The organism is Streptomyces aidingensis, from assembly GCF_900112355.1.
Taxonomy (GTDB): Bacteria; Actinomycetota; Actinomycetes; order Streptomycetales; family Streptomycetaceae; genus Streptomyces; species Streptomyces aidingensis.
In genome coordinates, this window is the sequence record NZ_FOLM01000001.1 from 959,906 (window position 1) to 1,016,490 (window position 56,585).

Genomic DNA, 56,585 nt, shown 5'->3' on the forward strand with positions numbered 1-56,585 from the left:
GGGGCTGCCGCTGCGGGTCGGTCCCGCCGCCGTGCCCGGGCCGCCGGGGGGCGCCGCGGCGGCGGGGGTGCCGCTGGTGCTGACCGATGTGCCGCTGCCCGGCCGGGTGGACCGGGCGTCGGTGGGCTTTCTGGCCGAGCTGCTGGAGCGCGCCGAGGTGCGGCGTCTGTACTGCACCGCGCTGTCGCTCGCCTGGGTGGCGGCGGGCCGCGCCGACGCCGCCTGCAATCTGGGCATCCACCCGTGGGACACGGCCGCCGGGGCGGCGCTGGTGCGCGCCGCGGGCGGCCGGTGGACGCCGGTGGGCGGCGATCCGGCCGGGCCGCCGGAGCACGCCCCGGGCTTTGTGGCGGCCGGGCCGGGACCGGAGGCAAAGGCCCTCGGCGACTGGCTCACCGAACGCCTCACCGCCCTGGCCCGCCCGGGCTGACCGCGGGCACTGCCGGGGGTGCGAGAGGGGTCCGGGGCGGTTCGCACGCGCCCGGGGCGGCCACCGCGCCGCCGGGCCGGGTGCCCCGCCGGCTCAGGAGCGGTGGGCGGCGTAGGCGCGGCTGCGGGCGGGTGCCACCAGCACCGGGATGGGGGAGTGCAGCACCAGGGAGCGGCAGGTGCCGCCGAACATGTGGTGCGGCGGGCCGACGACGATCAGATCGGCGTTCTCCTGGCGGGCGAGCTCCAGCAGGGCGTCGGCCGGCCGCCCGGCGACCACCTCCACCACCGGGTCGAGCTCGTCCACCCCGCGCGCGTAGTCCAGCAGGGCCCGCTCGGTGCGGGCCAGATGCTTCCCGGGCTCGCCGTCGCCGCCCGCCGTGTCGAAGTCCACCACCTTGGTGAGGATCAGCCGGCCGGCGCGCGGGCCGAGCAGGTCCCGGACCGCCTCGGCGCTGTGGTGCGAGCCGCTGCCGCCGTCCACGCCGACGATCACGGTCAGGCCGCCGCGCGGACGGCCCCGGCGCGGCGCGGAGACCAGCCGCGCGGTGTCCTCGGCGCGTTCCAGCAGCACGGGGGCGGCCAGCGGGCCGAGCAGCACCCCCCACAGGAACCACAGCGGATGGTGGTAGCCCTGGCGCAGCATCAGGGCGGTGCCGGTGAGGCCGGACAGCACCCAGACGCCGACCAGGACCAGTGAGAGCTCCCAGCCGTTCATATGTCGATTCTGGGCCTGGTGGACGGGCCCCGCGAGTGCGGACGGTCCCCGGCGGGGGCCGCTCCGGTGCCGGGGACGGCCGGGGTCCGGCACCGGAGCGGCGGGATGGGGGGTGGCGGCCGGGGGGACGTGCCGCCGGGGCCGGTGGTGGCCCGGCCCCGGCGGGGGTGCCCCTCCGGCGCGGACGGTGGACGGGTGCGCCCGCGCCGGAGGGCGTCTGTGCGTTGCGGTGGCGGACCGGCCGGCGGAGGGGCGCCGCCGGCCGGCCGGTCACAGCGGGGCGGCGCCGGTGGCCGCCGGGACGGTCTCCACCGGGCAGGTCATCACCCGGTCGTGGCCCACGGTGCGCTCCGGCCCGGTGAGGGCCAGCGGCAGGGTGTGCCGGATGTCGCCGCTGGAGGCGCCGAGCCGCAGCTCCAGCACGCCGGGTTCGACGATCCGCTGCCCCGGCCGCAGGGTGTAGGCGGCCAGATCGGCGTGGAAGACGAACCGCACGGTGGCCGCCCGGCCCGCGGCCAGCGTCACCCGGGCGTAGCCGACCAGCCGGTTCACCGGGCGGACCACCCGGGCCAGCGGGTCGTGCAGATAGAGCTGCACCACCTCGGTGCCCTCCCGCTCGCCGGTGTTGCGGACCGTCACCGAGACCACGGTGGACGAGTCGGTCGGCACGGTGGCCTCCTCCAGGGAGGGGTCCTCCCAGGCGAAGGAGGTGTAGGACAGCCCGTGGCCGAACGGGTAGAGCGGGGTGGGGTCGAGCGAGGTGGCGCCGTTGGCCTGGCCCAGCGGCGGCGCCAGATAGGTCCAGGGCTGTCCGCCGGGGTGGCGCGGCACGCTGACCGGCAGCCGCCCGGAGGGGTTGACCCGGCCGGAGAGCACCCCGGCCACGGCCGAGCCGCCCTCCTCGCCGGGGAAGAAGCCCTGTACCACGGCGGCCAGCCGGCCGGCCCAGCGGCCCAGCGCGTAGGGGCGGCCGGAGAGCAGCACCAGCACCACCGGGACACCGGTCTCCACCAGCCGGTCCAGGTACGCGGCCTGCCCGTCGGGCAGCTCCAGGTCGCGGGCGTCGCAGCCCTCGCCCGAGGTGCCGCGGCCGAACAGGCCGGAGTGGTCGCCGAGCACCGCGACCCACACATCCGGGCGTCCGGCGCCGTCCGCCCCGTCCGGGCCCTCCGGCAGATGCGTCACGGTGGCCCCGGGCAGCTCGGGGCGGAGCGCCTCCAGCACGGTGGGGATGGACAGCCCGATCTCGGTGTCCGGGTGGTCCAGCAGCACATGGCGGGGGAAGGTGTAGCAGCCCAGCATGGCCGCCGGGTCGTCGGCCAGCGGGCCGGTGACCGCGACCTTGGCGTCGGGGGCGAGCGGCAGCACCCGGCCCTCGTTGGCCAGCAGCACCACGGACTCCTCGGCCAGGGTGCGGGCCACGGCGCGCAGCTCCGGCGGGTCCAGATCGATGGTGACCGGCCCGGAGCCGTTCCCGGTGGCGCCGTCGCCGGCGGCGGCCAGCGCGGGCGGCTCGGGCGACCAGTGCTCGTCCAGCAGGCCGAGCTGGATCTTCTGGACCAGCACCCGCTTGACCGCGCGGTCGATCAGCTCCTCGGAGATCTCGCCGGAGCGGACGGCCTTCAGCAGCGGCTCGCCGTAGCAGCGCACCGCGGGCAGTTCGACGTCCACGCCGGCCGCCAGGGCGAGCGCGGCGGCGGCGCCGGGGGAGTCGGCGACCTTGTGGTTGAGCTCCAGGAAGGAGATGCCGAAGTAGTCGGCGACCACCACGCCGGCAAAGCCCCAGGTGTCCCGCAGCAGCTCGGTGAGCAGCCAGGGGTCGGCCGCCGCCGCCATCCCGTCGTTGTCGTTGTAGGCGTGCATCACGGAGCGGGCGCCGCCGTCCCGGAGCGCCATCTCGAAGGGCGGCAGCATGACGTCGGCCTGCTCGCGCGGGCCCATGGAGACCGGGGCGTGGTTGCGCGCGGCCTGGGAGGCGGAGTAGCCGACGAAGTGCTTGAGGGTGGCGACCACCCCGGCGGACTCCAGGCCGCGGACATAGGCGGTGCCGATGGTGGCGACCAGATACGGGTCCTCGGCGATGGCCTCCTCGGTGCGGCCCCAGCGGGGGTCGCGGATCACATCCAGCACCGGGGCCAGGCCCTGGTGCACGCCGACCGAGCGCAGCGAGGCGCCGATCAGGGTGGCGGCCCGCTCCAGCAGGGCGGGGTCGAAGGAGGCGCCCCAGGCGAGCGGGGTGGGGAGAATCGCGGCCTGCCAGGCATTGAAGCCGGTCAGGCACTCCTCGTGCACCTGGGCCGGAATGCCGAAACGGTTCGCCCCGGCGATGTGCCGCTGGAGCCGGGCCAGCACCCGGGCCGCCTCCACCGGGTCCACCGGCTTGGTGCCGAACGGCCGGGTCAGTTGCCCGGGGCCATGGGCAGGCAGCACCGCCTCACCGGCCGGGGTGGCAACCTTGACCTCCTCGCCGCTGTCCACGGTGAGCGAAGGCGGCGCCGTGAACTCGTGCTGGAGCGGTGCCACGTCCTCGCCGCCCTCGTCCGAGCCGGGCCAGATGGCGGAGAGCTGGGCCGCCTTCTCCTCCAGAGTCATCCGGGACAGCAGCTCGGCCGCGCGGGTATCGGCGGGAAGGGCGGCGTCCTGCCACGGCTGAGGCATAGTGCTCCTCTGTCTTCCGGAAAGTTTCCGAAAACTATCGGCTTTGCGGGTGCACGCTAGAAGCGTGAGCCAGTCCTGTCAACGGTGCCCGCCCCGAAAGCCCACGAAAACCGCCCCGCTCAGCAGCCGGACTTTCCGGGCAGAACCGGGCCAAGCGACCCTTCCGCTCCCGGCCCTCGCACGGTCGGGCCAGGTCGGGAGCGGTGCGCCCGGCCGCACCGGGTCGGCCGGAACAGCAGCGGTCGGTGCCGCGGTCCGCGGGCGGGTCCGGTTCAGCCCTCGCCGGGTGCCGCGGTGCTGGAGCGCACCACCAGCTCGGTGGCCAGCTCCACCCGCGGCGAGTCCACATCCTCCCCCCGGGCCAGCCGCAGCACCGTACGGGCGGCCAGCTTGCCCATCTCGGCCAGCGGCTGCCGCACCGTGGTCAGCGGCGGCGAGGACCACTTCACCTCGGGCAGATCGTCGAAGCCGACCACGCTGACGTCCTGCGGCACCCGCAGCCCGCGCCGGCGCAGCGCCTCGATGGCGCCCAGCGCCATCTGATCGCTGGAGGCGAACACCGCGGTCGGCGGCTCGGGCAGCTCCATCAGGGTATTGCATCCGGTGAAACCCGACCGGTGGTAGAAGTCGCCCTGCGCGACCAGCCGGTCGTCGCCGGTCACCCCGGCCGCCTCCAGCGCCGCCCGGTAGCCGTCCAGCCGGGCCCGGCTGCACAGCAGCCGCGGCGGTCCGGCGATGAAGCCGATCCGGCGGTGCCCCTGGTGCAGCAGATGCTCGGTCGCGGCCAGCCCGCCGGCCCAGTTGGTGGCCCCTATGGTGGGCGCGTCCAGGGTGGTGGAGCCGGCCGGATCGACCACCACGATGGGCACGCCCAGCCGGTGCAGCTCCTTGTGCAGCACCGGCTCCAGCGCCGAGGTGACCAGGATCACCCCGTCCGAGGCGCGGGCCCGCAGATTGTTCAGCCACTGCCGGGCCGGACCGGAGCGGTCGTGGATGGCCGAGACCACGGTGCCCACCGCGGAGGCATGGGTGACCTCCTCCACGCCCCGGATGATCTCCACCGCCCAGGGGCTGTCGATGTCGTTGAAGACCAGGTCCACCAGGGCGGCCCGGTCGCCGGGCGCGGCCCGGCGCCGGTAGCCGTAGCGCTGGAGCAGCTCCTCGACCCGGGCCCGGGTCTCCGGGGCCACGTCCGCGCGGCCGTTGACCACCCGGGAGACCGTGGGCACGGACACCCCGGCCTCCCGGGCGATGGCCGTGATGGTGACCTTGCGAGCGCCTGGCATGGTCGCCCTCCTTGGGCTGGTGTCCTGACGGGGCCGGAGTGCCGGTGGGTGCCGGCCGCGCGGCGGCCCCAGGGGTTCGGCGGCAGGCGGCGGAACGGCTGCGCGGGCCCGTTGGACCTGCGCCGACGCCGCCCCGGGCGGGGCGCCGACGGTGTTCCCCGGAGCCATCATGCACGGGATGAGCCGAGACGGAAATCTTTCGGTGATGTTCCGGAAGTCTTGACGCTGCTGCCCGGGCCGCCTAGAAATGGCGCGTCATTCGGACATGTGGACATGTCAAGAAAGGGACTTCTTGATGTCTTTCCTGAGGCGCAGAGCCGCCGTCGGGGTCGCGGCCGGGGCCCTGCTGGCCGGTGTCGCGGTCTTCGGCAGCACCCTCACCACTGCTCAGGCGGCCGGCAGCACGCTGCGCGAAGCAGCCGCCGACCAGGGCCGGTTCGCCGGGGTGGCGGTCAACGACAGCATGCTGAGCAACTCCCAGTACGCCAATCTGGTGGCGCAGGAGTTCAGCAGCGTCACCGCCGAGAACGTGATGAAGTGGGAGAGTATCCAGCCGTCCCAGGGTCAGTTCAACTGGGCCGGCGGTGACCGGCTGGTGAACTTCGCGCAGCAGAACAACCAGAAGGTCTACGGCCACACCCTGGTCTGGCACAGCCAGATGCCGGACTGGCTGGAGAACGGCAACTTCAGCGCCGCCCAGCTGCGGCAGATCACCAATGACCACATCTCGCAGGTGGTCGGCCGCTACGCCGGTGACATCGAGCGCTGGGACGTGGTCAACGAGGCGTTCAACGAGGACGGCACCCGCCGCCAGAGCAAGTGGCAGCAGACCATCGGCGACGGCTACATCGCCGAGGCCTTCCAGGCCGCTCATGCCGCCGACCCGAGTGCCAAGCTGTTCATCAACGACTACAACATCGAGGGCATCAACGCCAAGAGCGACGGCCTGTACAACCTGGTGCAGGGCCTGCTCCAGCAGGGCGTGCCGATCCACGGCGTGGGCTTCCAGACCCATCTGATCCTCGGCCAGGTGCCGGGCAGCTTCCAGCAGAACCTCCAGCGGTTCGCCGACCTGGGCCTGGAGGTGGTGATCACCGAGGTGGACATCCGGATGCAGATGCCGTCCGACTCCGCCAAGCTCCAGCAGCAGGCCAGTGACTACGAGGCCGTCACCGAGGCCTGCCTGGCGGTCAGCGCCTGCTCCGGCATCACCGTCTGGGGCCTGCGGGACGGCGACTCCTGGGTGCCGGACGTCTTCGACGGCTACGGCGCCCCGCTGCTGTTCGACGACAACTACCAGAAGAAGCCGGCCTACGACTCCATGCTGGCCGCCCTCGGCGGCTCCGCCACCACCGGCGGGACCACCACGAACGGCGGGACCACCACCAACGGCGGCACCACCACCAACGGCGGGACCACCGGCGGCAGCCAGGGCTGCTCGGCGACGGTCACCCAGATCGGCCAGTGGAACGGCGGTGCCCAGTACGAGATCCGGGTGACGGCCGGCAGCTCGTCGATCAGCGGCTGGCAGGTCAGCTTCCAGCTCCGCTCCGGCGAGACCGTCACCAACGGCTGGGACGCCGTGTACTCCGGCGCCGGCTCCATCACCGCCGCCAACGCCGCCTACAACGGCAATGTGGCCGCCGGACAGACCGTCACGGCCGGCTTCCTGACCGGAGTCGGCGGCGCCTACTCGGTCTCCGGGGTGAGCTGCTCCGCGTAACCCGCGGCAGCGCCCTCCCGCAGCTCCACCGCCTGCCCGGTGCGCCCCGCGCGCACCGGGCAGGCGCGTCTCCGGCCCCGGGCGGCGGACGGAAAATTTTCGGGAATGTTCCGGAAGTCTTGACGCTGCCGCCCGGGACGCTTAGAAAAAGGCGCGTCAGCCTGCGGGGGCATGACAAGAAAGGGGCACTTGATGTCCTTCCTGAGGCGCAGAGCCGCCGTCGGGGTCGCGGCCGGAGCCCTGCTGGCCGGTGTCGCGGTCTTCGGCAGCACCCTCACCACTGCTCAGGCGGCCGGCAGCACGCTGCGCGAAGCAGCCGCCGACGAGGGCGGCCGGTTCTACGGCGTGGCGGTCAACGACAGCATGCTCAGCAACTCCCAGTACGCCAATCTGGTGGCGCAGGAGTTCAGCAGCGTCACCGCCGAGAACGTGATGAAGTGGGAGACCATCCAGCCGTCCCAGGGCCAGTTCAACTGGTCCGGCGGCGACCGGCTGGTGAACTTCGCACAGCAGAACAACCAGAAGGTCTACGGCCACACCCTGGTCTGGCACAGCCAGATGCCGGGCTGGCTGGAGAACGGCAACTTCAGCGCGGCCCAGCTCCGCCAGATCACCAACAACCACATCTCCCAGGTGGTCGGCCGCTACGCGGGCGACATCGAGCGCTGGGACGTGGTCAACGAGGCGTTCAACGAGGACGGCACCCGCCGCCAGAACAAGTGGCAGCAGACCATCGGCGACGGCTACATCGCCGAGGCGTTCCGCGCCGCGAACGCCGCCGACCCGAGTGCCAAGCTGTTCATCAACGACTACAACGTCGAGGGCATCAACTCCAAGAGCACCGGCATGTACAACCTGGTCCGGTCGCTGCTGGACCAGGGCGTGCCGATCCACGGCGTGGGCCTGCAGACGCACCTGATCCTCGGCCAGGTGCCCAGCTCCCTCCAGCAGAACATCCAGCGCTTCGCCGACCTGGGCCTGGAGGTCGTGCTCACCGAGATCGACATCCGGATGCAGATGCCGTCCGACTCCTCCAAGCTCCAGCAGCAGGCCAACGACTTCCGTGCGGTCACCCAGGCGTGCCTGGCGGTCAGCCGCTGCACCGGCATGACCGTCTGGGGCCTGCGGGACGGCGACTCCTGGGTGCCGGACGTCTTCCAGGGCTACGGCGCCCCGCTGCTGTTCACCGACAGCTACCAGAAGAAGCCGGCGTATGACGCGGTGCTGTCGGCGCTCGGCGGCGGCGCCACCACCGGCGGGACCACCACCAACGGCGGGACGACCACCAACGGCGGGACGACCACGAACGGTGGCACCACCACGAACGGTGGCACCACCACCAACGGCGGGACCACCACCAACGGTGGCACCACCGGCGGGAACCAGGGCTGCACGGCAACGGTCAGCCAGGTCAACCAGTGGCCCGGCGGCGCGCAGTACGAGATCCGGGTGACGGCCGGCAGCTCGTCCATCTCCGGCTGGTCGGTCAGCTTCCAGCTCCGCTCCGGCGAGACCGTCACCCAGAGCTGGAACGCACAGCTCTCCGGCTCCGGCACCATCACCGCGACCAACGTCTCCTACAACGGCAATGTGGGCGCCGGACAGACCACCACGGCCGGGTTCCTCACCAACCAGGGAGGCTCCCACTCGGTCTCCGGGGTGAGCTGCTCGGCCTGACGGCCGCGTGACCGGGTGACCGCGTGACTGCGTGATTGCGTGACCGCGTGAGCATGGCCACCCGCCCGGTGCGCTCCGCGTCAGGGCAGAACAGGTCGGGCGCACCGGGCGGGCGAGTCTCAGCGGGCGGGCCGCCTCCCCCCACCCCGGGGGGAGGCGGCCCGCCCGGCCGTCAGACCACCCGGCAGGGGTGGACCGGCACGCTCTGCTCCGGGTCGTCCAGGCAGCGGCCGTCGGTCAGCGAGAAGCGCTGCTTCAGCAGCGGCGAGGCCACGAACGGGGCGCCGCCGGCGGAGCCCAGCAGCCCCCGGGAGAGCACATAGGCGCCGGTGAACGGATCCCGGTTGCCGATCACATGGATCTCCCCGGCGCGGGTCAGGAAGACCGCGGCCTGCCGGCCCTCCGGCAGCAGCACCGCCACCCCGCGGCCGGGCAGCAGATCCGACCGGCGGCAGACCGTCACCCAGCCGCCGTCGGCATACTCCACCTGCACCACCCCGCCCTCCGGGGCGGCGGCCGGATCGTCGTTCCGGGACTGCGGCGCGGCGGACTGTGCCGCAAGCTGTGTCGCGGTGGTCATCAGCGGCTGCTCCCCTCAAGCGTCCGCACCGGAATCTCCGGGCCGGACAGGATCGTCAGGTCGGGCTTCATCTGGTCGCGCTCCGGCACGAAGCGCACGGTCGGGTCCGGGGTGCCGGGCGCGTTCACAAAGGACACGAAGCGGCCCAGCTTCTCCGGGTCGTTGATGGTCTCGGCCCACTCGTCGCGGTAGTTGGCCACATGCGCGGCCATCAGCGCCTCCAGCTCCTCGCAGATGCCGAGCGAGTCGTGCACCACCACGTCCTTGAGGTGGTCCAGCCCGCCCTCCAGCCGCTCCAGCCACACCGAGGTGCGCTCCAGCCGGTCCGCGGTGCGGATGTAGAACATCAGGAAGCGGTCGATCAGCCGGATCAGCTCCGCGTCCGACAGATCCTGCGCCAGCAGGTCCGCGTGGCGCGGGGTGGCGCCGCCGTTGCCGCACACATACAGATTCCAGCCGGAGGCGGTGGCGATCACCCCGAAGTCCTTGCCCTGCGCCTCCGCGCACTCCCGGGCGCAGCCGGACACCGCCGACTTCAGCTTGTGCGGCGAGCGCAGACCCCGGTAGCGCAGCTCCAGATCGATCGCCATCCGGACGCTGTCCTGCACCCCGTAGCGGCACCAGGTGGAGCCCACACAGGACTTCACGGTGCGCAGCGCCTTGCCGTAGGCGTGGCCCGACTCGAAGCCCGCCTCCACCAGCCGCGCCCAGATCTGCGGCAGCTGGTCCACCCGGGCGCCGAACAGGTCGATCCGCTGGCCGCCGGTGATCTTGGTGTACAGGCCGAAGTCCCGTGCCACCTCGCCGATCACGATCAGCTTCTCCGGGGTGATCTCCCCGCCCGGGATGCGCGGCACCACCGAGTAGGAGCCGTTGCGCTGCATATTGGCCAGGAAGTGGTCATTGGTGTCCTGGAGCGCGGCCTGCGCGTCGTCCAGCACATAGCCGTCCGCGCCGATCGCCGGGGCGAGCGAGGCGAAGATCGAGGCCACCGCCGGCTTGCAGATCTCGCAGCCGTCGCCGCCGCGCGCCTCCTGGCGCCCGTGTCCGTCGAGCACCTGCTCGAAGGTGTTCAGCCGCAGCGCCAGAATGATCTCGTACAGCTCCTGCCGGGTGTGCCCGAAGCAGCCGCACAGCCCCTTGTCCACGGTGATGCCCTGGGCCTCCAGCTCGGCGTTGACCAGCTGGCCCAGCACCTTCACGCAGCTTCCGCAGCCGGAACCGGCCTTGGTGCACGTCTTCACCTCCGGCACCGAGGTGCACTGGTGGTCGGTGACCGCGGCCCGGATCGCGCCCTTGGTGACGTTGTGGCAGTTGCAGATCACCGCCTCGTCCGGCAGCGCCGCCGGGCCGAGCGCCGGGGCCGGGGAGAGCCCGGCCGGCAGCACCAGCTGCTCGGGCGCCACCGGCGGCACCGAGCCGGTCAGCGGACGCAGCAGGCCGTAGGACTCGGCGTCGCCGACCAGCACCCCGCCCAGCAGGGTGCCGTCCTTGGCCATCACCAGCTTCTTGTAGACGCCCGCCCGGGAGTCGGAGTAGACCACGTCCAGGCAGTCCTCGGCGGTGCCGTGCGCGTCGCCGAACGAGGCCACGTCCACGCCCAGCAGCTTCAGCTTGGTGGAGGTGTCGGCGCCGGTGAAGGTGGCGCCCGCGCCGGTGGTGCCGGCCGCGGCGATGGCGTCCGCGGCCACCGCCGCCATGTCGTAGCCCGGCGCCACCAGGCCGTAGACCATGCCGTCCACCGTCTTGGCGCACTCGCCGATGGCGAACACGTCCGGGTCCGAGGTGCGGCACTGCTCGTCCACCATGATGCCGCCGCGCTCGCCCACCGCCAGCCCGCACTCCCGGGCCAGCTGGTCGCGCGGCCGGACGCCGGCCGAGAAGATCACCATGTCGGTGTCGATGGAGCTGCCGTCGGAGAGGTGGATGCGCCGCACCGTGCCGTCCTCGGCGGTGCTGATCTCCTGGCCGCCCACCCCGGTGTGCACCAGCAGGCCCATGGACTCGATGGTGCGGCGCAGCGCCGACCCGCCGCCCTCGTCCACCTGGATCGCCATCAGCCGCGGCTGGAACTCCACGATGTGCGTGGTCAGGCCCATCTTGTTGAGCGCGCCCGCGGCCTCCAGGCCCAGCAGGCCGCCGCCCACCACCACACCGGTGGTGGCCCGGCCCGCCCAGTCCTCGATCGCCTTCAGATCCTCGATGGTGCGGTAGACGAAGCAGCCGGGGCTGTCCTTGCCCGGCACCGGCGGGACGAACGGGTAGGAGCCGGTGGCCAGCACCAGCGTGTCGTAGCGGATCACCCGGCCCTGCCGGGAGGTGACGGTGCGCGCCTCGCGGTCCACCGCCACCGCCGGGTCGTCCAGATGCAGCTCGATGCCGTGCCGTGCCAGGAAGTCCCCCTCCACCATGGACAGCTCCTCGGGGGAGGTGCCGGAGAAGTAGGAGGTGAGCTGCACCCGGTCATAGGCCGGCCGGGGCTCCTCGCACAGCACCACCACCCGGGTGTCCTCGGTGACCCCGCGCGCGGCCAGCTCCTCCAGGAAGCGCTGGCCGACCATGCCGTGGCCGATCAGCACCAGAGTCCTGGCGGGCGTCCCATCGGTCCGCTTGTCGCTGCCGGTGATATCCGTGGCGGCCATCAGTACCCTCCGTCATGGGTGAGCAGGTGCAGCAGGGGAGAGGAGGGGAGCGGCTCGTCGCCCTCCCAGGTCCGGGCGAGCACGCCGACACTGCCGAGATCGCCGAGCAGGATGCCGCCCTTGAGGCGGTCGCCGCGGACGACGAGCTTCCGGTACGCCCCGCGGGTGGCGTCCGCGAGATGCACCACGTCGTCCCCGGGCTCCGGGACGGTGTCGCCGAACGCGGCCAGATCCAGCGGCGCCGGAGCCGGACCCGCGGGCGATTCCGCGAGAGTGAGACGGGTCAGGGCGCGGGTCCCGGTGTAACGGGCGGCGGGGGAGCCCGGGCCGCTGCCGTTACCGCTGCCGTCGCCGTGCCGGCCGTCCGCGTCCTCGGCCAGCACCCGGGCCAGCACATCGGCCTGTTCCTGCGCGGCGCCGGCCAGGCCGTACAGCACCCCGGCGTGCTCCGCACAGTCCCCGATGGCATGGATGCGGGGGTCGGCGGTGCGCAGCCGGTCGTCGACCACGATGCCGCGGCGCACCTCCAGGCCGGCCGCCTGGGCCAGGCCCACCCGGGGCCGCACCCCGCAGGCCAGCACCACCAGATCGGCCTCCAGCCGGTAGCCGTCGGCCAGCTCCACCGCCCGCACCGGGCGGCCCGGCCCGTCACCGGCCAGTACCGCGCGCACCTGGCACTCGGTGTGCACCTCCACGCCCCGCTCGCCCAGATGCCGGCGGAGCAGGGCCGAGGCGGCGGCGTCGAGTTGACGCTCCATCAGCTGCTCGCCGCGCTGGGCCAGCACCACCTGGGCACCGCGGTGCGCCAGCGCCCGGGCGGCGGAGACGCCCAGCAGCCCGCCGCCGATCACCACCGCCCGGGTGCCGGGCCGGACAGCCGCGCCGAGCGCCAGGCTGTCGTCCATGGTCCGGAAGGGATGCACGCCCTCCGGGAGGTCGTGGCCCTCCGGCTCGAACAGGCCGCGCAGCGGCGGCAGCACCGGATTGGAGCCGGTGGCCAGCACCAGCACGTCGTAGCCGGCCAGGGAACCGTCGTCGCATACGACCCGGCGCTCCGCGCGGTCCACCCGGACCACGCGCACCCCGCTCCGCCAGGTGACGCCGGCCGGCGGGCCGGGCAGCGCGATCACCTCGGCCGGGTACTGGCCGGCCAGCACCTCGGCCAGCAGCACCCGGTTGTAGGCGGGATGCGGTTCCTCGCCGATGACGGTCACCGAGAACCCGGCCCGCGCCGCCAACTGCTGCGCAAGCCGGGCTCCCGCCATCCCACCACCGGCGATCACCACGCGGGTCTCGGAGCTCATGATCCGAGGTTGCGGCGCGGTCGTTACCCGGCGGCATCACCGCTGTTTCCCTGAAGCAACGCTGCCCTCAGCGGGTGGCCGCTACCGGTGTGAGTCCCCAAAGGCCCAGTACAGGCGGCTTGTCATCACTCCCGGCGGGCCGCCCGCGTGAGCGGTCTCACCCCGCCGTGCCGCCCTGACCGGGCGTTTCCCCGGCGTCGGCCGGCTCCCAGGCGCCCTGGGCCGCCGCCTGCCGCACATACTCGGCGAAATCCCTGGCCGGCCGGCCCAGCAGCGCCGGCACCGTGTCGGTGGGCCGGGCATTGCGCCCGTCCAGGGTCTCGTCGATCACCGCGCCCAGCATCCGGGTGAACTCCTCGGGCCAGCCCTGCCCGGCCAGGAGCTCCAGGTACTCGGCCGTGGAGACGGCAACATACCGGAACTCGCGCCCGGTGGCGGCCGAAATCTCCTTCATCGCCTCCCCATAGGTGAGCGACCGCGGCCCGGTCAGCTCGTGCACCCGCCCCGCGAACCGCGGGTCCCCCGCCTGCGCGGTGAGCGCCGCGACCGCCACCTCCGCCAGATCCTCCAGGTCCAGGAAGGGGCTCGGCGTCTGTCCGTCCTCCCCGCCCGGGAAGGTGAAGGTGCCCGCCGCCCGGATCTCCTCGGCGAAGAACTCCTCGGAGAGATTCTGCGAGAACCAGTCGCCCCGCAGGGTCACCCACTCCGTCGATGTGCCCTCCACGGCCTCCCGGACGGCCCGCTCCGCCGGACCGGCCGTCCGGGTCATCCCCCGCCCGGACAGCAGCACCACCCGCCGCACCCCGAGCTCCGAGGCCCGGCGGGCGAACGCCCCCAGATCCGCCGCCGCGCTCGGCATCGAGATGTCCGGCGCATACGCCAGATAGGCCGCCCCCACGTCTTGGAGCGCCGCGTCCCAGGTGCTCCGGTCCGACCAGTCGAACGGCGTGGCCGCGTTCCTGGACACCGCCCGCACCGGCACCCCGGCCTCCCGCAGCCGGGCCGCCACCCGCCGCCCGGTCTTCCCCGTCCCCCCGGTGACCAGCACCGTCTTCTGCCCGCTCTGCCCGCTCTGCCCGCTCTGCCCGCTCTGCGGGTTCTCTGCCGAGTTCGTCATGCCTTCAGTCCACCGCGAACTGCTGAGAGCTTCCATAGCCGATCCGCTCTCCCGCATACGTGAGCGTCCATCCGCGCTACGCTGTCGGGCGTGGACCCTCTCGCCGAGCTGCTGGCCGGGCCGTGCGCGCAGGACGCCTTTCTGCTGCGGATCGCCATGGCCCCGCCCTGGTCCGTGGACATCCGGGACCGCGCCCCGCTGAGCCTGATGTGCCATCTCTCCGGACCGGCCTGCATCGTCCCCGAGGCCGGGGACCCGGTGTGGCTGGCCCCCGGCGATGTCGCCGTCGCCCGCGGCCCGGACCGCTACCTGGTCGCGGACCGGCCGGACCGCCCTCCGCAGATCGTCTGCCATCCGGGACAGCGCTGCACCACGGTGGACGGAGTCCCGCTCAGCGAGGAGCTGATGCTCGGCGTCCGCACCTGGGGCACGGCCGGGAACCTCACCGACGGCATCTCGACGATGCTGATCGGCACCTATGAGTCGGCCGGCGCGGCCGGGAGGCGGCTGCTGCGCGCCCTGCCCCCGCTGCTGGTGCTGCGCGCCGCCGATTGGGACAGCCCGCTCGTCGGCCTGCTCGGCGCGGAGATCACCAAGGACGGCCCCGCCCAGAGCCTGGTGCTGGACCGGCTGCTCGACCTGCTGCTGGTCGCGGTGCTGCGCGAATGGTTCGCCCGCCCGGCCCGCTCCCCGACCTGGTTCAGCGCGCACGGCGACCCGGTGGTGGGCCATGCCCTCCGTCTCCTGCACAGCCACCCGGCGCACCCGTGGGCGGTGGCCGAGCTCGCCACCCGCGCGGGCGTCTCCCGGGCCGCCCTGGCCCGCCGCTTCACCGAACTGGTCGGCGAGCCGCCCATGGCCTACCTCACCGGCTGGCGGCTGGACCTGGCCGCCGACCTGCTCCGCGACCCCGACGCCACCCTCACCGCCGTCGCCCGCAAGGTCGGCTACGGCAGCGGCTTCGCCCTCTCCGCCGCCTTCAAACGCGAACGCGGCATCACCCCCCGCGACTACCGCCGCACCACCGCCACCGCCCCGGCCTGAACCGCCCGCCCGGCCGGCCCGGGGCAACGTCCACCGGTGGCCGCTCAGTGGCTTTCGGCGGCGCAGTTGCGGCATTTGATCCAGCCGTTGGGGAGGTGGTAGGTGCCGGCCGCGCCGCAGACGGGACAGTCCGGGCCGGCGCGGACCTCCTCCCACTCGCTCCAGTCCCTCGGGGTGAGCGCGGCCGGACGCACCCAGTGGAGGGTGACCTGCCCGTCCGGGCCGAGCTTGGGGACATACCGGGCCTGGCTCGGGGGATGGGCGTCGGCCGGGGCCCAGCCGCCCTCGCCGGCGCCGCCGTCCCCGGGGACGAAGAGATGGTGCCGGTCGGCGGCCGAGCCGACCGGGACCTTCCAGCCCTCCCTCGGCCCGCCGAAGCAGGAGACGGCCCGGGACTCGTGCAGCGCGCGCAGACTGCGGCCGGACACCCCGTGCAGCAGCCAGTCGGCGGCGTCCGGCGCCGGTTCCCCGCCGGGACCGGCCGGCGGCGCCTCCGGCGCCGTGCCGGCCGCCCGGACCAGGGCTTCCAGCAGGCCGGGACCGGTGAACAGGCGGCTGCCGTCGTGCAGCCAGAACAGGTGCCCGGCACTCCCGTCGCCGCCCTCGCGCCGGGTGCGCCAGAGCACTTGGCCGCGGCTCGCCGGGTCCTCGGCGATCCACTCGCCCACGGCCGAGTACCTCGGATCGCGCTGCACGGTGATCTTGAGGAGGGTGCCCGGGGGCAGCCGGTCCTCCTCCAGGAGCCCCTGGAGCGGAGGGAGCCCTCCGGCCCGGGGACGTGGTGGTGCTTCCGTCATCTTCTCCGCCTGTCCGCCTCGCTCACGTCGGCTCACGCTGACTGCGCCGCGCGGCGAGTATGCCGTCCGGGCCGCGCCCGGGGGCCGGGAGTCGTGGAGCTGTCATTCGAACGGGCGAGCGCGTTCGAGGCAGGGGGCGGATGTGTTTGAGAATGCAGCCGGCCGGGCGGGTTCGGACCGGGGCAGGGGGAGGTCAGGCGGCGGCGGTGGCGGCGGCCGGGGCGCCATGGGGATCGCCGCAGCCGGGGGTGGCGGTGACGGCGGTCAGCAGCACCACCGCGTCGTCCAGCGCCCGGAGGGTCTGCCGGAGCTGCGGCAGCCGGGTGAGCTGTCCGGCCTCCAGATCGATGGCACCGTTGCCCTCGGTGGTCACCCGCACCCGGCCGTGCAGCACCTGGAGACTGGCCGCCGGCGGGGCTTCGTGCTCGTCGAGTTCGGCACCGGTGCGCATCGCGATTACGCTCTGCCGCAGCGGTCCGTCGTGCAGGAAGAGATGGGCGCTGCGCCCGCGGTCATCGGTCTGGGCCCGGGCGAGGTGCAGCTCGGCAAGAGCGGTGAGGTCTTCCATGCGTGCCCCTGACGGTGACGGTTCGGCGATCGGGTGGTCCGGCGCTCCACTTCTCATGGTGCCGGAGCCGTGCCGCACCGCAACCGCAACCGCAGCCCGGGGCGGACCGCGCAGCCGGACGGTGAGGGAGAAGTGAGAGCGATGGCGGAGATCGGGGCCGCGCTGGCGGTCATGACCACGACGGACAGCGCCGAGCTGGCCGAGCGGCTGGCGGCCGGGGCGGTGGAACGCAGACTGGCGGCATGCGCCCAGATCAGCGCGCCGGTGACGTCCTGTTACCGCTGGGAGGGCGAAATCCGTACCGACCGGGAGTGGCAGGTGCTGCTGAAGACGACGGACGAGCGCTTCGGCGATCTGGAGCGCTATCTCAAGGAGGCGCACTCCTACGACCTGCCGGAGATCATCGCCTTCCCGGTGGTGCGCGGCAGCGCCGACTATCTGCGCTGGGTGAGCGCCGAGACCACCGCCCCCGCGGGGTAAGGGCCGGCCGGCCCCGACGCACCGGCCCGGGCGGCGACCGGCGGGCCGGAAAACGGGGCCGGTCGGTCCCCGCTTCAACTACCGTTCGGTCCCTGCTCGCGACCCCTCCCGCTGCCCGATGCTGTGACCGTCCGCAGAGCGCGGAAGACGGAGACGGAGCAGGCGAGGAGCCCACCGTGAGGGCACGACTGAGGATTCTGGGGTACGTACTGGCGGCGATCGGCCTCGCCTTCCTGGTGGCCGGCGGGGTCGCCTACGCCAAGGCGCAGGACGGCTACGACTCCCTGCAGGCGTTCAGCGAGGCGCAGAACGTCACCCTGACCTACAACGAGGACGGGCAGCTCGTCGACCGCGGTGCGACCGAGGGCGCCGAGGCGATCCTGAAGCTGCTGAAGGAGGACTGGAAGTACCCGGTCGTGGAGTCCGACCTGGACCCGGACGACCCGCTGGTCAACACCGCGACCGAGTACATGTACCAGATGGCCGCCGTCGGCTACCACGTGCTGCACGGCAGCCAGACCGTGGTGCTGGACGAGGCGGTCGAGTACAACGGTGAGACCTTCCGGCCCGGTGCGTACGAGTTCGCGGTGGACGGCCGCTACTGGACCGGCTTCGACCGGCAGCACCCGATCGAGGGCCCGGCCCGTGAGCTGGCCTGGACCGGGACCGTGCACGGCCTCTTCGGCGAGCTGGGCGTGGGCACCGTGACCCACTCCGCCCTCCAGCTCGCGCTCGCCCTGGCGGGCCTGTTCGCCGGCGTCGGCCTCGCCCTGGCGGTCGCCGGAGGCGGCCTGGTGTGGGCCGGCCGGCACCGCGGCGAGCAGGAGCCCGAGGCGCCCGGCGCGGGCGGCGCCCGGCCGCGGCCGCAGCCGGTGGGCGCCGGGGCGTGACCACGGCGCCGGACCCGGCGCCGGACCCGGTGTGACGGCACGGCCCCGGGTGGGCGGGTGCGGGAGAAGAGCCTTCCCGCACCCGGCTGCCCGGGGCCGCCCCCGGGAGGGCGGCCGGTCCTCAGGCGCGTTCCAGCCGGACGGCGCAGACCTTGAACTCGGGCATCCGGGAGGTCGGGTCCAGCGCCGGATTGGTCAGGGTGTTGGCCCGCCCCTCGCCCGGCCAGTGGAACGGCATGAAGACGGTGTCCTGCCGGATGTCGCGGCTCAGCCGCGCCGGGGCCACGGCCCTGCCGCGCCGCGAGACCACCGCCACCGGCTCCCCCTCGGCGGCGCCCAGCTTCTCCGCCAGCCGGGGGTGGAGCTGGACGAACGGCCCGGGCGCGGCCTCGTTCAGGCTGTCCACCAGGCGGGTCTGGGCACCGGACTGGTACTGGGCCAGCACCCGGCCGGTGGTCAGCAGCAGCGGATACTCCTCGTCCGGCTCCTCGGCCGCCGGGCGGTGGCTGACCGGCAGGAAGCGGGCCCGGCCGTCCGGGGTGGCGAAGCGGTCCAGGAACATCCGGGGCGTGCCAGGGTGGCCGGCCGCCGAGTGGTCGTTGGACGGATCGTCGTTCATCTCGCCCGGGGTACCGGCGCCGGAGACGGTGCCCGGCGCCAGGGAGGGATCGGGGCACGGCCAGAAGACACCGTCCTCCGCCAGGATCCGGCGGTAGGTGATGCCCGAGTAGTCCGCCTTGCCGCCCGCCGAGGCGCGGCGCAGTTCCTCGAAGACCTCCTCCGGATCGGTGGGGAAGCCCTTCTCCCAGCCCATCCGGGCGGCCAGCTCCCGCATCACCCACAGATCGCTGCGGCAGCCCTCGGGCGGCTCCACGGCCTGCTGCCGCAGGATGACCCTGCCCTCCAGATTGGTCATGGTGCCGGTCTCCTCGGCCCACTGGGTGACCGGCAGCACCACATCCGCCAGCCGCGCGCTCTCCGAGAGCACCACATCGCAGACCACCAGGAAGTCCAGCGCCCGCATCCGCTCCTCGACATGCGCGGCGCGCGGCGCCGACACCACCGGGTTGGACGCCATCAGCAGCAGCGCGCGCACCGCGTCCGGCCGCTGTGCCGCCCGGTCCCCGTCCGCGCCGAGCGCGTCCAGCAGTTCGTAGGCGCTGCGGCCGGGCCCCGGCAGGCTGTCCGGCTCCACGCCCCACACCCGGGCCACATGCTCGCGCGCCGCCGCGTCCGCCAGCATCCGGTAGCCGGGCAGCTGGTCCGCCTTCTGGCCGTGTTCCCGCCCGCCCTGGCCGTTGCCCTGCCCGGTCAGGCAGCCGTAGCCGGACAGCGGGCGGCCCGGCCGGCCGGTGGCCAGGCACAGATTGATCCAGGCCGAGACGGTGTCGGTGCCCTTGGCCTGCTGCTCGGGGCCGCGCGCGGTGAGCACCATGGCGTGCTCGGCCTCGCAGAACATCCGTACCGCCGCCCGCAGCTGCGGCAGCGGCACGCCGGTGATCCGCTCCACCAGCTCCGGCCAGTGGGCCATGGCCGCGGCCCGGGCCTGCGGCCAGCCGGTGGTGCGGGCGGCGATGTACGCCTCGTCGGTGCGGCCCTCGGCCACCACCAGGTGCAGCATGCCCAGGGCCAGCGCCAGATCCGTGCCCGGGCGCGGCGTCAGATGCAGATCCGCCTGCTCCGCGGTGCGGGTGCGGCGCGGATCGATGACGATCAGCCTGCCGCCGTTCGCCCGCAGCTCGGTGAAGTAGCGCAGCGCCGGGGGCATGGTCTCGGCGAGATTGGAGCCGACGAGGATGACGCAGCCGGTGCGCGGGATGTCGTCCAGCGGAAACGGCAGGCCGCGGTCCACGCCGAACGCCTTGGTCCCGGCCGCCGCGGCCGATGACATACAGAACCGGCCGTTGTAGTCGATCTGCGAGGTGCCCAGCACCAGCCGGGCGAACTTGCCGAGCGTATACGCCTTCTCGTTGGTCAGACCGCCGCCGCCGAAGACGCCGACCGCGTCCGCGCCCCAGGCGGACCGGGTCGCGGCCAGCCCCTCCGCGACCCGGTCCAGGGCCTCCTCCCAGGAGGCCGGCTCCAGCCTGCCCGAGGCGCGGCGGATCAGGGGCCGGACCAGCCTGACCCGGGAGGAGAGCACGGAGGGGGCGGTGCGGCCCTTGCCGCACAGCGCGCCCTTGTTCACCGGGAAGGCAGAGCGCTCGACGACCAGCAGACCGCCCGGTTCGGCCGGCTCGGGCCGCAGGCCCATGCCGCACTGGAGCGCGCAGTAGGGGCAGTGCGTGTCCGTGGTCCGGGTCCGCCGGGTCTCCCCGGTCTCCCGCGCCGGTGCGTCAGCGTTCATGGCCCCAGCATGCGTCGTCCGTGTTACGGCAGGGGCGACCGGACCGTTACGTCACCGGGGCGGGCAGCTCAGAGCCGGACGGAGCGGGGCGTGAGGGGCGGGGCGGCCATCCGTGACATCCGGGCAACACCACGGCAACGTGCACCTTGCAGGCTGGCAGCATGACCGCCGCCTACACCGGACCGACCCTGGTCGCCGTGGCCCATGGCTCGCCCGATCCCCGGGCGCAGCACACCGTCCGCGCCCTGCTCCGCCGCGTCCGCGCCCTGCGCCCGACGGTGCGGGTGGAGCTGGGCCATCTGGAGACGGACCAGCCGCTGCTGGCCGACACGCTACGCGGGTTGCGCGGCGAGCCGGTGCTGGTGCCGCTGCTGTTCGGCCGCGGATACCACATCAAGCACGACATTCCCGGCGTGCTGGCGGAGGCCGGGCACCACTCGGCCGCCGTGGCCGCCTGTCTGGGCCCGCATCCGCTGCTGGTGGACGCGCTGCACGGCCGGCTGCTCCAGGCCGGCTACCGGGGCGGCCCGGTGGTGCTGGCCGCGGCCGGGTCCCGGGACCCGGAGTCCGCGGCCGGGACCCGCTACACCGCCGGCATGCTGGCCGCCCGGCTCGGCGGGGTGCCGGTCGTCCCGGCCTATGCCTCGGCCGCCGCGCCCACGGTGCCGGAGGCGGTGGCCGGCCTGCGTGCGGCGGGACACCGGGAGATCGCCGTGGCCTCGTGCTTCGCCGCGCCCGGCTACTTCGCGACGCGCTGCGCCGAGGCCGCGCCGGGTGTGGTCTCCGCGCCGCTGGGCGCCCATCCGGCGCTGGCCAGGCTGCTGCTGCACCGCTATGACCAGGCGGTTGCCGCCCGCCGCTCCGCCCTGGTCGCCTGAGCGCCGCGGCCCCCGGCCGCCCCGCGGCGGGCTCCGCCGGACGCGTGATCGTTTCGCCCGGGGACGAACTGACGGTCTATTGTGTGCCGGGTGCCCGCTGAGCTGATCCGGATCGTCTCCCGTTCCTCGCCGATGGCCCTGGCCCAGGTCGAGCGCGTGCGCGCCGAGCTGGCCGCACGGCATCCCGGCATCCGTACCGAGGTGGTGCCGGTGACCACCTCCGGGGACCGCTGGCTGGGAGACCTCTCCAGCCTGGGCGGCAAGGGCGCGTTCACCAAGGAGGTGGACGCGGCACTGCTGGCCGGCGAGGCCGATCTGGCCGTGCACTGCATGAAGGACATCCCCGCCGACCGGCCGCTGCCGGCCGGCACCGTGTTCGCCGCCGTCCTGGAGCGGGACGACATCCGGGACGCCCTGATCCACCCCGGCGGGCGCACCCTGGACGAGCTGCCGCCCGGCACCCGGGTCGGCACCTCCTCGGTCCGGCGGGTCGCGCAGCTCGCCGCCTCCCATCCGCATCTGCGGTGCGTGCCGTTCCGGGGCAACGCCAACCGGCGGCTGGCCAAGCTGGCCGCGGGCGAGGCGGACGCGCTGGTGCTGGCCGTCTCCGGGCTGGAGCGGATCGGTGAGACGGAGCGGATCAGCGAAATCCTCTCCCCGGAGCAGATGTGCCCGCCGATCGGCGCGGGTGTGCTGGCCCTCCAGTGCCGGGAGGACGACACCGAGACCATCGGCGCGGTCTCCGCGCTCGGCCATCCGGACACCCACCGGGAGACGGACGCCGAACGGATGCTGCTGCATGTGCTCCAGGGCCACTGCAACAGCCCGATCGCCGGCTATGCCCGCGCCGAGCGGGACGGCCGGCTGTCGCTGCGCGCCCGGGTGTTCTCGCCGGACGGCAAGACCGTGCTGGACGCCCACGAGTGGGCCGGGCCGCTGGACCCGGCGACGCTGGGCATATCGGTGGCCGTGACCCTGCTGCGGCAGGGCGCCCGCGAGGTCATCGACGCCATCCCGCACTGACGCGCCGTCCCCGGCGCCCGCCGCCGCGGCCGGGCGTCACGGGCCGGGCGGGCGGCGGTCGGGCGGACCGGCGGCGTCGGTCAGCAGGCGCACCGCGTGCGGCTGGTCCAGCCCGGTGGCGCGGAGGATGTCCACGGCCGCCGCGCGCACCTGCCCGACCAGCACGCTGGCGGTCAGCGGACGGTCCTCGGCGAGCAGCTGCGAGGCGGTCTCGGCGGCGCGCAGCGCGGCGGCCCGGGCGCCCTCCCGGGCCTGGGTGCCCTCGCCCTCCACCCGCCGCCGCAGTTCGGTGACGGCCACGGCCAGCGAGTCCAGGGCGGTGACCAGCCGCTGGTCCACGGGCTGTCCGTAGCGGACGGCCACGGCCGTGCCCCGGGCCAGGGCCCGGGCGGTGGCGGCCATCATGTCGAGCCGTTCGCGCACCAGCACCACCGGCAGCCGGGCCTGGGCGGAACGCCGGCGCCGGCCCAGCCGGGCGCTCTCCCGGGCCACCGCCAGCGCCTTGTCCAGCTCGCCGACCCGGGCCTCGACGCGGGCGGACTCGGCCATCATCCGCTCGGCCCGGGCGGGGTCGGAGTGCTCCAGCGCCTCGCTCAGGCCGCGCAGCACCATGGCGAGATGGGCCAGCACCTCGCCGCCCGCCCGGCGCACCGCGCGCCGCGGGTCGGGGGCGGCCAGCGCGCCCAGCGCGAGCGCCACCGCGCCGCCGATCAGCGCGTCACCCATCCGGAACAGCGGGTTGCCGCCCTGCGGTGCCAGCGCCACCACCAGCACGGCGGCCACCGCCGACTGATTGACCAGCACGCTGCTGGTGCCCAGCAGCACGGCCGTGCCCATGGCCAGGCCCACCGCCACGGCCAGTTGCACCGCACCGGCGCCGATGACGCCGATGACATGGACCAGGATGTCGGCCGCGGTCAGGCCCACGGCCACGCCGACGGCCAGTTCCAGCGCCCGCCGGATGCGCTGGCCCGCGGCGATGCCCGCGCACACCACCGCGGCGATCGGCGCGAAGAACGCCTCCTCGGAGCCGAACAGCCGGACGGCGGCGGCATAGGCCAGCCCGGCGGCGAGCGCGGCCAGCAGCACGGAGGGGCCGTAGCGGCGCAGCCGCGCGGCGGCCCGCCGGACGCGGCCACCGACCCGGCGGGCCAGCCGGTAGAGGTGCAGCAGCCGGTACAGGCGCAGCAGCCAGACCCACATCGCCGCGTCACGCCTCCGGGCCCGGCCGGCACCGCATGCCCGCGTCCGGGTCCGTCATCCGCCGCACCTGCCCCATGTCGCCCGTCGTTCCTCCCGTCCGGCCGGCCACCGCCCCCGGTTTCCCCGCCGCGCCCCGGCGAACCCCCGCGGACCCGGGCGGGGAGGCGCGCGGTGCCGGGCGGGCGGCGGGCGGTTAGGGTCGGGTCCATGCCCGGCCGGAGCGATGGCACGCACCACGATCTCTCCCGTCCCGGTGCCGAGGCCCGGCCCGCGGACGGTTACGGGCCGGGGGACACCGAGCGGTGGGACCCGGAGCCCGACAAGCGTCCGGGCCGTACCGCGTTCCAGCGCGACCGGGCGCGGGTGCTGCACTCGGCCGCGCTGCGCCGGCTGGCCGGCAAGACCCAGGTGGTCACCCCGGACCGTCCGGCGCCGCCGCACCCCGCCTGGGACCCCAGCCCGCGCACCCGGCTCACCCACTCGCTGGAGTGCGCCCAGATCGGCCGGGAGATGGGAGCCGCGCTGGGCTGCGACCCGGATCTGGTGGAGACCGCCTGCCTGGCCCACGATCTGGGCCATCCGCCGTTCGGCCACAACGGTGAACGGGTGCTGGCCGCGATCGCCGGCCCCTGCGGCGGCTTCGAGGGCAACGCGCAGTCCCTGCGGCTGCTCACCCGGCTGGAGCCGAAACGGTTCCGCGCCGCCGGGGGGAGCGGCGGCCGGGGCGAGCCGGTCGGTCTCAACCTCAGCCGCGCCGCCCTGGACGCGGCCACCAAGTACCCGTGGCCGAGCGGCGGGGACCCCCAGGATCCGGCCTCCCCGAAATTCGGCGTCTACGAGGACGACCTGCCGGTCTTCCACTGGCTGCGGCGGCCCGCGCCGAAGGCCGTCCGCTGCCTGGAGGCCCAGGTCATGGACTGGGCGGACGATGTGGCGTACTCCGTGCACGATGTCGAGGACGGCCTGCACGCCGGACACCTGGACCCGGCCATGCTGCTCTCCGACACCGAACGCCGCGGTGTGTTCGCCGTGGCGCTGCGCCGCTACACCCCGCCCGGCACCGACGAGGGGGAACTCGCCGCCGCGCTGGACCGCCTGCTGGACCAGGAGTGGTGGCCGCACTCCTACGACGGCACCGCCCTCGCCCAGGCCCGGCTGAAGAACGCCACCAGCCAGCTCATCGGCCGGTTCTGCGTGGCCGCCGAGCGGGCCACCCGGGACCGGCACGGCCCCGGCCCGCTGCAGCGCTACCGCGCCGGCCTGGTGGTGCCGCGCCCGGTCCGGCTGGAGTGCGCGGTGCTCAAGGCGGTCGCCGATGTCGCCGTGATGCAGCGCCCCGAGCAGGAGCGGCTGCGCGCCGCCCAGCGGGAACTGCTCGTCGAACTCGCCGACGCGCTGCTGCGCCGGGCACCCGACGGCCTCGATCCGCAGTACCACGCGCTGTACACGGCGGCGTCCGGCGACCGGGAGGGGCTGCGGGTGGTGGTGGACCAGATCGCCGCGCTCACCGATGCCGCGGCCCGCGCCCTGCATGCCCGGCTGACCGGCCGGCAGCCCTGAACCGCCCCGGGCGCGCGGGATCGCCGCGCGCCCGGGGCCGGGGAACCCCGGCGCCGCCGGGAGCGGGTGCGCCGCCGCACCGCGGACCCGTCGCGGGGCACGGCCGGGCGGCGCGGGCGGGGCACGGCGATGGTGCGCGCCGGGCGCCGGGCGCCGCATCCGTGAATGCACCGGCGCCGGGCCCGCCCCCGAGGCCGTTGTGCGGGTGCACAGCGGCGGCCACCGGCGGTTATGCCGCGGCCCCGAGTTGGCCCGCGGACGGTGGACGGACCCGGGGTGCGGTGGTGCCCTGACGGCACGTCTTGCCTACCGCCGAGTAGTCGGGCCGGGCGCCCCGCACGGGGCCGCCCGCGGACCCGGACACCGGCGCCAGGACGGACAAGGAGGTCGCACGATGCCGCTGCCGCTCGCCCCGGAGAACGGACCGCACCGCGTCCCGTCCGCCGCCGCCGACCGCCCCCGGGACGACCGTGCCCGGGACCCGCACCCCCCGGCCCAGCCCGGCACCCGGCCCGCGGCCCAGCCCGGGACCGGGCCGGCCGCCCGCCGTCCGGGCTCTCCCGCCCCGCGGCCGGCCCCGCCGCTCTCCCCGGCCGTACTGGGCTCCGCCCTGCGCCGGGCCGCCGCCGGCGCCCACGCCCAGGCGCTGCGGGCCCGGCTGCTCACCGAGGCCGCCGGACGGAGCTGGGCGGCCGGGCGGCCGGACCGGGCCCGGGCCATGCTGGAGCGCGCACTGCGCCTGCGGGCCGGTGACGCCGCCCGCGGCCGGGCGATGCTGCTGCTGGGCAGCCTTCAGGCGCAGACCGGGGTGGTGACGGACGCCGCGGAATCGCTGGCCCATGCCGCGCGGCTGCTGCACCGCTGCGAACCGGTGACCGCCCGGGAGGCGGCCTGCCGGGCCACCGAGGCCGCCTGGGCCTCGGGCACCGTCCCCCCGCCGACGCCCGCGTCCCCCGGCACCGGCGGCGCCGATGACTATGTGCTCGGCGTGGCGCTGGCCGCCGAGGGGCGGCTGGAGGCCGCCCTGGAGCCGCTGCGCCGGGAAGTCGCGCGCGGCAGGGCCGGCCGGGACCCGGCCGGTCTGATGCGGGCCGCGGTCGCCGCCGTCATCCTGGGCGAGGTCGCCGAGTCGCGGGTGCTGGCCGCGCACGCCCTGGCCACCGCCCGGCTGCTCGGCATGCGGCTGCTGGAGGCCAATGGCCTGGAACTGCTCGCCTACGCCGAACTCCGCTCCGGCCGGCACGGCGCGGCCCGCACCCACGCCGTGGAGGGGCTGCGCGCCGCCCGCCGCACCGGCCAGCGCAATATGGCCGCCCATCTGCACGCCATCCTGGCGATGGCCGCCGCCATGGACGGCGACCCGGAGACCACCGCCCGGCACGCCGCCGCCACCGCCGGGTACGCCGGTCCGCACGGGCTGCGCGCCGCCGACACCCTGGCCGCCTGGGCCCTGGCCCGCTGCGACCTGGCGCGGGGCCGCTGGGACGAGGCCGCCGCCCGGCTGGAGCCGCTGATCCGGCCCGGTCCCGGCCAGGGCCACCCGGCGCTGCGGATGCTGGCCACCCCCTGCCTGATCGAGGCCGTGGTGCTGTCCGGACGGCCGCGCCGTACCGCCCAGTCCGCGCTGGCCGTCTACTCCCGCTGGGCGGACGTCACCGCCGACCCGCAGGCCCCCGCCCAGCTCGCCCGCTGCCGGGCGCTGCTGGCCGGTCCGGAGGACTCGACCCGGCTGTTCGACCGCGCGCTGGCGGCGCACCGCCGGGCCGACAGCGACTTCGAGCGGTCCCGCACCCAGTTGCTGCACGGCATGCTGCTGCGCCGGCACCGCCGCCCGGGGGCCGCCCGCGCGGCGCTGCGGGACGCCCTGGTCGGTTTCGAGCGGTGCGGTGCCCAGGCGTGGGCGGAGCGGGTGCGGGCCGAGCTGCGGGTCGGCGGCGAGGCGCCGGGGGAGGGGAGCCCGCCCGGGCTCTCCCGGCTGGCCGGGCTGACCCCGCAGCAGCTCCGGATCGCCCGCCATGTGGCGGAGGGGGCCACCAACCGGGAGGTGGCCGCCCGGCTGGCGGTCAGCCCGCGCACCGTGGACCACCATCTGCGGAATGTGTTCTCCACCCTCGGCATCCGGTCCCGGGTGGAGCTGACCCGGCTGCTCACCACCGCGGACGCGCCGCACTGAGCCTGCCGCCGGGTGGCCGTCCACCGGCCGTTCACGAGCCTTCCGCAGCCGTTCGCGGGCCGTGCGGCGGATCGTTTCCGCCGGTTTGCCCGATCGTGATGTGTGACCGTCCGGACACGTGGGGTCAACCGGGCTGCTCAGCGCCGCCAGGGCGGCCGGCGGCTGCGCACGAGCTCCGACATGTCCCGTCGCCGGGGTGGAATCGGGCGGATTCCTGCGCCATGATGCGGTGACCTACCGGTCGGTATGTCAGCCGTCGCGCCGCGCCGTGCACGGCTTCCCGGCCGGTCAGCACCGTAGTCCATTCGCACAGTCCCATTTGTCCCGCCATTGGTGCACGAGCCGCCCGCACCGCCCCGACGAGGTGGAGGTCCGCGATGCAACCACTTGTCCGTACCCGGGAGCGCGCAACCAGACCACCGGCCCTGGCGACCGCCGCCGAACGCTCCGCCCCTCCGGCGCCCGGCCGGGCCGAGCCGGCCCGCCGGCGCGCCGGGACCATGACCCGGACCCAGCCCGTCTCCCCGGCCGCACTCCCGGCCGGCACCGGCCGCAACGCCGAGTCGGTGGCGGTGCTGCGCCGCACCGCCAGGCTGCTGATGCACCGGCTGCCGCAGTTCACCGACCAGGTGGCGGAGCTGATCAACCACCAGGAGCCGGCCTACCGCTCCCCGGCGATGGACTCCGACATGCTCTGGCACGAGGTGCACCGCTCGCTGCGGCACAGCGTCGGCTGCCTGATCAATCCGCAGGAGCTGAGCGACGCGGCCCGCCGCTGCACCTGGCGGATCGGCGCCGACCGGGCCCGTCAGGGACTGCCGCTGGACGCCCTGCTGCACGCCTTCCGGCTGGGCGGCGGCGCGGTCTGGCGCGAACTGCTGGACATCGCCGCCCAGCGCGACCCCGAGTCCATGCGGCTGCTGGTCCATGTGGCCGGCGATGTGTGGAACTTCGTGGACGAGCACTGCTCGATCGCGGCCGAGGCGTACCGGGCCACCGAGCGGGAGATGTCCTGGCGGCGCGAGAACCGGCTGCGGCTGATGACCGAGGCGCTGCTGGAGGGCACCGCCCGGGTCTCCGACCTGCCGGACATCGCCGCCGCCCTGGACATGCCGGAACGCGGCCGGTACGCGGTGGCCGCGGTGGCCGGCCCGCGCCGGGCCGCGCTGCACGGCGGCCCGGGCCAGTCCGCCGGCCTGGTCTGGCACCGCACCGAGACCGCCGACTTCGCCATCGCACCGGTGGCCGAGGGCGGCCCGGGGAAGCTCGCCGAGGAGCTGCGGGCCCGCACCGGCCCCGGGGTCCGGGTCGGCATCAGCCCGGCCGTGGACGGCCTGGCGGCGGTCGGCGAGGCCCGGCAGCTCGCCGAGAAGGCGCTCGCCGCCTGCCCGGCCGACGGCCGGGTGGCGCTGCTGGAGGAGCATCTGGCCGCGGCGCTGGTGGTGTCCTCGCCGGAGCTCGGCTCGGTGCTGACCGACCGGGTGCTGGGGCCGCTGCTGAAGCTGGAGCCGATGGACCGCGATCTGCTGCTGGAGACGCTCACCGCCTGGCTGGAGTGCGACGCCTCGGCACAGCGGGCCGGCGAGCGGCTGTCCTGCCACCGCAACACCGTGCTCAACCGGCTGCGCCGCTACGAGCGGCTGACCGGCCGTTCGCTGGCCAGCCCGCGGGAGACGGCCGAGCTGTCCCTGGCGCTCACCGCCCACCGCATGCTCCGCACGCCCTGACCCGCCCCCGGGCGCCGGCCCGGTGCCTCCGCCCGGTGCGGCGCCCGGCGCCCGCGGCGGAGCCCGCGCCGTGCCGCGCGGCGCCGCGCCGCGGAAAGCGGCGCGGCGGAGCGGCGCCGCCGAACGGGCCCGCCCCGCGGGGATCTTGGTGCTCCGGGGGCCGTCCGCCCCCTTCCCCGGGCAGTGCCCGGTGGGGCACGCTCCAGGAATACCCCGGGAAACAGGGGCTGCCGCGGGGCGAGGAGGCATCGCGTGGACCGTACATACCGGACGTTTGTCATCATCGGTGGAGGACTGGCCGGAGCCAAGGCCGCCGAGACGCTCCGCACGGAGGGCTTCGACGGGCGGGTCATCCTCATCGGCGACGAGCACGACCACCCCTACGAGCGCCCCCCGCTGTCCAAGGGCTATCTCACCGGCAGCACCGACCGGGAGAAGCTGTACGTCCACCGCCCCGCCTGGTACGCGGGCAACCGGGTGGAGCTGCATCTCGGCCAGCCCGCCGTGCACATCGACCGGGCCGCCCGCGAGGTCCGGCTCGGCGACGGCACCCGCGTCCCCTACGACGCCCTGCTGCTGGCCACCGGCGCCGAACCGCGCCGGCTGGGCATCCCCGGCACCGAGCTCGCCGGGGTGCACCATCTGCGCCGGGTGGCGCACGCCGACCATCTGCGCGGTCATCTCACCGGCGGTCACCGCGACGGGGCCCCGCTGGTGATCGCCGGCGCGGGCTGGATCGGCCTGGAGGTCGCCGCCGCGGCCCGCTCGCTGGGCGTCCCGGTCACCGTCGTGGAGCCGGAGCCCGCCCCGCTGTACCGGGTGCTCGGCCCGGAACTGGGCGCCGTCTTCACGGAACTGCACCGTGAGCACGGCGTGGAGTTCCGCTTCGGCACCCGGCTGACCGCCATCGGCGGGGACCGCGGCATGGTCGCCGAGGTGCACACCGCGGACGGCGGACGGCTGCCGGCCCGCGCCGTGCTGGCCGCGGTCGGCGCGGCCCCGCGCACCGCGCTGGCCGCCGCCGCCGGACTGGAGATCGCCGAGGGCGGCGGCATCGCCGTGGACGCCGCGCTGCGCACCAGCGACCCGCGGATCTTCGCCGCCGGCGATGTCGCCGCCCCGGCACTGCCGGCCGGCGGCGGCAACGGGAGCCCGGGAAAGCGGCGCCGGGTGGACCACTGGGCCAACGCACTGCACTCCGGACCGGCCGCGGCCCGCGCCATGCTCGGCCGCGACGAGCCCTTCGACCGGGTGCCGTACTTCTTCTCCGACCAGTACGACGTGGGCCTGGAGTACTCCGGCTGGGCGCCGCCCGGCGACTACGACAAGGTGGTCTACCGCGGCGACGCGGGCAAGCGCTGCTTCCTGGCCTTCTGGCTGGCTGCGGACGGCCGGGTGCTGGCCGGCCTGAACGCCAACATCTGGGAGGTGGCCGGGACCGTCCAGGCACTGATCCGCTCCGGCCGCCCGGTGGACCCGGCCCGGCTCGGCGATCCGCACACCGACCTCGCCTCGCTCGTCCCCGGCGCCTGACCCGCACTACGCTGAAGACCGGGACGCACGCGGGGACGCGCGGGGGACACCGACCCGGAGGGAGACCCCAGGTGCAGCCAGAACAGCCCGTGCAGCCGGAACAGCCGGCGCCGTCCGGACGCCGGGAGACCGTCGGCGAGGAGACGGCGCGCTCCCTGGTCCGGGCCGCGACCGCCGCTCCCTCCATGCACAACGCCCAGCCCTGGCGGTTCCGCCTGCTCCGGGCGAGCGGCACCATCGAGCTCCGGGCCGACCTCGGCCGGGTGCTGCCGCACACCGACCCCACCGGCCGGGGGCTGCACATCGGCTGCGGCGCGGCCGTGTTCAACCTCCGGGTGGCCGCGGCCGGGGCCGGCTGGGACGCCTCGGTCCGGCTGCTGCCCGCCCCCGAGGACCCGCGGCTGCTGGCCACCATCGGCCTGGACCGCGCCGCCCCCGCGCCCGGCCCCGGCCGGCCGCGGCCGCGGCCCGCCCCGGCCGGGCACGAGGACCCGGCCGGGCTGATCCCGCTCGGCTCCGCGGTCTTCCGCCGCCACACCAACCGCTTCCCGTTCCGCGACGAGCCGGTGCACCAGGTGCTGCGCGCCCAGCTTGCCGATGCCGCCGCCCGCGAGGGCGCACAGCTCGTCTTTCCCGACGACTGGCACACCCGGAACGTGCTGGAACTCACCCGGGACGCCGAGGGCCGGGACGCCGCCGACCCCGGCCGGCTGAAGGACCTGGACCGCTGGACCCGCACCGGGGACGCGGCCGGAGCCGCGGTGGACGGCGTGCCGGAGTACGCCTTCGGCCCGCGGCAGCGCGACGGCCACCGGGTGATCCGCGACTTCGCCGGCCGCGGCCCCGACCGGGAGGCCGCCGGCTTCGAGGCGGCCCCGCAGCTCGCCCTGCTCGGCACCACCGAGGACCGCCCCTTCGACTGGCTGCGCGCGGGCGAGGCCCTGGAGCGGGTGCTGCTCACCGCCACCCTGCGCGGTCTGTCGGTCTCCCTGACCTCCCAGGCCCTGGAGTGGGAGGACCTGCGCCCGCCGGTGCGCGATCCGGTCGGCGGGGCGGGCTTTGTGCAGATGGTGCTGCGCATCGGCTACGGCCCCGGCATTCCGGCCACCCCGCGCCGGCCGGTGGACGAGGTGCTGGAGATCGTCTGAGCCCGGCCGCCGCGCCTTCTCCCGTCCGGCCGGAGCGTCGGTGGCGGCCCGTAGACTCATGGCGTGGCCGGGAGGATCAGGGACGAGGACGTGCGGCGGGTGCGGGACGCGGTCCCGATCGACGCCGTGGTCTCCGACTATCTCCAGCTGCGCAACGCCGGCGGCGGCCAGCTCAAGGGCCTGTGCCCGTTCCACGACGAGAAGAGCCCGTCCTTCCATGTCAGCCCCAGCAAGGGGCTCTACCACTGCTTCGGCTGCCAGGAGGGCGGGGACACCTTCGATTTCGTGATGAAGGTCGAGCACCTGTCCTTCTCCGAGGCGGTGGAGCGGCTGGCCGCCCAGGCCGGCATCACCCTGCGCTATGCGGAGGGCGGATACGGCAGGGCCAGCCAGCAGGGCGAGCGCACCCGGCTGGTCGAGGCGCACAAGGCCGCCGCCGCCTACTACGCCGAGCAGCTCGACGGTCCCGAGGCCGAGATCGCCCGCCGCTTCCTGGCGGAGCGCGGCTTCGACCGGGCCGCCGCCGGGCACTTCGGCGTCGGCTACGCACCGGCCGGCTGGGACCACGCGGTGCGGTTCCTGCGCGGCCGGGGCTTCACGGACAAGGAGCTGATCCTCTCCGGGATCGCCCAGGAGGGCCGGCGCGGCCCGATCGACCGCTTCCGCGGCCGGCTGCTCTGGCCGATCCGGGACATGGGCGGCGAGGTGGTCGGCTTCGGCGCCCGCCGGCTGCGCGAGGACGACACCGGCCCCAAGTACCTCAACACCCCCGAGACCCCCGTCTACCGCAAGGGCCAGGTGCTCTACGGCATCGACCTGGCCAAGAAGGACATCGCCAAGGCCAACCAGGCGGTGGTGGTCGAGGGGTACACCGATGTCATGGCCTGCCATCTGGCCGGGGTCACCACCGCCATCGCCACCTGCGGCACCGCCTTCGGCGAGGGCCACATCAAGATTCTGCGCCGGCTGCTGATGGACAACTCCCGCTCCGAGGTGATCTTCACCTTCGACGGGGACGCGGCCGGCCGCAAGGCCGCGCTGCGCGCCTTCGAGGACGACCAGAAGTTCGCCAGCAAGACCTGGATCGCCATCACCCCCGGCGGCATGGACCCGTGCGACCTGCGCTGCTCCGAGGGCGACGCGGCGGTCCGCGCACTGGTCGAGGGCCGCAGCCCGCTGTTCGAGTTCGCCCTGCGCTCGGTGGTCGACGAGCACAATCTGGAGACGGCCGAGGGCCGTTCCGCCGCGCTGGAGGCCGCCACCCCGGTGGTGGCCGGCATCAAGGACCCGGCCATCCAGCACGAGTACGCGGTCCGGCTGGCCGGGCTGGTCGGCATCCCGGACGAGCGCTTCGTGCTGCGGCGGGTGGGGCAGCTCGCCCGGCGCGGGCGGGAGCCCGGCCCGGCCCGGCCCGGCCGCGCCGCCTCCGCCGCGGGCGCGTCCGCCGGGGGCGCGTCCGGTGCCGGGCCCGCCGGGGGCGCGCCGCCTCCGGAGGGCGGCCGGCCCGCCGGCCCGCCGCTCAATCTGCGCAGCCCGGCCCACCGCGCCGAGCGGGAGCTGCTCAAGGTCGCCCTTCAGCAGCCCCAGTTCGTCGCCCCGGTCTTCGACGCCTACCGGGAGGACGAGTTCACCGGCCCGCCGTACGCGGTGGTCCGCCGGGCCATCGCCGAGGCCGGCGGCACCGAGCACGCCGACGAGGGGTTCCTCGCCCGGGTGCGCGAGGCCGCGCCGGACGACACGGTCCGCGCGCTGGTCACCGAGCTGGCCGTGGAGCCGCTGGAGCTGCCGCGCCGCCGCCAGCGGGAGGCCGACACCTATGCCGCGCAGTTGCTGCGCGATGTCCGGCTGGCGGCCGTGCAGCGGCGGATCGCCGAGCTGGAGTCCGCGGCCCGCCGGCAGGACGCCCAGGGCGACGCCGAGCGTTCCGCCGCCCTGTGGCAGGAGGTCTGGACCCTCCAGCGCTACCGCACCGCACTGATGGAGCGCGGCGCCGACGCCCTGTACGGATGACAACTCGCGTGGCATATGCCGCCCCGGTTGTCTCCGCCAGGTAGCCGAAAGGGCGCATCGCGTAGCGGTTGGCGGCAGAAACCGGACGCATGACCCTCGTCCCGTGGGTAGGCATTACCCCACACTGTTTGCGGTGCCGTCTTTGACTGGCCGCGATCAACTGGAGGTCGCTCAGTGCAGACCCAGACCCTGACCGGTACGGCGACGGCGGAAACCGTGGCCGATCGCGACACGGCCGACGCTCCGGTCGATCCGCTCAGCCAGACCGTGCCACCGCCACCGGATCCGCATCCGCCGGTGCCCCCCGAACCCGATCCCGTCCCCGCCCCGCCGCCGGAGCCGCCGCCCACCCCGCCCCCGCCGCCCGCCGGGACCGATGCGGCGCCGGCGACGGAGAGCGCGTCCGACGACGACGATGACGATGAGGGGGACGGCTTCGGGCAGCCGGACGCCGAGGCCGATCCGGAGGTGCCCTGGGAGCGCATCCCGGAACAGCGCCGCCCGCCCGCCGCCGAGGCGGAGGTGCCGCTGCGCAGCGACTCCGGCGGCACCTCGGGCGATCTCTTCCGGCAGTACCTGCGGGAGATCGGCCGCATTCCGCTGCTCACCGCCTCGGAGGAGGTGGAACTCGCCCGCCGGATCGAGGCCGGCCTGTTCGCCGAGGAGCGGCTGGGCTGCGCGGGCGAGACCCTGGACGAGCGCCTCGCCCTGGACCTGGACCGGCTGGTGGTGCGCGGCCGGATCGCCAAACGCCAGCTCATCGAGGCCAATCTGCGCCTGGTGGTGTCGGTGGCCAAGCGCTATCTGGGCCGCGGGCTCACCATGCTGGACCTGGTCCAGGAGGGCAACCTGGGGCTGATCCGGGCGGTGGAGAAGTTTGACTACACCCGCGGCTTCAAGTTCTCCACCTATGCCACCTGGTGGATCCGCCAGGCCATGTCCCGGGCCATCGCCGACCAGGCCCGGACCATCCGGGTGCCGGTCCATGTGGTGGAGCTGATCAACCGGGTGGTGCGGGTGCAGCGCCGGCTGCTCCAGGAGCGCAGCCAGGAGCCCACCGCCCAGGAGGTCGCCGAACAGCTCGATCTGACACCCGAGCGGGTGCGCGAGATCCTGCGGCTGGCCCAGGACCCGGTCTCCCTCCAGTCCCCGGTCGGCGAGGAGGACGATGTCAACCTCGGCGATCTGATCGAGGACGCCGATCTGCCGAGCCCGGCCGAATCGGCCGCCTTCCTGCTGCTGCGGCAGCAGCTCGAAGCGGTGCTGTCGATGCTCGGCGACCGCGAGCGCCGGGTGGTGGAACTGCGCTACGGCCTGGTCGACGGCCGCCCCCGGACGCTGGAGGAGATCGGCCGCGTCTTCGGCGTCACCCGCGAGCGCATACGCCAGATCGAGCACAAGACCCTCGCCAAACTCCGCGACCACGCCTACGCCGACCACCTCCGCGGCTACCTCGACTGATCCCGGCCGCGGCCGGCCCCGCCCCGCCCGAGGCCCCGCCCGCCGGGCGGGGCGTCAGGCGAACGCCTCGGGGTGGCGCTCCTCGCGGAGCGCGATGAACTGCCGGCGCACGGCCTGTCCGACGGCGAAGTCCTCCTCGCTCGGGGTGAAGGTCCGGCCGCGTGCCGCGCCGCGTCCCCATTCGCCGCCGGTCGGCGGGGTGTCCGCGCCGAGCCGGTCCTCGGCCACGCCCAGCGCCCAGGCCGCCTGCCGGGCGGCGCCCAGCGCGGCGTAGTCCGCCGCGGCCGGGACCACCACCGGTGCCCCCAGCAGCCCCGGCGCCAGGGCCTGCACGGCGGGCAGCCCGGCCGCCGCCCCCAGCAGGAAGAAACGTTCCATCCTGACGCCGCGCCCGCGCAGCACGTCCGCGGCGTCGGCCAGCCCGCACAGCATCCCCTCGAACGCCGCCCGGGCCAGATGCTCCGGCTTCATCGACTCCCGCCGCAGCCCCGCCAGCGTGCCCGCGGTGTGCGGCAGATCGGGGGTGCGCTCCCCGGCCAGATACGGCAGCAGCACCAGCCCGTGCGCCCCCGGGGTGGAGCGCAGCGCCAGCTCGGAGAGCCGGGGCAGATCACCGCTCAGCAGCTCCGCCGTGCCGCGCAGCACCCGGGTGGCGTTCAGCGTGCGCACCACCGGCAGATGCAGACCGGTGGCGTCCGCCAGGGCGGTGACGGTGCCGCCGTCGTCGGTCAGCGCCGCGTCGTGGACGGCGCACACCGAGCCGGAGGCGCCCAGGGAGATGACCGCGTCCCCGGGACCGATGCCCAGGCCCAGCGCCGCCGCCATGATCTCCGCGGTGCCCGCCGAGATCAGCAGCCCCTCCGGGGTCCGCCCGGCCGCCTGCGCCGGCGCCAGCACCTCGGGCAGCTCCGCCGGGTGCCCCAGCGCCAGCTCCACCAGGTCCGGCCGCCACTCCCCGGTGGCCGCCGACCAGTAGCCGGTGCCCGAGGCCCCGCCCCGGTCCGTGGTGAACCGTCCCGGCCGTCCCAGCAACTGCCACACCAGCCAGTCCTGCGGCTGCAGCACGGCCGCCACCCGCCGCGCCGGCTCCGGCTCCTCGCGGGCCAGCCGCCGCAACTGCACCACCGGATGCCCCGGCTGCGGCACCAGCCCCACCGCGCCCGCCCACGCCCGACGGCCGCCGAGCGCGTCGGTGAGCTGCACGGCCGCGCCCGCGCTCTGCTCCTCGCCGCTGAGCGCCGGACGCACCGGCTGGCCCTCGGCGTCCAGCACCACCACGGTGCCGGCCTGGGCGGCCACCCCGATGGCGGTGACATCCTCCAGCACTCCGCCGTCCGCGGCCTCGCCCAGCGAGAGCAGCCATGACTCGGGTGCCGTCTCGCCCTCCGGGTGTTCGGCGTGCCCCTGGCGGAGCAGCTCCCCGGATTCGGCGTCACAGACCACGATGCTGGTGTACGAGGCCGAGCAGGCCAGTCCGGCGACAATCCCCATGCGGCCGATGATGCCCCATCACGGGCCCGTCACGGCGTTGCTTGCGATCTCTTTGGTGTCCTGGCCCCCGGTCGTGACGCGACCGGGAAATTTCCCGGACCTCGGCACCCCCCGGCGGTCCCGGAACCGCCGCGGCCTGCCGTCGCCACCGCCCTGAGCGGCTTCCCACCGGCCCCGGGGGCCACGTCAGTTGGCCGCCGGGGGCCGCCCGGCCCGCCCGGGGGCCGGCACGGTACTTTCACAGCACCCGATTGCCGCGAAGGAACCCGCACATGACCACCACCGACCGGAACCCCGGCCAGCCGGACAGCCCCGGGGAGGGCGAGAAGCCCCGGGGCGCCGTGGGTCCGGAGAGCAGCACGAAGCACGAGGACTCCGCCCCGCGGCCCCCGGCCGACGGCCCGCGCTCCCTGTCGGACGCGGACTGGGAGGAGTTCCAGCGCGCGGCCGAGCAGTCCCCGGCGGGCGGCGGCACGGCCCCGCCCAGGGAGCCCTCCGCCCGCGCCCGGCTGGTGACGGCCCGCCTGCGGGCGCTGGACGAGGAGCCCGCCCGGCAGGGCGGCCCCCGCCGCCGGGGCCGCAGGACCAAGGAGCCGGAGCCCTGGCAGCCCCCGGGCTGGCGCACCGGCCCGGCCTGGCAGGACCGGCCGGGCGGCCGGCGGCCCCGGCGTCCGCTGCAGTGGATGTCCGCCGCGCTGCTGCTGGCCATGGTCGCCTGGACCGCCAAGGTCACGCTGATCGACGGCGGCAGCGCGGAGGACGTGGCCGCCCCGGCGCGGGAATGGCTCGACTCGGCCTTCGGCGACGGCGACGGCGGGCTCGCGGACGATCCGGCGCGGCCGGTGCAGACGCTGCCCCCGGAGACCGCCCCGCCCAGCGAGGCTCCGGCCGCCGGGGCCGGCTTCGAGGAACCCACCCTGGAGCACCCCTACCGCGGTTCCCCCGCCCTGGCCTGGGCGGAGGGCGCGGACGCGATCGAGCTGCCGGAGGCGCAGGACACCGGCGGGGTGCCCGCGGCGGACATCGCCGAAGGGCTGCGGCTGACCAAGGAGTTCCTGGTGGCGGCCCATCTCGACCCCGAGGTGCTGGCGGGCGGGGAGCCCACGGCCGCGCTGGCGCTGATCGACCCCGGTCAGCGGGAGCTGGCCGACGCCTACCGCGCCGCCCTGGACGCACCCACCGCCGAGGCCGACCCCACCTCCCTGTTCACCCGCTTCGACCCCGGCGAGGCGCGGCCGGTCGATGTGCCGGTCAAGGTGCGCGGCCATATGAAGGTGGAGACGGGCACGGCGGACGGCCAGGTGCTGATCCGGGCCGACTACAGCTTTGTCTACCCGCTGGCCAGGGCGGACGGCTCCGGGGAGGTGACCCGCACCGTGGTGCGCCGCGAGCTCGACGTGCTGGTGGTGCGGCCGGGCCTGGCGGCGGTGACCCCGGGTCATGTCTGGCTCTCCGCCTTCCGCTGGGAGGCGGGCGGTGTCACCTGCGGCTCCGACGACGGGCTGCTGCACCCGCACTTCGCCGGCGACCCGGCGGCCACGGAGCCGACCGGCCCGGCCGTCGACCCCTACGACCGCAGCCGGTCGCTGGAGGACGCCGGCGGGGAGTGCGGCACGGTCACCCGGATATGACGGCCCGGCGGCGCGGCCGGCCGTTCACCGTGGGTGACCGGAGCCGTGCTCCGGACGTCCGGCGCTCCGCCAAACGTCACAAACCCGCAACGTCGCTGCAACCCTCTCGCGTATCGCGCCTGGCTGCACCACTCTGGCCCGCATGGCTGGACACTCTCCGAGACATGCCTCCGCCCGACCAGGTCTGCGTGCCGTCCTGGGAAGCGCCGTCGCTGTCTTAGTCATGTTCTCCCTCACGGGGCTCACCGGTTGCGGCACGACACAAGCCCCGGGGGCCCAGGGCCCGGTGCCCGAGTACACCGTTGCCGACCAGGAGGAGTCGGAAGCCACCGGCTCGGTGGCCCTGGTCATCCCGAACGCGACCGAGGACGAGGCGATCGCCGCGATCCGCGACTTCGCCGAGGGTATTGACGGTCAGTTGCACTACGAGATCACCGTGGTGCGCAACCAGAGCGACGGCGACTATGTCTGCCGCGGCAAATGGGTGAAGGACGAGAAGGCCGCCGAGATCTACGGCAGCGGCCAGGTCGTCTCCGACTCCTGGCCCGCGATCGATACCGACTGCCCGGGCTCCTGACCCTCCCCCTTGTTCACCATCTGTTACCACGTCAACCCATACTGATCCGGTAGTGAACCGTGAACCGGCCGGCCCCGGGGTCGCACACGACCGCCCCGGGGCCGGCCGCCGTCCGGGGCGAGGGGCGTCGCCCGTCTGGCGCGCCCGCCCGGATGTACGGCAGGCTGTGGCGCCATGAGCATCCGACGCCCCTTACTGGCCTTTGCTGTCGCGACCCCGCTGGCGCTTGCCACGGCATGCAGCGGTGACGGCGACGACGGCGGGCTCACCGCCGAGAAGGTCGTGGAACGGCTCGCCGAGCACCTCGGTGAGGAGGAGATCGGCGAGCCGCGCGACTCCACCGCCACCTGCTCCAACGAGGCGGCCGGCGGTGATCCGCAGGACGGCGACTGCGCGCAGCTGATCGTGACCGGGCAGGTGTCCGTCTACGAGTTCCCCACCGCCGAGCTCTCCCGGGAGTGGGTGAATCGATTCGGCGGGGTGGACGAGGAGGACTGGCGCCAGGCGGGCCGCTTTGCCGTGGTCTGGTCCACGCCCGAGCAGCTGGACGTCGGCGAGCCGCGCCGGGACGAGATCGCCGGCCTGGTCGCCGAATGGGCCGCCGAGACCCCCTCCTGATGCCCGTGTTGCACGGCCGGCCCGTGCAACAGGCAAGGATCGGCCAGTAATTCCCCATGAATGACCCAAATGCCGTACCTCCCAGCCGTGCCCCGGGAAGCCATCCGGTGCGCGTGACAGGCACGGCAGAGAGGGATGATCATGGAGAAACCGGATGGCGGGTGGTCGCTGCACGGACCGCGGTGCGCCGCGGCGGACGCGAAGGACCCGACGCCCTGCCAGGGCCCGTCGACGGCGGTCACCGTGGTGGACGGCACGGGCCGGGAGGTCACCGGCTGCCGCTGGCACAGCGCCCGGCTGCTGGCCAGCGACGGCGGGGCCCGGCTGCATCCGATGGCCGGCCTGCTGCCCTGCGCGGTGGACATCTACTGCCACGCCGGGGACCTCCCGCCCTTCGCCTGGCAGGTCGGCCGCTGAGGCGGGGACGTCCGGCGCGCGCCCGGCCGCGCGTCCCCGGCCCGCGCGTCCCCGGCCCCGGCAGACCGGCCCCGGCCCGGCCGCGGCTCAGGACGGGCGTGCGGGCGGGGCGGGAAGAATGCGGCGGGGGCTGTAGACGGCGGGCCCGCGGCGGCCCCATTCCCGGGGGTAGCCCAGCGAGACCTCCTCGAAGCGCACCCCGTCGTGCCACATGGTCCGCGGGATATGCAGATGGCCGTAGACCACCACCTCGGCCCGGTACCGCAGATGCCAGTCCGCGGTCGCCTCGCTGCCGCACCACAGCGCGAACTCCGGATAGCGCAGGATCCGGGTGGGCTCGCGACGCAGCGGGAAGTGGTTGACCAGCACCGTGCGTTCCCCGGGGCCGAGCGCCGCGAGCCGTTCCCCGGTGATCGCGAGCCGCTTGCGGCACCAGTCGTCGATACCCGGGTACGGGTCCGGGTGCAGCAGCGTCTCGTCGGTGCCCACCACCCCGGCCCGGTGGGCGCGCGCCAGCGCCGTCTCCCGGGTGTGCGTGCCCTCCGGGCGGAAGGTGTAGTCGTACAGCAGGAACAGCGGCACCACCCGCACCGGGCCGCCCGCGCCCTCCCACACCGGGTACGGATCCTCCGGGCTGATCACCCCCAGCTCCCGGCACAGGGAGACCAGCAGCCGGTAGCGGGACTGCCCGCGCAGGGTGACCGGGTCGGTCGGGTGGGTCCACAGTTCGTGATTGCCGGGCGCCCAGATCACCTTGGCGAAGCGGTCCGCCAGCAGGCGCAGCGCCCAGCGGATGTCGGCGGCCAGTTCCCCGACATCACCGGCGACGATCAGCCAGTCGTCCGGGTGCTCCGGCCGCAGCTTCTCCACGATCGCCCGGTTCTCCGGATACGCCACATGCAGATCACTGACGGCCAGCAGCGAGCCGCCGCCCCCGGCCGGTCCGGACGTGCCCCGTCCAGCGTCCCCCGCCGCCGGAAGCCGCATCGCCACCTCACCCCGTCGTCCGCGTCGTCTGCGTTGTCTGCGCCGTCTGGGGCGCCCGCGCGGCCGTCTCACCGCCCGCCCCCGCACCGCCTGTCCCTGTACGGGACAGGAACAGCGTATGGCGTCCGGGCGGAAAGCCGGGGCCGTGCGGGCGAATTGGCCGTGCCCGGGGCACGGGCCGGGGCCATCCGGCCCGGCCCGTGCCCCGGGCGACAGCCCCTCTCGGCGGCCCGGCCGGCTCAGGGCACGCTCGGCCGGTCCCTGCTGCCGGTGATGCGGGCCATCAAGTCCTGGGCCGAGTGCCATATGGACGACGTACGCGCCGCCCGCCACGCCTACGACACCACTACTGCGACGGACCGGGCGTGACGGGACCTGCGCCGGGCCCGGCGGCCCGCCGCTGCCGCCGCCGCACCGCAGCCGGGCGCGGGCCGAACGCCGGGAACCACGGCCGGGGCGGCGGTCACCGGCCGGTCCCCGCGGCGCCCCGGTGCGCGTCGAACAGCACGCGGGCGACGGCGCAGCCGGGTCCGTCGGTGGTGCCGCGGCAGGGTCCGCAGCGCAGGGCGTGATCCATCAGCGCCGCCCACAGCCCGGCCCGGTCCAGAAACCGGGCCGCGTCCTCGGGACAGGCGTAAACCGTCCACCCCGGCCCGCTGTTCTGGTGCACCGCACCGACCGCGACCGGGTTACCGGTCATCTCCTTGCAGTACGCGCACATCCGGCTTCCGGGAAGGGCGGACCGGGGTCCATCGGACGATTGCTCCGTCATGACGACTCCTGTGACGTGTCCATCGCTGACAATCACAGCCTCCCGGGTGGGCGACCCGGCGAGATGCACAGAACTGTGCAACCCGCCGGCCCTTCGCTGTGCTACACCCCGGTCCACTCCGCGTACTCGGCCAGGGTCCCGTTGCGGGACCGCACGCTCTGACGGAGCCCCCGGACCGTCTCCCTGGTCGTCGGGTGGTACCGGGTCTGCTGCGGGGCGATCTTCCGCGCGCGCACCAGACACCGCAGTGACTGCTGGTGGTTCCCGGCCCAGAAATGGGCCCGGCCGAGGTCCATCCAATGGTGCCCCGACCGTGCGCGGTCCCAGCCCTTGGGCAGCCGCACACTCTCCGCCAGGGTGATTGCCTCCCCGAACTCCTCCAGGTCCACGGCGATGGCCACCGCATGCACGCCCACATTGGCAGGCCCCCAGCCCACCCCGTACTCGGACAGTTCACCCGTCTCCGCCGCCAGACGGCCGGCCTCGTCGAGCCATGCGTCGGCGGTGGTCCGGTCCTTCGCTCTGCCCGACAAGACCGCTGCCCGTAGTTGCAGTACGCCGATCATCGCCCGCAACCCGTTCGGCTGGCGGCTGTCCTGGTCGGCCAGGTCGCGGAGCGCCCGCTCGACCACATGCATGCCGACCGCGTAGCGGCCGGACGAGAGAACGGTCTGTGCCCTGAGGTAGGCGTGCATCGCCGCGAGCCCCGGCTCGTCGGCCACCGGGGCGGTCAGCGCGATGCGGTCCAGGGCTACGGTGGCGAGATCGGGATACCCCAGCCCCCAGGCGAGGGTGAAGACGCAGCGGAAGGCCCACGCCAGGCACTCATGCGCCTGGCGCCGTTCCTCTCCGGCAGTGGTGTGCACCGAGTGCACGCACTCGTCGATGACGGCGGGAAGTGCCAGGGCCATGCCCGCGTAATCCGCCTGTCGCCGACGGTTGAGGATCTGCTCCAGGTCCGCCCTGATCGCGGCCACCGGGCGCGGGGCGGTCTCCCAGTCGCTGGGCACGTCCCAGTTCTCCATGCCGATGCGGATGGGCTGCACAAGCTCGTCCAGCCGGTCGCGGCGGAGTTCCTCGGTGTAGGGCTGGCCGAGGAGTTCGGCCGGGGTGACGCCCAGGGCGCGGGCGCACGCGGCGATGAAGGCCGGACTGGCAGGCCGTTGGCCGCACTCCACTTTGGAGAGCAGGGACTTGGACACGTGGGCCCGCATGGCGAGTCCCTGTTGGGTGAGGCCACGACGGTCACGGTGGGCGCTGATACGCGCGCCGATGTGGCTGTCGTCGTGCTGTGTCACGCTGTTGTACTCCGTCCGCGGGTCACTCTTCGGACGGTACCGCCCGGAGCTTCTCGGGGACAGCACACCACTTCGAGCAAGCATCGAGTGAGCCGGTGATCTTCAAAGGCGCCCCGGAGACCGCGAAAGCCCCGGCTCGCATCCGCTGAGCTGGGGCCCTGCTGTGGGGCGGGTGGGACTCGAACCCACGGCCGACGGATTATGAGTCCGTTGCTCTAACCGGCTGAGCTACCGCCCCGTACGGCGTGCCGCACACATGTGTGCGCACCGTCCTGCCGCAGCATAGCTGCTCATACGATCTCCCGCCCGGGCCGGGGGGAGTCGTGCGCCGGTAAGGACTCCTGGCACGGGGTGATCGGTTCCCGCGATCTTCGCCGTGATGCACCGGAAACGGCAAAGGACCCCGTAGTGGGGTCCTTTGGGTGAAGCTCCCCCGACTGGACTCGAACCAGTAACCTACCGGTTAACAGCCGGTTGCTCTGCCAATTGAGCTACGGAGGACTGCTCCGCTCGGGTCCCGCGCCCGGCTTCCGGGGGCGGTCCCTTGCTGCGGGCAATACATTAGCGCATGCGAGGGCGTGCTCCGAAATCGGTAATCCGGGGAGTCCGCGGCGTACAGTGCGCGGCAGGCTGTCCCGGCGGGCCGGGCGCGGGACCAGCAGTGGCCGGGAGCGGCCGGGAGCAGCCGGGAGCAGGCCGACAACAAGGCAGGGAAGGGGAGCCTCCGATGCGGAAGCTCATGTTCGTCGCCGGTGCCGCCGTGGGTTATGTGCTGGGTGCCCGGGCGGGGCGCGAGCGGTACGAGAAGATCGCGGGCGCGGCCAGGAACGTGGCCGGCAACCCGGCGGTGCGCAACAGTGTGGACTCCGCGGTGCAGGCCGGCCGCCAGGCCGCCGCCAAGGCCGCGGACGCGGTCGGCCACCGGGCCGGCAAGCGGCTGCCGGAGCCGCTGGCGGAGAAGCTGCGCGCGGTGCGCGACAAGGCGGTGCCGATGGACGACGACTGGGGGCAGGCGACGACGGCGCAGCCGGAGGACGGCCGGGCCCGGGCCGGGAGGCAGCCGCACTAGCCGCACGGGCGTTGCCCGCACCCGATCACTCAGGGTAGCTTCGTTCGGCATACCGATAGATGATCGGGATGTCGAACGTTCAACTGCTGGGTGCGGGAGGCCGCCGAGATGGGACGACGCGTACCGGCGGTGAGCCGGGCGCTGGACATTCTGGAACTCTTCCTGGAGGGGGACGGCTCCCTGTCCGCGCCCGAGATCACCCGCCGGCTGCAACTGCCGCGCACCACCGTCCACGAGCTGGTGACCACCCTGGCCGCGCGCTCCTATCTGACGCCGGTGCCCGAGCAGCCCGGCCGCTACCGGCTGGGCGTGCGCACCTACCAGCTCGGCAGCCGCTACGCCGAGGAACTGGATCTCGCCGCCGAGGGCCGGCAGGTGGCCCGGGCGGTGGCGGAGACCTGCGGCGAGACCGTGCATGTCGCGGTGCTGGAGGGCCTCGATGTGATCTACATCGCCAAGGTCGACAGCACCCACGCGGTGCGCATGGTCTCCGCCGCGGGCCGCCGGCTGCCCGCGCACTGCACGGCGGTCGGCAAGATGCTGCTCGCCTCCCTGGACCCGGCCGAACTGGCCGCCCGGCTGGCCGGGCGCTCCGGGCTGCCCGCCATGACCGCGCATTCGATCAGTACCGTGGAGGCGCTCCGGGCCGAGCTGGCGACGGTCCGGAGCGAGGGCACCGCGGGCGAGCAGCGGGAGTCCAATCCGGATGTGAGCTGTGTGGCCGCGCCGGTACGGGACCGCGGCGGGCAGGTGGTCGCCGCGCTGTCCATCTCGGTGCCGATGATCCGCTGGAGCGAGGAGCGCCGGGCGGAGCTGCGCGAGCTGGCACTGCGCGGCGCCGCCGAACTCTCCGGGCGGCTCGGCCACCGGGGCTGAACCGGCGCACGGCCGTCATGGACCGATGGCGGCCAGGGAAGCGGAAGAGACAGGTGAGGGTGTGGCGGGCGCAATCGAGACAGCGGTACGCGGCGAGGCGGTCCTCGGTGAGGGGCCGACCTGGGACGCCGCCCGGCAGCGGCTGATCTGGGTGGACATCCTCTCCTCCCGGGTCCACTTCTTCGACCCGGCCACCGGCCGCCGCGCCGTGCTGGCCACCGAGCAGCACGTGGGCGCGGCCAAACCGCGCGCCGCCGGCGGTCTGGTGGTCAACCTCCGGGACGGCGTCGGCCGTTACACCGAGGACGGGGCCTTCTCCTGGCTGCACCGGGAGCCCGTGCCGGGCCGGCGCGGCAATGACGCCGCGGTGGCCCCGGACGGTGCCCTGTGGGCCGGGACGATGCGCTACGACACCGCTCCGGGCGGCGGCACGCTCTCCCGGGTCGCCCCGGACGGCGAGGTCCGCACCCGGCTGACCGGGGTGGCCGTCAGCAACGGCACCGGCTGGAGCCCGGACGGCTCGCTGATGTACTACATCGACACGCCCACCCGCCGGATCGACGTCTTCCCGTACCGGGACGGGGACATCGGCGAGCGGCGGACGCTGACGGAGACCGCCGGCCCGGGCTTGCCGGACGGCATGGCGGTGGATGCCGCCGGCTGTCTGTGGGTGGCCTTCTGGGAGGGCGGCCAGGTGCGCCGTTACACGCCGGACGGCCGGCTGGACCGCACCGTCACCGTCCCGGTCTCCCGGCCCACCGCCTGCGGCTTCGGCGGCTCCCGGCTGGCCGATCTGTACATCACCACCGCCCGCGTGGACACCGACCCGGCGGCCGAGCCGCTGGCCGGTTCGGTGCTGGTGATCCCGGACGCGGGGCAGGGCCTGCCGCAGCCGCCCTTCGCCGGCTAGCGGTCAGCCGGCGGCGGTCTGCCGCCGGGGCCCGTCCGGGGGGACCCGGCCGGGAGCCCGGCCGGGCGGGGTGTCGAGGATGCGGCGGAGCAGGTCCCGCAGGGTGGTGCGCTCCTCGGGGCTGAGGCCGGCCAGCGGCGCCCGCGCGAAGCCGAGCCCGGCGCGCAGCGCCCGGGCGGTGCGCAGCCCCCGCTCGGTCGCCGCCGCGATCTTGACCCGGCCGTCCGCCGGGTCGGTCCGCCGCTCGGCCAGTCCGCGGGCCACCAGCCGGTCCATGATCCCGGTGACATTGGACGGCTCGCACCGCAGCCGGTGGGCGAGCCGCCGCATGGGCGTGGGCTCCAGGGCGAGCAGCGCCAGCAGCCGGGCCTGCGCGCCGGTCAGCCCGTGCGCGGCGGCGGCCTGGTCGTACTCCTCGTGATAGCGGGCCACCACCGTGCCGATGAGCTCGATCACCTCGACGGTGACCGGGTCCACGGACTTGGGCGGCGGGCTCATGCCCCCAGGCTACCCCGGTGGCCCGGATTGCTTCAGGGGCTGAAATTCTTTCACCGGCCGGCGTCGTGGCGGTCCCGGCCGTCCCCGCCGTCCCCGCCGTCCCGGTCCTCGCGGGACAGGTCGGCTCCGGCCAGGTCGTCGCGGGACGGCGGCCCGACCCGCCGCACCCCGGCGCGGTACGCGGCCCGGCCGGTGGCGTACCCGGCGACCGGGGCCGTCACCAACTGGCAGGCCACGGCCGCCGCCGCCAGGAACACGGTGCCCGGCTCCGGCATCCGCAGCGCCACCCCGAGCAGCAGCAGGACCAGCGCCAGCGCCGCCGCCTTGGTCACTGCGTTGGCGCGGTAGTAGGCGTCCGGCAGGCGCAGTACGCCCAGCGCGGCGACGGCCATCAGCAGCACGCCCAGCCAGATCAGCACGTCCGCCGCGAACGTGACGGCGGTCACCGCGGGCCGCCCTCCGCCCGGCGGGCCAGCGCCGCCGTGGTGAGGAACCCGACCAGCGTGCCGACCAGTACCAGGGCCAGCGGGGTGGCATCGTCCTCCCGCACGGCCAGCAGCGCGAAGGCGCCCAGCACGATCACAAAGGCCAGGTCGACCGCGACCACCCGGTCGGCCGCGCTGGGGCCGCGCGCCATCCGCAGCACGGTCGCGGCCAGGGCGAGGCCGAGCACGGCCAGCGCGGCATCGGTCATGGACAGGGACATCAGGGCTCCTTCCGTCGGCCGGGGCCGTCGTGCAGGGCGTGCAGCATCCGCCCCTCCAGATCGCGCAGTTCGGCCAGGAACGCGTCCGGGTCCGCGGCGAACATGCCGTGCACATAGAGCACCGCCGGGCGGCTGCGGCCGGCCGGGACGATCTCCAGCGCCAGCGTCCCCGGGGTGAGGCTCACCAGGGCGGTGAACAGGGTGGTCTCCAGCGGCCGGGAGCAGCGCAGCGGGCAGCCCACCACGGCCGGCACGCTCCGCCGGCGCGGGCTGAGGATCTCCCGGGTGACCAGCAGGTTGGACACCAGGAACTGCCGGAGGAAGTGGCCGGCGAAGCCGGCCAGCCGGGCGGCACGGCGCAGCAGCCGGCCCGGCGCCCGGACGGCGGCGCGGCGGGTCATGACGCGGTCACCGCCTCGGTCCAGCGGGCCGGGTCGACGAGATGGCCGGCGGCCGTCTCCGCGATGTCCAGCAGCGGTTCCGCGGCCACGGTGCCCAGCAGCAGCGAGCAGACGGTCAGCACGGCGGCCGGCAGCAGCAGGCCGGGGCGGATGGGGCTGCGGACCATGCCGGCGCCGGGGCCGAGGACCGGGGCCGGACTGTGCGCCGAGGCGCCCAGCCCGGGGGGCGGGACGGCGGGCCGGGCAGAACGTCCTCCGGCCGGGGCGCGGTCCCGCTCCGGGCCGCCGCGGCCGGACCCGTGTCCCCGGCCGTGTCCCCGGCCGTGTTCCTGGCCGTGCCGGTGGCGGAACGGGCCGGGCGGGCCGAGGGTGTCATCGGGTTCCGGGGTGGCCGGGGGACCGGCGAAGCCCGCGGTCCAGATCCGCAGCATGGCCAGCAGGGTCAGCAGACTGACCGTCACCGTCACCCCCACCGTGACCCAGTGGTCCGCCAGGGCCGCGGCCCGCAGCAGGGCGAGCTTGGCCACGAAGCCGGACAGCGGCGGCAGCCCGGCCAGGGACAGCGCGGCGGTCACGAACACCGTCGTCAGCAGCGGCTCCCGGCGGGCCAGGCCGCCGATCCGGTCCAGGTGGTCGGTGCCGCGGGTGAGTTCCACGGCCCCGGAGCACATCAGCAGCGCGGTGTTCACCAGCACGTACTGGACCAGGTAGAAGACCGCGGCGGTCAGGGAGTCGGCGGTGAACAGGGCCAGGCCCAGCAGCACGAAGCCGGTCTGGCTGACCATGTCGAACACCAGGATGGGCCGGATCTCGCGCTCGCCCAGCGCGCCCAGCACCCCCGTCACCATGGACAGCCAGGCCGCGGCGAGCAGCAGCCACAGATAGTCCCGGTCGCCGCCGTAGACCACGGCGTAGAGCCGGAAGAGGGCGAACAGTCCGGCCTTGGTGAGGAGTCCGGACAGCAGCGCGGTGACGGCCGGTGAGGCGTGCGGATAGCTGCGCGGCAGCCAGCCGTGCACCGGCACCACCGCCGCCTTGACGCCCAGCGCCAGCAGCACCACGGCACCGGCGGCGGCCGTGGCGGGGGAGTCCGCGGCGGCGCCGGCCAGGGCACCGAGCTGCACCGAGCCGGTGACGCCGTAGAGCAGCGCCACGCCGCACAGGAAGAGGGTGGAGGCGAGCAGGCTGACGGTGATGTAGATCCGTCCGGCGGTGTTTCTCGGGCTTCCGCCGCCGCCCATGGTGAGCAGCACGTAGGAGGGCGCGAGCGCCACCTCGACGAGGACGAAGAGATTGAACAGGTCGGCCGTGAGCAGCACCCCGTAGACCCCGGCGGACAGCACGAGCACCAGCGGGGCGAACACCGGCTCCCGGTCGTCGCCGGTGGCGGCGGCGTAGCAGAGACAGAGCAGCACCAGGAAGGACAGGGTGCACAGCAGCAGGGCGCCGAAGGCGTCGGCCGCGAAGGAGATGGCGATGCCGGCCCGCCAGTCGCCCATCCGCACGGTGTGCACCGAGCCGTCGGCGGTCTCGGCGAGCAGCGCCAGGCCGGTGGCCAGAACGGCGGCGGTGACGGCCAGCGGCAGGCCGCGGCGGGCGGCCGGGTAGCGGGGCAGGGCCGCGGCCGGGCCGGCGGCCAGCAGGGGCAGGGCCACCGGGAGCGCGAGCAGCACCTCGGTCATCATCCGGCCGGCCCCCTGCCGTGCCCGGGGGCGGCGGGCCGGCCGCCGGCGTCCGGGGCGTCAGTGTCCTCCGTGCCCTCCGTGCCCTCCGTGCCCTCCGTGCCCCCCGTGCCCTCCGTGCCGGGCGGCGGCCCGGAGGGAGTGCGGGAGGCGCGCAGCACGGCGAGCAGCAGCACGGTGATCCCGAAGGTGATCACCACGGCGGTCAGCACGAAGGCCTGCGGCAGCGGATCGGACGCCGCCTGCGGGTCGTGCCGGTCCAGCAGCGGCGCGGCCCGCCGGTGCAGGCCCCCGGAGGCCAGGAACACCAGGTTGACCGCGTGTCCCAGCAGCATGAAACCGAGGATCGCGCGCAGCAGTTCGGCCCGCAGGATCAGAAAGACGCCGCCGGCCGCCAGCACCCCGGCCGCGAGTGCGGTGCTCATCCGTTGCCCTCCTTTCCCCCGCCGGCCGTCCGGCGGGTGTCGGCGCGCCGCTCCCGGCGGGCGCGGCGGGAGAGTGCCGCCCAGGTGTCCGGCGGCGCGGTCCCGGAGCGCAGCCGGGTCAGCGCGGCGGAGACCAGGCCGGTGACCACCAGCAGCACGGCGAAGTCGAACAGCAGCGAGGAGGTGAGCTTGAGTCCGCCGGCCGCCGGCAGGTGCACGGTGAGGTGCAGCGGGGTGAAGAACGGCTTGCCCGTCGCCAGCGGCGCCAGCGCGGTGACCAGGGCGAGCAGCGTCCCGGCGGAGACCAGCCGCACCGGTTCCAGCAGCCGGCCGGGCAGGCCCGGCGGGCCCCGGTAGGCCAGCACGCCGAGCGCCGGGGCACAGCCCGCGACCAGCGCCGCGATGAAACCGCCGCCGGGATGGTTGTGCCCGCGCAGCAGCAGCCAGAGCGCGACCAGCACCATCACCGGGGCGAGCAGCCGGTGGGCCATCCGGAACACCAGACTGTCCCGGCCCGGCACGACCCGCCCCGGCACGTCCCGCCCCGGGCCGTCGGTCGTCCGGTCCGCAGCGTCCGCAGCGGCCGTAGCGTCCGGACCGGCGGCAGCGTCCGGAGCGGCGTGCCAGGGGCGGATCAGCAGCAGGGCGGACAGGCCCAGCGCCACCGAGGCGAGCACCATGGTCTCGCCGAGGGTGTCCAGGGCCCGGAACTCCACCAGGATGGTGTTCACCACGTTGTGCCCGCCGGTCTCCGGCTCGGAGCGGGACAGCAGCGTCTGCCCGGGCTCGGAGATCTCGGGGCGCCCGGTGAGGGCCAGCACGCCGAGCGCGGCGGCCGCCCCGGCGGCCAGCGCGATCCCGGCCGCGGCCCCGGTGCCGATCCGGGGGCCGGCCCGGGTCCGCCGCCCGCCGGCCGCGGCGGCGCCCGGGCGGCGGAAGCGGGGCGGCAGCGCCGGAAGCACGCTCACCGCGGCCACCGCCGTCAGCACCTCCACCAGCAGCACGGTCAGCGCCACATCCGGCGCCCCGGCCTGGAGGAACCACACCGACACCAGCAGCCCTGCGGTGCCGGTCAGGGCGAGTGCGGCCAGCGCCGAGCGGGCCGCCGCGGCCGTTGCCACCGCCACCGCCAGCAGCGCCAGCAGCGGCCACTCCCGGCCCGCCGAGGGCGGCCCGGACGGCAGCGGGAAGCCGCCCGCCGCCCAGGCCGCGGCGGCCAGCAGCGTGACCAGCGCCACCGGCCTGGCCAGGAAGGGGCCGGGGCGGTCGGCATGGTCGGGATGGCCCACCACCGAGCCGAACCGCACCAGGGTCTCGTAGCCGGGCCGGAACCAGTCCTGCGGGCCGGGCAGCCTCTGCATGGCCCGCTCCACCCGGCCGGCCCGCAGGGTGAGCACCAGCCCGGTGCCGATGGCCAGCGCGGAGAGGCCGAGTTCGGGGGAGAGGCCGTGCCAGAACTTGTAGTGCGGGACGGGCGCGTCCGGGAACACGGCCTGCACCGCCTGCCCCACGGGGACGTCCAGCAGCGGCACGCCGGGGCCGAGCACCAGGCCGGCCAGGGCGGCGGTGGCGGGCGGCAGCAGGAAGGCGTAGTGGGGTTCGTGGAGTTGTGCCTGGACCGGCCGGCCGCCGAACGCGCCGGTCACGATGCGTGCGCCGTAGGCGAAGGTCAGGGCCGAGGCCCCGACCGCCACCACCGCGGTGACGGCCCCGGTCAAGGCGGTGTGGCCGGCCTCCAGATAGCTCTGGAACAGTGATTCCTTGCTGACGAAGCCGATCAGCGGCGGCACCCCGGCCAGCGACAGGGCGGCCAGCCCGGTCATGGCGGCGCTGACCGGCATCACCTGCCGCAGCCCGGGCAGCTCCCGGATGTCCCGGCTGCCGGCCTCCCGGTCGATGATGCCGACCAGCATGAACAGCGTCGCCTTGAACAGGGCGTGGGCGATGGTGTGCAGCACGGCGGCGGCCAGTGCCACCGGGGTGCCCACGCCGATGGCCGCGACCAGCAGGCCGAGCTGACTGATGGTCGAGTAGGCCAGCAGCCGCTTCAGATCGTGCTGGCGCAGCGCCCATACCGCGCCCAGCACCGCGGTGAACAGGCCCGAGATCACCAGCGCGGCGTCCCAGCCGGGCTGGCCGCCGTAGAGGCCGGAGAACCGGATCAGCAGATAGATGCCGGCCTTCACCATGGTGGCGGCGTGCAGATAGGCGCTGACGGGGGTGATGGCCACCATGGCGCCGGGCAGCCAGGAGTGGAACGGGAACTGCGCGGACTTGGTGAAGGCGGCCAGCACCAGCAGCACTCCGGCCGGCCTCGCCAGCGGGGAGTCCAGCACGCTCGCGGAGTCGGCCAGGATCGCGCTCAGCCGGGTGGTGCCGGCCGCGATGGCCAGCAGCACCGCCGCGGCCAGCAGGGCCAGGCCGCCGGCGGCGGTGACCAGGAAGGCCCGGGTGGCGGGCCGGGCGGCATGCGGTCCGGCGTCGGTGATCAGGAAGAACGAGCAGATGGTGGTCAGCTCCCAGAAGACCACCAGCAGGATGATGTCGTCGGCCAGGACCAGGCCGAGCATGGCCCCGGCGAACAGGGTGAGCAGCAGGTAGATCAGCGCGTGCCGGCCGTGCGGCTCCAGATAGCTGGCGCAGTAGGCCAGCACCAGCGCGCCGACGCCGAGGATCAGCAGGGCGAACAGCAGCGCCAGGCCGTCCAGCCGGAGGGCGAAGGAGACCTGGAGCGCGGGCAGCCAGTCGACGGAGACGGTGGCCGGCCGGTCGCCGGGGGACCAGGGCGCCGCGAAGGCCAGCAGCACCGCCATCACCAGGAAGCCCACGGCCAGCGGATATCCGGTGTTGCGGCCCAGCCACCGGTACAGCAGTGGTACCGCGGCGGCCAGCAGGGGCAGGACCGCCAGGGCGAGGACCAGCAGCACGCGTCGAGCCTCCTTCGGAACCACCGGACGGTGCGATCGCACAGACTCGTCACCAGCGTCCCAGCAGTCCGGGAGCAAAGCGGTGAATAAGGTCATATCGGCATGTCGGCTGAGCGAGCGCTTATTGACAGGGGTGACGGGCGGGGTCATGCTCGGGGCGGTATTTCAGCCACTGAAACATCAGCCCGCACCTGCCCGGAGGAGCCCTCATGACCCTGCCCGCCACCGGCCGCGCCTGGCATCTGACCGCCCGCCCGCACGGCTGGCCCGCCCCCGACGGCTTCGCGCTGCGCGAGGAGCCGGTGCGGCCCCCGGAGGAGGGCGAGATCACGGTGCGCAACCTCCACCTCTCCGTGGATCCCTATATGCGCGGCCGGATGAACGATGTGAAGTCCTATGTGCCGCCGTTCCGGCTGAACGAGCCCATGGAGGGCGGCGCGGTGGGCGTGGTGGTCGCCTCCCGGGCGCCGGAGTTCGCGCCCGGCGACCAGGTGCTGCACGGTCTGGGCTGGCGCGAGTACGCCACCCTGCCGGCCCGGCACGCCACCGCCGTCTCCGGCCGGGAAGCCCCGCTCACCGCCTATCTGGGGGTGCTGGGCATGCCCGGCCTGACCGCCTATGCCGGACTGCTGGACGCCGGCGGCTTCCGGCCCGGCGACGCGGTCTTCGTCTCCGGCGCGGCCGGCGCGGTGGGCGGCCTGGCCGGGCAGATCGCCCGGCTCAAGGGGGCCTCCCGGGTGGTGGGCAGCGCCGGCTCCGACGACAAGGTGCGCCTGCTCACCGAGGAGTACGGCTTCGACGCCGCCTTCAACTACCGGTCCGGGCCGGTGCGCGACCAGTTGCGCGACGCCGCCCCGGACGGCATCGACGTCTACTTCGACAACGTCGGCGGCGACCATCTGGAGGCGGCCATCGGCGCCCTGCGCACCCATGGCCGGATCGCGGTCTGCGGCATGATCGCCCAGTACAACGCCACCGAACCGCCGGCCGCCCCGCGCAATCTGGCGCTGGTCATCGGCAAGCGGCTGCGCATCCAGGGCTTCCTGGTCAACGACCACAAGGCGCTGCGCCCGGCGTTCGTCGAGGAGGTCGGCGGCTGGCTGCGAAGCGGTGAACTGCGCCCCCGGGAGACGGTGGTCCAGGGCATCGAGAACGCTCTGGACGCCTTCCTCGGCCTGCTGCGCGGCGACAACACCGGCAAGATGATCGTCACCCTGGACGGCGCGGAGCGGACCGCCGGGGACTGAGCCGGCGGCATCCTGTGTCCGGTCCATTGACCGTGGTGCAGGTCACCTCTACCGTTCCGTTCGGAAACTCGATCAGAGTTCGAAATACCGAACTACCCCTCTTCTTCACCCCCACCGACCGAGAGGGACGGTATGAGCCGCATACATCCCCACACCACCCCAGCCACTCCGGCCGGCCCAGCCACTCCGGCCGGCCCGTCCGCCGCGCCGCCGCCCGGCGGCGGGGGCGGACGGGCCCGGCCCGGGCGGCGCGGCCTGCTCACCGGTGCCGCCGGCCTCGGCGTCCTGGCCGCCCTGGGCGCCACCGCCGGCTGCGCCTCGCCCACCGCCCTGGCCGCCGACCCCTCCCGGGTCCGCTTCTGGAATCTCTTCAGCGGCGGCGACGGGGCACATATGCGCCGTCTTTTGAATCGTTTTTGTCGGGAGCATCCGGACATTCCGGTGGACGACACCACGCTGGCCTGGGGCGATCCCTACTACACCAAGCTCGCCATGGCCGGGGCCGGCGGGCGCGCCCCGGAACTGGCCGTGATGCATCTGGGCCGGATCACCGGCTTCGCCCCCGGCCGGCTGCTGGACCCCATCGACACCGGACTGCTGGAGCGGCACGGCATCCGCCGCGCGGACTTCAACCCGGTGCTCTGGGACCGCGCGGTGGTGGACGGCGAACTCTACGGGCTGCCGCTCGACATCCACCCCTCGGTCTGCTACTACAACCGCCCGGCCTGCCGCGAGGCCGGCCTGCTGGACTCCGGCGGCCGGCTCGCCGAGATCAACGGCGCCGAGGACTTCCTCGCCGCGCTGGACGCGGTGCGCGAGGTGATCGGCCAGTCCCCGCTGGGCTGGAACGCCCTGATGCCGGTCGAATGCTGGTGGACCTTCCTCTCGCTCTACACCCAGACCGGCGGCACCATCCTGACCCCGGACGCCGACGGGATCACCCTGGACGACGACCGTGCCGAGGAGGTGCTGGCCTTTCTGGCCCGGCTGGTCGCCGACGAGTACGCGGTGCCCGGCCAGGACCTGGTCGGCTATCTGGTCAACGGCGGCGGCTTCGTCTGGTTCGGCAACTGGCTGGTCATCAACTTCAACGACGCGGGGCTGGACTACGGCGCCCGCGCCTTCCCCACCCTGTTCGGCACCCCGGCCGGGCAGGCCGAGTCGCACTGCTTCGTCCTGCCCCACCGGCGCGGGCGCGGCGGCGCCTCCGACGAGGCCGCCCATGCGCTGATGGCCTGGCTGGTGCGCTCCAGCCTGGCCTGGGCCGAGGCCAGCCATGTCCCCGCCTATCTGCCGGTGCTCACCGATCCGCGCTATCTGGAGCTCCAGCCGCAGGCCGAGTACCGGGAGGCCATGGACCGGGCGGTCTTCGACCCGCCCGCCTGGTTCAGCGGCACCAGCTCCCGCATCCAGCAGGACGTCGGCAGCCATGTCTCGGCCGCGGCCATGGGCCAGGTCTCGCCGGCCGACGGGGTGCGCGGCATGCGGGACGCCCTGGGACGGCTGCTGGCCACCCGCAACCCCTTCGGCGAGGGGAGCGCGTCATGAGCGGCAGCCCCCTCACCCCGGCCGCCGGTCCGGCCCCCGTCCCCGCCGCCGGTCCGGCGGCCGGTGCGGCGGTCACGCCCGCCGGTGAGGCCGCCGCCGCCCCGGGCGGCCGGCGCCGGTCCGGCCCGGCGCGCACGCTGAACCGGCTGGACGGCCTGTTCCAGCACGGCGCCTGGTTTCTCGCCCCCTTCCTCGCCCTCTACGCCCTGTTCCTGATCTGGCCGCTGCTCTCCGGAGTCTGGTACAGCCTCAACGAGACCAATCTGGCGGGCATCGACACCGAGTTCATCGGGCTGGACAACTACCGCGAGGCGTTCGACGACCCGGCGGTGTGGGACTCCCTGCGCAACACCGTGGTCTTCACCGCCCTGGTCACCCCGATGATCGTGGTCACCGCCTTCGGGCTGGCGCTGCTCACCCACCATCTGAAGTACGGCACCTGGTTCTGGCGGCTGGCCTTCTTCGCGCCCTTCCTGCTGCCCTCGGCCGTGGTCTCCGACCTGTGGGAGTGGATGTACCAGCCGGACTTCGGCCTGTTCAACAACGCCCTGGGCACCCGGGTGCCCTGGCTGCTGGAGGGCGGCTGGGCGATGTTCTCGGTGGCGCTCACCACCCTGTGGTGGACGGTCGGCTTCGCCTATCTGCTCTATCTGGCCGCCCTGCACGCCATCCCGGCGCAGCTCTACGAGGCGGCGGAACTCGACGGCGCCGGCCCGCTGAAGCGGCTGTGGTACCTCACCGTGCCCCTGGTGCGCTCCGTCACCGGGCTGATCGTCATTCTCACCCTGCTGGCCTCGCTCCAGGTCTTCGACCAGATCTTCCTGATGACGGCCGGCGGCCCCAACAACGAGACCCGGCCGGTGGTGCAGTACATCGTCCAGCAGGGTTTCACCGGCTACCGGATCGGCTACGCCTCGGCCGTCTCCTACATCGTCTTCGTCCTGATCGTCTCGGTGACACTGCTGCGGCTGCTGGCGGTGCGCAAGCGTGAGGAGGCTCTGCGATGACCGCCCCGGCCACCGCCGCCCCGGCCACCGCCGTCCCGGCCACCGCCGTCCCGGCCACCGCCGTCCCGGCCGCCGCCGTCCCGGCCGCCGCCGTCCCGGCCGCCGCCGTCCCGGCCACGCCCCCGGCCGCCGCCGCCCGGCCGCCCTGGCCGCGCCGCAACGCCGGGCAGATCGCCCTGACCGCCATCGCCCTGCCGCTGGCCCTGCTCTGGCTGCTGCCGTTCGGCTGGGCGCTGTCCACCTCGCTCAAGCCCGAAGGCGAGACCCAGGTGCTGCCGGTGCACTGGATACCGCAGGACGTCACCCTGGGCGCCTACCGCAGCGTGCTGGGCGAGGGGGATCTCCAGGTCTGGCTGCTGAACTCGCTGATCGTCTCGGTGGGGGTGACCGCGCTGTGCGTGGCGGTCTCGGCCGCCGCGGCCTACGGCTTCGCCCGCACCCGGTTCCGCTTCCGGCGCGCCCTGTTCGGGCTCACCCTGGCCGGGATCATGGTGCCGGGCACCGTGCTCACCGCGCCGCTGT

Annotated in this window: 48 protein-coding genes and 2 tRNA genes (2 of these 50 running past the window's edge); 26 read left to right on the top strand and 24 right to left on the bottom strand. The window is 74.7% G+C overall.

What is annotated here, in order from left to right; genetic code table 11:
- Positions 1 to 430, top strand: the 3' portion of a protein-coding gene (locus tag BM242_RS04195; RefSeq protein WP_093837178.1) for an inositol monophosphatase family protein. The gene continues 416 nt to the left of window position 1, outside the view; only the last 430 of its 846 coding nucleotides appear in the window; the start codon falls outside the window, past its left edge; it ends in the stop codon at positions 428 to 430.
- Between the two features lie 93 nt (positions 431 to 523).
- Here the strand turns inward: BM242_RS04195 and BM242_RS04200 are convergent, their stop codons facing one another.
- From BM242_RS04200 to BM242_RS04210, 3 genes are all read right to left on the bottom strand, one after another.
- Complete coding sequence (locus tag BM242_RS04200) at positions 524 to 1,147, bottom strand: universal stress protein (RefSeq protein WP_093837179.1); 624 nt, start codon at positions 1,145 to 1,147, stop codon at positions 524 to 526.
- A gap of 270 nt (positions 1,148 to 1,417) precedes the next feature.
- Positions 1,418 to 3,805, bottom strand: coding sequence for a beta-xylosidase/alpha-l-arabinosidase (locus tag BM242_RS04205; RefSeq protein ID WP_093837180.1), 2,388 nt, complete (start codon positions 3,803 to 3,805; stop codon positions 1,418 to 1,420).
- Positions 3,806 to 4,077: 272 nt separating this feature from the next.
- Positions 4,078 to 5,091, bottom strand: coding sequence for a LacI family DNA-binding transcriptional regulator (locus BM242_RS04210; protein WP_093837181.1), 1,014 nt, complete (start codon positions 5,089 to 5,091; stop codon positions 4,078 to 4,080).
- Between the two features lie 295 nt (positions 5,092 to 5,386).
- On the opposite strand from BM242_RS04210, the gene BM242_RS30715 reads away from it, so the two are divergent.
- Positions 5,387 to 6,814 carry an endo-1,4-beta-xylanase gene (locus tag BM242_RS30715; protein ID WP_093837182.1) on the top strand — a complete coding sequence of 476 codons (1,428 nt, stop codon included), beginning with the start codon at positions 5,387 to 5,389 and terminating at the stop codon, positions 6,812 to 6,814.
- A gap of 192 nt (positions 6,815 to 7,006) precedes the next feature.
- Entirely contained in the window at positions 7,007 to 8,491 is a 1,485-nt protein-coding gene (locus BM242_RS30720; protein WP_217652354.1) for an endo-1,4-beta-xylanase, read from the top strand.
- Positions 8,492 to 8,663: 172 nt separating this feature from the next.
- Here the strand turns inward: BM242_RS30720 and nirD are convergent, their stop codons facing one another.
- From nirD to BM242_RS04240, 4 genes are all read right to left on the bottom strand, one after another.
- Positions 8,664 to 9,071, bottom strand: coding sequence for a nitrite reductase small subunit NirD (gene nirD / locus BM242_RS04225; protein WP_093837184.1), 408 nt, complete (start codon positions 9,069 to 9,071; stop codon positions 8,664 to 8,666).
- Entirely contained in the window at positions 9,071 to 11,713 is a 2,643-nt protein-coding gene (gene nirB, locus BM242_RS04230) for a nitrite reductase large subunit NirB (protein ID WP_093837185.1), read from the bottom strand. Before nirB ends, nirD begins: the two co-directional genes overlap by 1 nt.
- On the bottom strand, positions 11,713 to 13,017 hold the full coding sequence (locus tag BM242_RS04235) for an NAD(P)/FAD-dependent oxidoreductase (protein ID WP_093837186.1): 1,305 nt from the start codon (positions 13,015 to 13,017) through the stop codon (positions 11,713 to 11,715). Before BM242_RS04235 ends, nirB begins: the two co-directional genes overlap by 1 nt.
- A 157-nt stretch (positions 13,018 to 13,174) precedes the next feature.
- Positions 13,175 to 14,134, bottom strand: coding sequence for an NAD-dependent epimerase/dehydratase family protein (locus tag BM242_RS04240; RefSeq protein WP_093837187.1), 960 nt, complete (start codon positions 14,132 to 14,134; stop codon positions 13,175 to 13,177).
- A 90-nt stretch (positions 14,135 to 14,224) separates the two neighbouring features.
- On the opposite strand from BM242_RS04240, the gene BM242_RS04245 reads away from it, so the two are divergent.
- Positions 14,225 to 15,178 (top strand): AraC family transcriptional regulator, encoded by a 954-nt coding sequence (locus BM242_RS04245; RefSeq protein ID WP_093837188.1) that lies wholly within the window; start codon positions 14,225 to 14,227, stop codon positions 15,176 to 15,178.
- A gap of 44 nt (positions 15,179 to 15,222) precedes the next feature.
- Here BM242_RS04245 and BM242_RS04250 read toward each other — a convergent pair whose 3' ends face one another.
- Positions 15,223 to 15,975: a hypothetical protein gene (locus BM242_RS04250; protein ID WP_093837189.1), complete on the bottom strand. Its 753-nt coding sequence runs from the start codon at positions 15,973 to 15,975 to the stop codon at positions 15,223 to 15,225.
- Positions 15,976 to 16,168: 193 nt separating this feature from the next.
- Complete coding sequence (locus BM242_RS04255; RefSeq protein ID WP_093837190.1) at positions 16,169 to 16,543, bottom strand: cupin domain-containing protein; 375 nt, start codon at positions 16,541 to 16,543, stop codon at positions 16,169 to 16,171.
- 141 nt (positions 16,544 to 16,684) lie between these two features.
- Here BM242_RS04255 and cutA point away from each other — a divergent pair, with 141 nt between their 5' ends.
- Both cutA and BM242_RS04265 read left to right on the top strand, forming a co-directional pair.
- Positions 16,685 to 17,023 (top strand): divalent-cation tolerance protein CutA, encoded by a 339-nt coding sequence (gene cutA / locus BM242_RS04260; protein ID WP_093837191.1) that lies wholly within the window; start codon positions 16,685 to 16,687, stop codon positions 17,021 to 17,023.
- A gap of 176 nt (positions 17,024 to 17,199) precedes the next feature.
- On the top strand, positions 17,200 to 17,913 hold the full coding sequence (locus BM242_RS04265) for a hypothetical protein (protein ID WP_093837192.1): 714 nt from the start codon (positions 17,200 to 17,202) through the stop codon (positions 17,911 to 17,913).
- A 121-nt stretch (positions 17,914 to 18,034) separates the two neighbouring features.
- Here the strand turns inward: BM242_RS04265 and BM242_RS04270 are convergent, their stop codons facing one another.
- Entirely contained in the window at positions 18,035 to 20,260 is a 2,226-nt protein-coding gene (locus BM242_RS04270) for a molybdopterin oxidoreductase family protein (RefSeq protein ID WP_093837193.1), read from the bottom strand.
- Between the two features lie 161 nt (positions 20,261 to 20,421).
- Here BM242_RS04270 and BM242_RS04275 point away from each other — a divergent pair, with 161 nt between their 5' ends.
- Positions 20,422 to 21,138 carry a sirohydrochlorin chelatase gene (locus BM242_RS04275; RefSeq protein WP_093837194.1) on the top strand — a complete coding sequence of 239 codons (717 nt, stop codon included), beginning with the start codon at positions 20,422 to 20,424 and terminating at the stop codon, positions 21,136 to 21,138.
- Positions 21,139 to 21,228: 90 nt separating this feature from the next.
- A complete protein-coding gene (hemC, locus tag BM242_RS04280; RefSeq protein WP_281254657.1) occupies positions 21,229 to 22,161 on the top strand; it encodes a hydroxymethylbilane synthase in 933 nt (310 codons plus the stop codon).
- Positions 22,162 to 22,197: 36 nt separating this feature from the next.
- On the opposite strand, the gene BM242_RS04285 is transcribed toward hemC, so the two are convergent.
- Positions 22,198 to 23,364 carry an FUSC family protein gene (locus BM242_RS04285; protein WP_093837196.1) on the bottom strand — a complete coding sequence of 389 codons (1,167 nt, stop codon included), beginning with the start codon at positions 23,362 to 23,364 and terminating at the stop codon, positions 22,198 to 22,200.
- Positions 23,365 to 23,571: 207 nt separating this feature from the next.
- On the opposite strand from BM242_RS04285, the gene BM242_RS04290 reads away from it, so the two are divergent.
- From BM242_RS04290 to BM242_RS04320, 7 genes are all read left to right on the top strand, one after another.
- Complete coding sequence (locus BM242_RS04290) at positions 23,572 to 24,924, top strand: deoxyguanosinetriphosphate triphosphohydrolase (RefSeq protein WP_093837197.1); 1,353 nt, start codon at positions 23,572 to 23,574, stop codon at positions 24,922 to 24,924.
- Positions 24,925 to 25,318: 394 nt separating this feature from the next.
- Positions 25,319 to 27,097 (top strand): LuxR family transcriptional regulator, encoded by a 1,779-nt coding sequence (locus BM242_RS04295; RefSeq protein WP_093837198.1) that lies wholly within the window; start codon positions 25,319 to 25,321, stop codon positions 27,095 to 27,097.
- 500 nt (positions 27,098 to 27,597) lie between these two features.
- The gene (locus tag BM242_RS04300; RefSeq protein ID WP_093837348.1) at positions 27,598 to 28,824 is read left to right on the top strand and encodes a PucR family transcriptional regulator; all 1,227 of its coding nucleotides are present in this window, start codon (positions 27,598 to 27,600) and stop codon (positions 28,822 to 28,824) included.
- A 252-nt stretch (positions 28,825 to 29,076) separates the two neighbouring features.
- Complete coding sequence (locus tag BM242_RS04305) at positions 29,077 to 30,357, top strand: NAD(P)/FAD-dependent oxidoreductase (RefSeq protein WP_093837199.1); 1,281 nt, start codon at positions 29,077 to 29,079, stop codon at positions 30,355 to 30,357.
- Positions 30,358 to 30,446: 89 nt separating this feature from the next.
- Positions 30,447 to 31,505 (top strand): Acg family FMN-binding oxidoreductase, encoded by a 1,059-nt coding sequence (locus BM242_RS04310; RefSeq protein ID WP_425443808.1) that lies wholly within the window; start codon positions 30,447 to 30,449, stop codon positions 31,503 to 31,505.
- Between the two features lie 63 nt (positions 31,506 to 31,568).
- Positions 31,569 to 33,515 (top strand): DNA primase, encoded by a 1,947-nt coding sequence (gene dnaG, locus BM242_RS04315; RefSeq protein ID WP_093837200.1) that lies wholly within the window; start codon positions 31,569 to 31,571, stop codon positions 33,513 to 33,515.
- Between the two features lie 174 nt (positions 33,516 to 33,689).
- Entirely contained in the window at positions 33,690 to 34,976 is a 1,287-nt protein-coding gene (locus tag BM242_RS04320; protein ID WP_245833785.1) for an RNA polymerase sigma factor, read from the top strand.
- Positions 34,977 to 35,030: 54 nt separating this feature from the next.
- On the opposite strand, the gene BM242_RS04325 is transcribed toward BM242_RS04320, so the two are convergent.
- Positions 35,031 to 36,467, bottom strand: a complete 1,437-nt coding sequence (locus tag BM242_RS04325; protein ID WP_093837201.1) for an FGGY family carbohydrate kinase — start codon at positions 36,465 to 36,467, stop codon at positions 35,031 to 35,033.
- Positions 36,468 to 36,739: 272 nt separating this feature from the next.
- Between BM242_RS04325 and BM242_RS04330 the strand changes: the two genes are divergently transcribed.
- The 4 genes from BM242_RS04330 (at position 36,740) to BM242_RS29180 (ending at position 39,710) form a co-directional block, all read left to right on the top strand.
- The gene (locus BM242_RS04330) at positions 36,740 to 38,098 is read left to right on the top strand and encodes a hypothetical protein (protein ID WP_245833786.1); all 1,359 of its coding nucleotides are present in this window, start codon (positions 36,740 to 36,742) and stop codon (positions 38,096 to 38,098) included.
- A 286-nt stretch (positions 38,099 to 38,384) separates the two neighbouring features.
- Positions 38,385 to 38,675 (top strand): hypothetical protein, encoded by a 291-nt coding sequence (locus BM242_RS04335; RefSeq protein WP_093837202.1) that lies wholly within the window; start codon positions 38,385 to 38,387, stop codon positions 38,673 to 38,675.
- Positions 38,676 to 38,849: 174 nt separating this feature from the next.
- Positions 38,850 to 39,293 (top strand): hypothetical protein, encoded by a 444-nt coding sequence (locus BM242_RS04340; RefSeq protein ID WP_093837203.1) that lies wholly within the window; start codon positions 38,850 to 38,852, stop codon positions 39,291 to 39,293.
- A 141-nt stretch (positions 39,294 to 39,434) separates the two neighbouring features.
- Positions 39,435 to 39,710: a cupin domain-containing protein gene (locus BM242_RS29180; protein WP_093837351.1), complete on the top strand. Its 276-nt coding sequence runs from the start codon at positions 39,435 to 39,437 to the stop codon at positions 39,708 to 39,710.
- Positions 39,711 to 39,797: 87 nt separating this feature from the next.
- Here BM242_RS29180 and BM242_RS04350 read toward each other — a convergent pair whose 3' ends face one another.
- From BM242_RS04350 to BM242_RS04375, 5 genes are all read right to left on the bottom strand, one after another.
- The gene (locus tag BM242_RS04350) at positions 39,798 to 40,697 is read right to left on the bottom strand and encodes a metallophosphoesterase family protein (protein WP_093837204.1); all 900 of its coding nucleotides are present in this window, start codon (positions 40,695 to 40,697) and stop codon (positions 39,798 to 39,800) included.
- Between the two features lie 463 nt (positions 40,698 to 41,160).
- Positions 41,161 to 41,397, bottom strand: a complete 237-nt coding sequence (locus BM242_RS04360) for a hypothetical protein (RefSeq protein WP_139238255.1) — start codon at positions 41,395 to 41,397, stop codon at positions 41,161 to 41,163.
- Between the two features lie 173 nt (positions 41,398 to 41,570).
- Entirely contained in the window at positions 41,571 to 42,767 is a 1,197-nt protein-coding gene (locus tag BM242_RS04365; protein WP_093837207.1) for a helix-turn-helix domain-containing protein, read from the bottom strand.
- Between the two features lie 164 nt (positions 42,768 to 42,931).
- Positions 42,932 to 43,005: transfer RNA gene (locus tag BM242_RS04370), tRNA-Ile, on the bottom strand.
- A 190-nt stretch (positions 43,006 to 43,195) separates the two neighbouring features.
- Positions 43,196 to 43,268, bottom strand: a tRNA-Asn gene (locus tag BM242_RS04375).
- Between the two features lie 226 nt (positions 43,269 to 43,494).
- Between BM242_RS04375 and BM242_RS04380 the strand changes: the two genes are divergently transcribed.
- From BM242_RS04380 to BM242_RS04390, 3 genes are all read left to right on the top strand, one after another.
- Positions 43,495 to 43,836, top strand: coding sequence for a hypothetical protein (locus BM242_RS04380; RefSeq protein WP_093837208.1), 342 nt, complete (start codon positions 43,495 to 43,497; stop codon positions 43,834 to 43,836).
- A 108-nt stretch (positions 43,837 to 43,944) separates the two neighbouring features.
- The gene (locus BM242_RS04385; protein ID WP_093837352.1) at positions 43,945 to 44,712 is read left to right on the top strand and encodes an IclR family transcriptional regulator; all 768 of its coding nucleotides are present in this window, start codon (positions 43,945 to 43,947) and stop codon (positions 44,710 to 44,712) included.
- A gap of 25 nt (positions 44,713 to 44,737) precedes the next feature.
- Complete coding sequence (locus tag BM242_RS04390) at positions 44,738 to 45,622, top strand: SMP-30/gluconolactonase/LRE family protein (RefSeq protein WP_093837209.1); 885 nt, start codon at positions 44,738 to 44,740, stop codon at positions 45,620 to 45,622.
- A 3-nt stretch (positions 45,623 to 45,625) separates the two neighbouring features.
- On the opposite strand, the gene BM242_RS04395 is transcribed toward BM242_RS04390, so the two are convergent.
- From BM242_RS04395 to mbhE, 7 genes are read right to left on the bottom strand one after another with little or no spacing between them, the layout of a single operon-like run.
- On the bottom strand, positions 45,626 to 46,120 hold the full coding sequence (locus BM242_RS04395) for a MarR family winged helix-turn-helix transcriptional regulator (RefSeq protein ID WP_093837210.1): 495 nt from the start codon (positions 46,118 to 46,120) through the stop codon (positions 45,626 to 45,628).
- A gap of 50 nt (positions 46,121 to 46,170) precedes the next feature.
- Positions 46,171 to 46,566, bottom strand: coding sequence for a monovalent cation/H(+) antiporter subunit G (mnhG, locus tag BM242_RS04400; RefSeq protein WP_093837211.1), 396 nt, complete (start codon positions 46,564 to 46,566; stop codon positions 46,171 to 46,173).
- Positions 46,563 to 46,826: an MrpF/PhaF family protein gene (locus BM242_RS04405; protein WP_217652355.1), complete on the bottom strand. Its 264-nt coding sequence runs from the start codon at positions 46,824 to 46,826 to the stop codon at positions 46,563 to 46,565. Before BM242_RS04405 ends, mnhG begins: the two co-directional genes overlap by 4 nt.
- Positions 46,826 to 47,227 carry a Na+/H+ antiporter subunit E gene (locus BM242_RS04410; protein WP_093837212.1) on the bottom strand — a complete coding sequence of 134 codons (402 nt, stop codon included), beginning with the start codon at positions 47,225 to 47,227 and terminating at the stop codon, positions 46,826 to 46,828. Before BM242_RS04410 ends, BM242_RS04405 begins: the two co-directional genes overlap by 1 nt.
- Positions 47,224 to 48,912 carry a proton-conducting transporter transmembrane domain-containing protein gene (locus BM242_RS04415; protein WP_217652356.1) on the bottom strand — a complete coding sequence of 563 codons (1,689 nt, stop codon included), beginning with the start codon at positions 48,910 to 48,912 and terminating at the stop codon, positions 47,224 to 47,226. The genes BM242_RS04410 and BM242_RS04415 overlap by 4 nt, the downstream gene beginning before the upstream one ends.
- A complete protein-coding gene (locus BM242_RS04420; RefSeq protein ID WP_107365074.1) occupies positions 48,909 to 49,334 on the bottom strand; it encodes a sodium:proton antiporter in 426 nt (141 codons plus the stop codon). Before BM242_RS04420 ends, BM242_RS04415 begins: the two co-directional genes overlap by 4 nt.
- Positions 49,331 to 52,261: a hydrogen gas-evolving membrane-bound hydrogenase subunit E gene (gene mbhE / locus BM242_RS04425; protein WP_217652358.1), complete on the bottom strand. Its 2,931-nt coding sequence runs from the start codon at positions 52,259 to 52,261 to the stop codon at positions 49,331 to 49,333. Before mbhE ends, BM242_RS04420 begins: the two co-directional genes overlap by 4 nt.
- A 209-nt stretch (positions 52,262 to 52,470) precedes the next feature.
- Here mbhE and BM242_RS04430 point away from each other — a divergent pair, with 209 nt between their 5' ends.
- The 4 genes from BM242_RS04430 to BM242_RS04445 all read left to right on the top strand — a co-directional run.
- Positions 52,471 to 53,508, top strand: coding sequence for an NADP-dependent oxidoreductase (locus BM242_RS04430; protein WP_093837215.1), 1,038 nt, complete (start codon positions 52,471 to 52,473; stop codon positions 53,506 to 53,508).
- A gap of 132 nt (positions 53,509 to 53,640) precedes the next feature.
- Complete coding sequence (locus BM242_RS04435) at positions 53,641 to 55,056, top strand: extracellular solute-binding protein (protein WP_093837216.1); 1,416 nt, start codon at positions 53,641 to 53,643, stop codon at positions 55,054 to 55,056.
- Positions 55,053 to 56,063, top strand: coding sequence for a carbohydrate ABC transporter permease (locus tag BM242_RS04440; protein WP_093837217.1), 1,011 nt, complete (start codon positions 55,053 to 55,055; stop codon positions 56,061 to 56,063). The genes BM242_RS04435 and BM242_RS04440 overlap by 4 nt, the downstream gene beginning before the upstream one ends.
- Positions 56,060 to 56,585: the 5' portion of a carbohydrate ABC transporter permease gene (locus tag BM242_RS04445; RefSeq protein WP_093837218.1), read on the top strand. The gene runs 416 nt beyond the window's last position; only the first 526 of its 942 coding nucleotides appear in the window; the start codon lies at positions 56,060 to 56,062; the stop codon falls past the right edge of the window. The genes BM242_RS04440 and BM242_RS04445 overlap by 4 nt, the downstream gene beginning before the upstream one ends.

What these genes read in the sequence shown, in the direction of transcription:
- BM242_RS04240 (WP_093837187.1), bottom strand. Translation starts at nt 14,134, where the DNA reads ATGACGAACTCGGCAGAGAACCCGCAGAGCGGGCAGAGCGGGCAGAGC.
- BM242_RS04270 (WP_093837193.1), bottom strand. Translation starts at nt 20,260, where the DNA reads ATGAACGCTGACGCACCGGCGCGGGAGACCGGGGAGACCCGGCGGACC.
- BM242_RS04395 (WP_093837210.1), bottom strand. Translation starts at nt 46,120, where the DNA reads ATGAGCCCGCCGCCCAAGTCCGTGGACCCGGTCACCGTCGAGGTGATC.
- BM242_RS04295 (WP_093837198.1), top strand. Translation starts at nt 25,319, where the DNA reads ATGCCGCTGCCGCTCGCCCCGGAGAACGGACCGCACCGCGTCCCGTCC.
- BM242_RS30720 (WP_217652354.1), top strand. Translation starts at nt 7,007, where the DNA reads ATGTCCTTCCTGAGGCGCAGAGCCGCCGTCGGGGTCGCGGCCGGAGCC.
- BM242_RS04415 (WP_217652356.1), bottom strand. Translation starts at nt 48,912, where the DNA reads ATGATGACCGAGGTGCTGCTCGCGCTCCCGGTGGCCCTGCCCCTGCTG.
- BM242_RS04385 (WP_093837352.1), top strand. Translation starts at nt 43,945, where the DNA reads ATGGGACGACGCGTACCGGCGGTGAGCCGGGCGCTGGACATTCTGGAA.
- BM242_RS04200 (WP_093837179.1), bottom strand. Translation starts at nt 1,147, where the DNA reads ATGAACGGCTGGGAGCTCTCACTGGTCCTGGTCGGCGTCTGGGTGCTG.
- BM242_RS04300 (WP_093837348.1), top strand. Translation starts at nt 27,598, where the DNA reads ATGACCCGGACCCAGCCCGTCTCCCCGGCCGCACTCCCGGCCGGCACC.
- BM242_RS04210 (WP_093837181.1), bottom strand. Translation starts at nt 5,091, where the DNA reads ATGCCAGGCGCTCGCAAGGTCACCATCACGGCCATCGCCCGGGAGGCC.
- BM242_RS04340 (WP_093837203.1), top strand. Translation starts at nt 38,850, where the DNA reads ATGAGCATCCGACGCCCCTTACTGGCCTTTGCTGTCGCGACCCCGCTG.
- cutA (WP_093837191.1), top strand. Translation starts at nt 16,685, where the DNA reads ATGGCGGAGATCGGGGCCGCGCTGGCGGTCATGACCACGACGGACAGC.
- nirB (WP_093837185.1), bottom strand. Translation starts at nt 11,713, where the DNA reads ATGGCCGCCACGGATATCACCGGCAGCGACAAGCGGACCGATGGGACG.
- BM242_RS04235 (WP_093837186.1), bottom strand. Translation starts at nt 13,017, where the DNA reads ATGAGCTCCGAGACCCGCGTGGTGATCGCCGGTGGTGGGATGGCGGGA.
- BM242_RS04420 (WP_107365074.1), bottom strand. Translation starts at nt 49,334, where the DNA reads ATGAGCACCGCACTCGCGGCCGGGGTGCTGGCGGCCGGCGGCGTCTTT.
- BM242_RS04250 (WP_093837189.1), bottom strand. Translation starts at nt 15,975, where the DNA reads ATGACGGAAGCACCACCACGTCCCCGGGCCGGAGGGCTCCCTCCGCTC.
- nirD (WP_093837184.1), bottom strand. Translation starts at nt 9,071, where the DNA reads ATGACCACCGCGACACAGCTTGCGGCACAGTCCGCCGCGCCGCAGTCC.
- BM242_RS04325 (WP_093837201.1), bottom strand. Translation starts at nt 36,467, where the DNA reads ATGGGGATTGTCGCCGGACTGGCCTGCTCGGCCTCGTACACCAGCATC.
- BM242_RS04205 (WP_093837180.1), bottom strand. Translation starts at nt 3,805, where the DNA reads ATGCCTCAGCCGTGGCAGGACGCCGCCCTTCCCGCCGATACCCGCGCG.
- BM242_RS04360 (WP_139238255.1), bottom strand. Translation starts at nt 41,397, where the DNA reads ATGACCGGTAACCCGGTCGCGGTCGGTGCGGTGCACCAGAACAGCGGG.
- BM242_RS04350 (WP_093837204.1), bottom strand. Translation starts at nt 40,697, where the DNA reads ATGCGGCTTCCGGCGGCGGGGGACGCTGGACGGGGCACGTCCGGACCG.
- BM242_RS04380 (WP_093837208.1), top strand. Translation starts at nt 43,495, where the DNA reads ATGCGGAAGCTCATGTTCGTCGCCGGTGCCGCCGTGGGTTATGTGCTG.
- BM242_RS04440 (WP_093837217.1), top strand. Translation starts at nt 55,053, where the DNA reads ATGAGCGGCAGCCCCCTCACCCCGGCCGCCGGTCCGGCCCCCGTCCCC.
- BM242_RS04275 (WP_093837194.1), top strand. Translation starts at nt 20,422, where the DNA reads ATGACCGCCGCCTACACCGGACCGACCCTGGTCGCCGTGGCCCATGGC.
- BM242_RS04390 (WP_093837209.1), top strand. Translation starts at nt 44,738, where the DNA reads ATGGCGGCCAGGGAAGCGGAAGAGACAGGTGAGGGTGTGGCGGGCGCA.
- BM242_RS04405 (WP_217652355.1), bottom strand. Translation starts at nt 46,826, where the DNA reads ATGTCCCTGTCCATGACCGATGCCGCGCTGGCCGTGCTCGGCCTCGCC.
- BM242_RS04290 (WP_093837197.1), top strand. Translation starts at nt 23,572, where the DNA reads ATGCCCGGCCGGAGCGATGGCACGCACCACGATCTCTCCCGTCCCGGT.
- BM242_RS29180 (WP_093837351.1), top strand. Translation starts at nt 39,435, where the DNA reads ATGGAGAAACCGGATGGCGGGTGGTCGCTGCACGGACCGCGGTGCGCC.
- BM242_RS04255 (WP_093837190.1), bottom strand. Translation starts at nt 16,543, where the DNA reads ATGGAAGACCTCACCGCTCTTGCCGAGCTGCACCTCGCCCGGGCCCAG.
- BM242_RS04285 (WP_093837196.1), bottom strand. Translation starts at nt 23,364, where the DNA reads ATGTGGGTCTGGCTGCTGCGCCTGTACCGGCTGCTGCACCTCTACCGG.
- BM242_RS30715 (WP_093837182.1), top strand. Translation starts at nt 5,387, where the DNA reads ATGTCTTTCCTGAGGCGCAGAGCCGCCGTCGGGGTCGCGGCCGGGGCC.
- BM242_RS04410 (WP_093837212.1), bottom strand. Translation starts at nt 47,227, where the DNA reads ATGACCCGCCGCGCCGCCGTCCGGGCGCCGGGCCGGCTGCTGCGCCGT.
- BM242_RS04430 (WP_093837215.1), top strand. Translation starts at nt 52,471, where the DNA reads ATGACCCTGCCCGCCACCGGCCGCGCCTGGCATCTGACCGCCCGCCCG.
- BM242_RS04435 (WP_093837216.1), top strand. Translation starts at nt 53,641, where the DNA reads ATGAGCCGCATACATCCCCACACCACCCCAGCCACTCCGGCCGGCCCA.
- BM242_RS04330 (WP_245833786.1), top strand. Translation starts at nt 36,740, where the DNA reads ATGACCACCACCGACCGGAACCCCGGCCAGCCGGACAGCCCCGGGGAG.